Genomic DNA, 54,732 nt, shown 5'->3' on the forward strand with positions numbered 1-54,732 from the left:
GTGGTCCTGCCCGGCGATCTGGGCGCCCATCCGATCACCATCGACGCCTTCGCCCGCGACTGTCTTCTGCAGGGCCTGGACGAGATCGAGATGACCTTCACCTACCTAAACCGGATCGCGGCATTCGAGGCCGACAGGATGGCCCGCAACCCATGGCTGGGGCGCTGATCGCGCCCGGCCCACGCCTTTAACAAGTCATACGAATAACAAGCAGGGAGACGACAATGACATACACACTCAATCGCCGCGGCTTGCTGAAGGCCTCGGGCGCGGCCGCCCTTGTCAGCGGGCTGTCCATGCCCTCGATCCTGCGGGCGCAAGGCCAGACCGTGAAGATCGGCGTGCTGGAACCGCTGACCGGCAACCTGGCCTATAACGGGACGCAATGCGCGGCGGGCGCGAAATTCGCGGCCGACGCGATCAACGCCGCCGGCGGCATCAAGAGCATGGGCGGCGCGCAGATCGAACTGGTCGTGGTCGATGCCCAGAGCCGCCCCGAGATCGCCGCGTCGGCGGTGGACACCCTGGCCGAGGCTGGCGTGGTGGCCTTCACCGGCGCAAGCGCATCAGCCCTGGGGCTGGCATCGTCGCAGGCGGCGGCGAAATACGACCTGGCGCAGGTGTTTTCCATCGGCACCGCCGAGACGATCGTGGAACGCGGCCTGCCCAACGTCTTCCGCTTCACCCCGGGCGTGAACAAATGCACCAGCGTCGCGCTTGAAAACCTCAAGCAGCTGAACGCGGCTGCCGGCAGCCCGGTCAAGACCGCCGCCATCGTCCACGAGGACGGCCCCTTCGGATCGAACATGGCCAAGATCATGGCCGAGCAACTGCCCCAGCAGGGCATCGAGGTGGTCGAGACGATTTCCCACCCCACGCCGCATCGCGACTTCAACAACATCGCGCTGCGGGTGAAGGCGTCGGGGGCGAACATCCTGATCCCGTCGAACTATCTCAACGAATACACGCTGATGGCACGCGCCTTGCGCCAGCAGCGGGCCGAACTGATGGCGATCTATTCGATCCTGGGCGGCGCCGCGTCCAACATCAAGTTCGTGCGCGAAAACAACGACGTGGCGCAATACGTGATGGACTGCAACCACTGGTACGACCCCAACAAGCCCGAATCCCAGGCGCTTGCCGCCAGCGTGGCCGAGGCGGGGCTGGACCTGACCTATGACGTGATGGTGTCCTATGCCACGATCCAGGTCATCGCCGACGCCTTGGAACGCGGCGCCTCGACCGACCGCAAGGCGATGATCGACACCTTGGCGGCATCCACCTTTGACGGCTCGATCATGCCTTACGGCCCGACCAAGTTCGTCAACGGCGACAACGTCAACTCGCAGCCGGTGAACACCCAGATCCGGGGCGAGGAGATCGAGCTGGTCTTCCCCGAGGAATACGCAACCGCCGAGCCTGTCTTCCCTGTTCCGCAGGAAGGCTGATCCGACCACGCCCCCGCCACCCGGCGGGGGCCACCGGCCGACCCCTGACAAGCGAGTGTCCATGTCCAGCCTCATCCTGCCCGCCGTGCTCAGCGGCCTGACGATGGGGGCCGTCTATGCGCTTGTCGCGCTTGGGCTGACCCTGATCTACGGTGTCCTGCACATCATCAACTTCGCCCATGGCAGCCTGCTGATGCTGGCGCTTTATGCGGCCTATTTCCTGTTCGTCCACATGGGCGTGGATCCCTATCTGGCGATCCCGATCCTGCTGCCGGTGTTCTTCTGCCTGGGCTATGCCCTGCAACGCTGGCTGATCGCCCCCATGAGCGGCGGGTCGGAACAGAACGTCCTGCTGGTCACGCTGGCGCTTGCCCTGATCATCGACAACCTGGCGCTTTACTTCTGGACATCCAACACGCGCAGCGTTGACATCCCTTATGCCTACAACACCGTGGAATTCCTGGGTGCATACCTGCCGCTGGGCCGGGTGATCGCCTTCTTCGCGGCCATCGCAGCCGCGCCCCTGCTGTGGCTGTTCATGACCCGCACCCGGACCGGGTCCGCCATCCGCGCCGTCGCCATCGAGAAGCGCGGGGCCGAGATCGTGGGCATCGACGTGAACCACACCTATGCGATCTGCTTCGGCATCGGCACGGCCTGCGTGGCGCTTGCCGCCTGCCTGCTGCTGCCGACCTTCTATGTCACGCCGCAGGTGGGTTACTCCTTCGTCCTCGTGGCCTTTACCACGGTCGTCCTGGGCGGCATGGGCAGCCTGCCCGGCGCGCTGATCGCGGGGCTGCTGCTGGGGGTGATCGAGTCGCTCTGCGGGCTGTTCCTGGGCGAAAGCCTGGGCCAGATCGGCATCTTTATGGCCTTCATCCTGATCCTGCTGTTCAAGCCGTCGGGTCTTCTGGGCAGGAGGGCCGCGTGATGAAACCGCAATCCATGGGACAGGCGGTCCTAATCGCACTGGCGCTGATCTATCTGGCCAGCCTCTACTTCATGTCCTCGCCCGTCTGGATGGGCTTCACCATCAACGCGCTGATCGTCGCCGTCGTGGCGCTTGCCTGGAACATCACCGGCGGCTTCGGGGGCATGGCGTCCTTCGGCCATGCCGCGATGTATGGGACCGGAGCCTATGCCTCGGCCATCCTGCAGGTCCAGTATGGCGTGAACGCCTGGATCGCCTTCGCGGCCGGGATCCTGGCGGGTGCGGCCATGGGCGCCTTCATCGGTGCGCTTGCCTTCCGCTATGGCCTCAAGGGATCCTACTTCGCGCTTGTCACGCTGGCCTTTGCCGAGGTGCTGCGGATCTGCGCCTCGTCCTTTGCCATCACCGGCGGCGGCAGCGGCTTGCAACTGCGGCTTGATCCGGGGCTGTCCACGTTGCAGTTCAATGACCGGACCGTCGTCTATACGATCCTGCTGGTGATCATGGCCCTGGTCATGGCCCTGACCGCCTGGCTGAAATATTCGCGCTTCGGCGCCTATCTGATCGCCGTGCGCGAAAACGAGGACGCGGCCCGCGCGCTTGGTATCGACACCTATCGCATCAAGGTCAAGGCCATGGCGATTTCGGGCGCCTTCGCGGGTCTGGCCGGGGTGCTGTATCTTCAGGTCTGGCTATTCATCGACAGCGCCGTCGTCTATGGCAGCGCGGTGTCGATCGAGGCGCTGATCGGCCCGATCATCGGCGGCGCGGGTACCGTCTGGGGGCCGCTGATCGGCACCCTGGGCCTGCACCTGCTGGGCGAAGGCGCGAAACACCTGCTGCACAACGCGCCGGGCCTGAACTTCGTGCTGTACGCGGTGGTCCTGATCTGCGCGCTGCGTTTCCTGCCCCAGGGCCTGATGGGGCTTGCCGCCCGCATCGGCACCTTCCGCAAGAAGGAGGGCGACAATGCTTGAGGTCCGCAACCTGTCCAAAAGCTTCGGCGGCCTGAAGGCGGTCGACAACGCATCCTTGGACGTGCCCGAAGGCGGCATCGTCGGCCTGCTGGGTCCGAACGGCGCGGGCAAGACCACCTGCTTCACCATGATCGCGGGCTTTACCAAGCCGAACGACGGCACACTGCGCTTCATGGGCCAGGACATCACCGGCCTGCCCCCGCACCGCATCTGCGCCATGGGGATGATCCGCACCTTCCAGATCGTGCAGCCCTTCGCGGGTCTGACGGTGCAGGAAAACATCGCGGTCGGCGCCTATCTGCACCACCACAACCGGGCCGAGGCGATGGGAGTGGCCCGCCAGGTCGGCAAGCGGCTGGGCATGGGCGCGCTGCTGGACCGTCCGGCATCATCCCTGACCATCGCGGGGCGCAAGCGGCTGGAACTGGCCCGCGCCCTTGCCACCGGCGCGAAGCTTCTGCTGCTGGACGAGGTGATGGCCGGGCTGATCCCGTCCGAGGTGTCGGAAATCGTCGGCATCATCCGCCAGATCCGCGACGAGGGGCACACCTTCCTGATGATCGAACATGTCATGCAGGCGGTGATGAGCCTAGCCGAAACCGCCTATGTGCTGAACCACGGCAAGATGATCGCGCATGGCACGCCGCAGGACCTGGTCCGGGATCCCGGCGTGGTCGAAGCCTATCTGGGCCACGGTGCCGCCGCGCGCCTGCAGGAGGGACAGCATGCTTGAGATTTCCGGCATCCGCGCGGGCTATGGCTCCATGGCCGTGCTGCACGGCATCGACCTGCGCGTCGACGCGGGCGAGATCGTGGCCCTGCTGGGCTCGAACGGGGTGGGCAAGACCACGCTGAACAACGTCATCTCGGGCTTCATCCGGCCCACGGCAGGCGAGGTGCGGTTCGAGGGAACGCGCATCACCGGCATGAAGCCGCGCGACATCGTGGCCCTTGGCATCGCGCAGGTCCCCGAAGGCCGCAAGATCTTCCCCAACCTGTCGGTCGCGGAAAACCTGGAACTGGGCGCGTTCCGACGCGCCACCGCCAACCGCAAGCAGAACTTCGACCGCATCTGCACGATCTTCCCGCGCCTGCGCGAACGGCTGGACCAGCTTGCGGGCACGCTGTCGGGGGGCGAACAGCAGATGCTGGCGATCGGGCGCGGCATGATGTCCGAACCCAAGCTGCTGATCCTGGACGAACCCTCGCTGGGCCTGTCCCCCCTGATGGTCGAGGAGATGTTCGGCCTGATCGGGCGCATCAACGCCGATGGCTGCGCGGTGCTGCTGGTGGAACAGAACGTGATGCAGTCGCTGAACGTCGCAAGCCGGGCCTATGTGATCGAACAAGGCCATCTGGTGATGCAGGGGGACGCGGCCGGGATGCTGGCCGATCCGCAGCTGCGCCAGGCCTATCTGGGTCTTTGACGGCCCGCCCGCCGGGCGCGCGTCGTCCGGCGGCACAACAGACGCAAACGGAGAAACGAAAATGTCGCTGACACGCACGCGCCGCCTGCGCCAGGCCCTGGCAGGCGAACGGGCCGTCATGGCCCCCGGGGTCGTTGACGCCATGTATGCCCGCCTTGTCGCCGAGGCCGGGTTCGAGGCCATGTACATGACCGGCGCCGGAACATCGGCCACGCGGCTGGGCTATCCCGACGTGGGGCTGCTGACCATGACCGAGATGGTGGACAACGCCACCCGCATCGCCGACGCATCCGACCTGCCGCTGATCGCGGACGCCGACAACGGCTTCGGCGGGCCGCTGAACGTGCGCCGGGCGATCCAGCTTTACGAACGCGGCGGGGTCGCGGCCGTCCACCTTGAGGATCAGGTGCTGCCCAAGCGCTGCGGCCATTTGTCCGGCAAGCAGCTGATCAGCGCGGAAGACATGGTCGCCAAGGTCAAGGCCGCCGTGGATGCGCGCGTGGATCCCGACTTCGTGGTCATCGCCCGCACCGACGCCCTGGCGCTGCACGGCCGCAACGCCGCCTTCGACCGGGCCGAGATGTATCGCGAGGCAGGCGCCGACGTGATCTTCATCGAAAGCCCCCTGCCCGACGACCTGCCCCATGTCGCACCACGTTTCCCCGGCATCCCGCTGCTCTACAACATGGCGACCTCGGGCAAGACGCCATTCCTGACGCGCACGGAAATCGAGGCGCTCGGCTTCAAGCTGATCATCTATCCCAACTGGCTGCTGCTCTCGGCCTGCGAGGCGGCGCGCAAGACGCTCGAGGTGCTGAAGCGCGAGGAAACCATCGCCTCGGTCGCGCCCAATGTGATGAGCTTCAAGCAGTTCTTCGACACCGCCCGCATGGCCGAGGTGCAGGAACTGGAAGCCCGCTATGGCACGCCGGAAAACAGCCGCACCGAATACTGACCTGCCCAGGACAAGGGGACCGACATGGCTGTTCTTTCCGCCGATGGCGTGGATTTTGACTTCGAGATGCCGGTCGTGGTGATCGGCGCGGGCGCCTGCGGCCTTGTCGCGGCGCTTGCCGCCCATGACGCGGGGCAAGAGGTGATGATCCTCGAACGCGACGACAACCCGCAAGGCTCGACCTCGCTGTCGGCGGGCCTGATCCCGGCGGCGGGCACGCGGTTGCAGCACGAGGCCGGGATCGACGACGACCCCGACCTGTTCGCCGCCGACATCGTGGCCAAGACTCACGGCCATACGCCGCAGCACATGGCGTTGCTGGCCGCCCGAACCTCGGGTCCGATGATCGACTGGCTGATGGACAGCCACGCCGTCAGCTTCCGGCTGGTGACGGGCTTCCTTTATCCCGGCCATTCTCGGATGCGGATGCACGGGCCGGACAGCCGCACCGGGGCCGATCTGGAACAGGCGCTGCTGTCGGCGGTCTCGCGGGCGGGCATCGACCTGCTGACCGGTGCCTCGGTCGAGGATCTGTTCGTCGATGCCGAGGGCCGCGTCACCGGCGTGCGCTTCCGCCGTCCTGATGGCGCCGTGGAGACCTTGGGCTGCAAGGCGCTGATCCTGGCCTGCTGCGGCTTCGCGGGCGACGCGGACATGGTGCGCCGTCACATCCCGGAAATCGCCGACGCCGAATGCTGCGGGCATCTGTCAAACACCGGCGACGCGGTGAAATGGGGCGCGGAACTGGGCGCGCAACTGGCTGACATGGGCGCGTATCAGGGCCACGGATCGGTCGCGCATCCCCATGGGCTGCCGCTGACCTGGGCGGTCGTCACGCAGGGCGGCATCCTGGTCGACACCGAAGGCCGACGGTTTTCCAACGAGATGCGCGGCTATTCCGAACACGGGGCCGAGGTCGCGGCACAGCCCGGCCATGTCGCCTGGGACATCTTCGATGCCCGCTGCGAGGAAGCTGCGCTGGATTTCCATGACTATCGCGAGATCCGCAAGCTGGGCGCGGTGAAGTCCGCCGATACGGTCGAGGAACTGGCCGCCGCGACAGGCCTGCCCCTGGACGCGCTGCAAGCTGAACTGGATGCCATCGCCGCCGCCGCAGCCAGCGGCATACCCGACCGCCTGGGCCGCAGCTTCGCGCCCGACCAGGTGCTGGCCCCGCCCTTCCGCGCGGTCAAAGTGAATGGCGCGCTGTTCCACACCCAGGGCGGGCTGGTCATCGACCATGACGCACGGGTGCTGCGGACCGATGGCACGCCGCTGCCGAACCTGATGGCGGGGGGCGGGGCCGCGCGCGGCCTGTCCGGCGATTCCAACTATGGCTATCTGTCCGGCAACGGCCTGCTGTCGGCCACCGCCTTCGGGCGCCTGGCCGGCATCACCGCCGCGCGCATCGCAGCCGAGGCATGACGAGGATGGAGGAAAAGATGAAGAAGGTCCTGGTGATCGTCCCCTTCCCGATGAACGACGAGGATCTTGCCCTGCGGCAGGCGCAGATGGACGCGGTGGACCTGGGTCCGGGGATCAGGTTCGACTATCGCCCCGTGCGCGTCGGACCCAGGAACTACTCCAGCCAGCACGATATGGCGCTTGCCGATTTCTCAATACTCGACGCGGGGCTGGATGCCCAGATCGAAGGCTATGACGCAGTCTGCATCGACACCATGTCCGACAGTGGCATGGCGATGCTGCGGTCGGTGCTGGACATCCCGGTCATCGCGCCGGGGCGGCAGTCCATGCTGGTCGCGCAGATGCTGGGCGAAAAATTATCGATCCTGATGATGTGGGATCGCTGGAAGATGCTTTACACCAAGACGCTGGGCGAGTTGGGGATGGAGCATAAATGCGCCTCCATGCGGTCGATCGGCGTCACGCCCGACAACAAGGCGCTGCTGTCGGGCAAGGAAGATCAGGTCTCTCCCCTGCTGCTGGATGCCGCCCGGCGCTGCATCGACGATGACGGCGCGCAGGTGCTGATCCTGGGATCGACCACCATGCATCAGGCGCATGACTGGTTGGCAAGCCGCCTGGACGTGCCGGTCATCAATCCCGGCCCGCTGACCTACAAGCTGGCCTCGGTCGCGCTTGATCTTGGGCTGACCCATTCCAAGGCCACCTGGCCCGCGCCGCTTTCCCCCAAGCACGACATGATCCGCGCCATCGGCGCCGCCGGGGCCGCCTTCCTGGAGGACCGCCCGTGACCCGCATCCTTGTCATCGTCCCCTTCGCGTTGGATGCCGAGGGCATCCGCAACCGAGAGGCGCAGTCGGCCTATGTTACCTTTCCCGCCGACTGGCAGCTGACCTATCGCCCGGTCACCTGCGGGCCGATGTCCTTCATGTCGCCCCATGACTGGGGCTTGATGGATATGGCGATCTTCGAGGCGGGCTGCACGGCCCAGGACGAAGGCTTCGACGCGGTCTGCATCGACACCATGTCGGACAGCGGCATGGTCATGCTGCGGTCGGTCCTCGACATTCCGGTGATCGGCGCGGGCAAGGCGTCCATGCTCTATGCGCTGACGCTGGGCGGGCGGTTTTCCATTCTCGCGCAATGGGAACCGGCCCTGCCCCGCTATCGCAAGGCGATCCGCGAATATGGCTTCGACCGGCAATGCGCATCCGTCCGCAGCTTCGACCAGCCGCCCGATTTCGCGAACCTGCTGGGCGGGAAAGAGGATCAGGTCTTTCCCCGGATGCGCGATGTCGCCCTGCGCTGCATCAACGAGGACGGGGCCGAGGTGATCTGCCTGGGGTCCACCACCATGCATCAGGCGGGCGAATACCTGGCCGCGAACCTGCCCGTGCCGGTCGTGAACCCCGGTCCCCTGACCTACAAGCTGGTCGAGACCTTCCTGGCGCTTGGCCTGACCCATGGCCGTGCCGCCTATCCCGCGCCGGTCGAGCCGCGTCTGGACATGCTGCGGACGATGATGAAGGCGGGGGCGGAGGCAGAAGCGCAGGCGAAGGGTTGAGGCGGTGGAGGCGGCGCGGATTCTGTCGCTCGCAGCCGCCAGCAGCGACTTCGGCGCCCTGACTGCAGGGGATCAGGCCCTCTGGCGCGACTTCGTCCTCGATACTCCGGCGGTCATGGCCGCAGGGACGGCGCATCCCTCGGTCAGCGCCGCACGGGGTGCGATGGCGGTTTCAGGATGCGCCGGCGCGGCCTCGGTCATTGGTCATGCACAGGGTGCTGCTGCGGGAACGGCTGCCCTTGCCAACGGCATGGCGATGACGGTGCTGCAGCTTCAGGACGGTCACCGCCGCGCCCGGGGCCACCCGATGAGCCATGTCCTGCCCGCGGCCCTGGCCCTTGCCGGGGAAACGGGCGCGGCGACCGCTTGGCCGCGTGCTGCGCCAAGGCTTCGCGCCTCAGCCCGGCTGAGAGCCATCCAGCAGGAAATCCCGGCCCTGTTCGCGTTTCAGCGAGACGCGGTATTCATAACGATCGGCGCAATACAGGATCTCGGCCGCATAGAAAGGCACCGTAAGCTCGTTGAAGAAGAAGCGGTTGACGCGCATCAGCGGCGCGCCGATCGGTACCTGCAAAAGCTCGGCCGCGTATTCGTCGGCCAGTGTCGCGGTCAGCACCTGTTCCACCTGCTCGACCACCGCGCCCTCGCGCTGCACCAGGTCGATCATGTTGGTCGTGGCCAGATCCTGCCGTGTCAGCCCGGCCCCCACATCGGGCAGAAGGAAGGCCATCGACAGCGAATAGGGCCGCTTGTCCAGGTCGCGCACCCGGACCGACCGGACCAGTTCCGTGGTGGGGGCGATCCCCATCTGCGCGCAGATCCGGGGCGGCGCCTCGCCCCGGTCCAGGCTGACGACCCTTAGCCGCGTGCTTTGGCCCACGGTGTTGAGATAGCTGAACAGCCCGTTGATGTTCGACACCACCGCCCGGTTCAGGGCCGATTTCTGCGCCCGGTCGGTGACAAAGGTGCCGCGCCCGCGCATCCGGGTGATCAGCCCTTCGGCCGACAGCATCTCCATCGCCTTGCGGACGGTGATGCGGCTGACGCCGAAGCTGCCGGACAATTCCGCCTCGCTGGGAATAGGGACGTTGTCCGGGTAATAGCCGTTCACGATCCGCTCTCGCATGACGGCATAGACCCGATGATAAAGGGGCGTCGGAGAATTGGCTTTGGTCATGTCGGCCCCGCCTTTCCCGGCTCCAACGACCGCAAGGCCCGCTGGACCGCGATCAGCCCCGTGTCGCGTTCTGCCTCCAGCGTGGCGATGTCGCGGCCCGCGGCTTCGGACGCGATGCCCTCAACCAGCTTGGCGCAGGTGGCGGCGTCTAGCCGGGGCTGCCCCAGATCCTGCCAACGCCGTTCCTGGCTGGGACCAAGATGGGACAAGTATTGCGCCATCCCCCCTGCCCCGCCCCCCAGGTGATAGGCCATGTGCGCCCCCACCACCGACCACCGCAGGCCGGGGCCATGGACAAGCGCCGCGTCGATCTGGTCCACGTCGGCGATGCCTTCGGCGACCATGTTCACCGCCTCTCGCCACAGGGCCGAGGACAGGCGGTTGGCGATATGGCCCACGGCCCCTCGCCGCAGGAAGACCGGGCGGCGGCCCAGGCTGCGATAGAAGGCGGCGGCCGCCTGGATGCGGTCGGGATCGGGGCCAAACAGTTCGACCAGGGGCATCAGGTGGGGCGGATTGAAGGGATGGGCGGTGATCAGCCGCGATGGGTCGGCCATGTCGGCGGAAAGCTCGGACCAGACCAGCGACGACGTGCTGGAGGCGATGGTGATGCCCGCCGGGGCCGCGGCCTCGATCGCGGCATAGATCGCCCGCTTTAGGGGAACCTTCTCGGGCACGTTCTCCTGAATCCAAGCCGCGCCCTGGACCGCTTCCTCAAGGCTGGCAGCAAGATGCAATCGCCCCGGCGCCGGAAGGTTGGGCATCAGTTCCGCGACTTGGGCGATCGGCCGCGCAACTGCCCTAGGGATTGCATGGCGTGACGTTTCCTCATGCTCGAACAGGGCGACGTCGTGTCCCCAGGCGAGAAACAGCGCCGTCCAACTGATCCCGATCAGCCCGCCGCCGATCACCGCGATTGGGTCACCCTTCCGCACCAATCCTGCCGTTTCCATCAAACACCCCCTGTTTGGCATAGCTTCATGCCAATCCGAGGCAAATTTCAATGATTCAAAATCATACTTTTATGATAATCAAACACTGTCATAAAGCCAGTGACCAACTGGATTCGGGCAGCGGGGGAGCATCAAGGCGGCCGGCCGATTTGCCATCGCCATGCACCTCGGCTGCTGGCCCACCGAACGGGAACACCTGATGATCGTCCTCGTTGACTGCGGTGACGCTGTCCAAATCTTTGGCGACGCGGTGCCAAACGTCTTTTGCGCTATCTGGGATAAGGCCAGGACGCGGTGTCAGGCCAGGACGATCACCTTAGCCAGGGATCACCTGATCTCCCACGGCTTTTCGGAAAGCGTTTGACGCGGCGCCGCAACAGGATCCTGATTATAGTCGTTAACGGTGATTGTGGTCCGTCGGCCAGATGCCCACCAGCAACCTTAGATGCGGCCGATGGCAAAAATTGGTTTAAGGAACCTTCAGTAGCTGTTCTCCGGCGTGTTGCCTCACATAACTTTGCTACCGCTTGCCTCGTTGCAAGTTAGAAGGGGGATATCGCGCAAGATCGTCACAATCCTGATCTGCGCCGGAAGGCTTACACTGCCATCGCAGCCAAGATGGCGCGCACCGTTCACGCCGTGATCAAATCCGGCGAACCCTTCGAAGCGACGAACTCAGACGGAAAGACCTTTCTCTCAAAGGGCCGAGGAGGCGCATGAGGCGACCTCGTAGGATGTTCGGGTCTTCCGCTTGGGATTTAGGATCTTGTCTTCAGGACGGTGAGGGCGGCAACCTGGTCGGCCCTTTACTCGGTTCATGGAAGAGTCCGCTTCTTGACGGCGAAGCCCGCTTTGCCAATCATCCTCGGGGTATCCGTTCGCCCAGATGCCCTGCGATCTGACGCTTCTAACGGCAGATCCTTCCCGACATAGGACGCTGTCCAGGGCCGGCATTGCAAGCCGGTGGGGACGCGCTCAAGCGCTTCAACAACCAGGGTGCCTTCCAGGACAATGATGGGTGTGGCCTCTGTCCATCCGCTGGCAATATCGGTCAGAGCAGACTATGAACGCAGCTGCCGCAGTTGACCTCCCCGCAATGCGCCACAAGGTCCATTTCCATGCCGCCAGGAGGCGCATGACATGGGTCATCTTCGTCTTCATGACGCCCTCCCTCATGGCGAGGGCATCATGCCGGGAACGCCGCTTCGCGGGGAACATCTTAGATGAGACAGCAAAGCCGCTCAATAACAATCTGCGTGAGGCAATGCGACACGAGCTACTGGCGCCGAGGTCTTCTCTTCACTAAGAAGGCTCAGATCCTCATCGAGCGACGGCGCCGTCACTGCGACACTATCAGGCCGCACAGATCTTGCGATATCTCCCGCCCGCACCTGAATTTGTCACCCCGGTAAGCCAGCGACCGACAATCCATTAACAATCAACCTGGACCACTCGATGGAGGCAGTCCATTTCGTGATCCCCGGCTGCGCCGTCATCTGCCTCAACCAGATCAGAAGGTTTTTATCAGGTGTTCTTTACTATGTCGAAAAGATTGATGACAGGCCGTCCGCAAACTACCGCGCTGTCCTTGCACATCAGGCGCTTTGCAGTTTTTCAATTTTCTAGCTCCAGCGATAATAGACTTTGCAAATTTTCTCGATTCTGCTTCCCCGTCCTGCCCTGCCTGACTAGGCTGCGGCGGAAAGATCGGGGGGAGCTGCGATGAAGGACATTCTTCAGGAACTGGAAGACCGCCGGACGCAGGCCCGGCTGGGCGGTGGCCAGCGCCGGATCGACGCGCAGCACGCCCGCGGCAAGCTGACCGCGCGCGAACGCACCGAACTGCTGCTGGACGAAGGCAGCTTCGAGGAATTCGACATGTTCGTCACCCACCGGTCCACCGATTTCGGAATGGAGGCCGACCGCCCCTATGGCGACGGCGTGGTGACCGGCTGGGGCACGATCAACGGCCGGATGGTCTATGTCTTCAGCCAGGACTTCACCGTCTTCGGCGGGTCGCTGTCCGAAACCCATGCCCAGAAGATTTGCAAGATCATGGACATGGCGATGCAGAACGGCGCCCCCGTGATCGGGCTGAACGATTCGGGCGGCGCCCGCATCCAGGAGGGCGTGGCCAGCCTGGCAGGCTATGCCGACGTGTTCCAGCGCAACATCATGGCCTCGGGCGTGGTGCCGCAGATCAGTGTGATCATGGGGCCATGCGCAGGGGGCGCGGTTTACAGCCCGGCCATGACGGACTTCATCTTCATGGTGAAGGACACGTCCTATATGTTCGTGACCGGTCCCGATGTGGTGAAAACCGTCACGAACGAGGTGGTGACGGCGGAACAGCTGGGCGGCGCTTCCACCCATACGAAAAAATCTTCGGTCGCTGACGGCGCCTTCGAGGACGATGTCGAGGCGCTGTCGGAAATTCGCCGCCTGTTCGACTTCCTGCCCCTGAACAACCGCGACAAGGCCCCCGTGCGCCCCTTCTTCGATGATCCCGCCCGGATCGAGGAAAGCCTGGACACACTGATCCCCGACAACCCGAACCAGCCCTACGACATGAAGGAACTGATCGTGAAGGTCGCCGACGAGGGTGATTTTTACGAGATCCAGAAGGACTTCGCGGGCAACATCATCACCGGATTTGTCCGCATCGAAGGACGCACGGTTGGCGTGGTCGCCAACCAGCCGATGGTCCTGGCAGGGTGCCTGGACATCGACAGCAGCCGCAAGGCCGCACGCTTCGTGCGCTTCTGCGACGCCTTCGAGATCCCGATCCTGACGTTCGTGGACGTGCCGGGGTTTCTGCCCGGAACGGGCCAGGAATACGGCGGCGTCATCAAGCACGGCGCGAAACTGCTGTTCGCCTATGGCGAGGCGACGGTGCCGAAGGTGACGGTCATCACCCGCAAGGCTTACGGCGGGGCTTATGACGTGATGGCGTCCAAGCACCTGCGGGGCGACTTCAACTATGCCTGGCCCACGGCAGAGATCGCGGTGATGGGCGCCAAGGGCGCGGTCGAGATCCTGTATCGCAGCGAACTGGGCGACACGGACAAGATCGCGGCGCGGACCAGGGATTACGAGGGGCGCTTTGCCAATCCCTTCGTCGCCGCGGAAAAGGGCTTCATCGACGAGGTGATCCAGCCCCATTCGACCCGCAAGCGCATTGCCCGGGCCTTTGCCAGCCTGCGGACCAAGCAGCTGTCGAATCCGTGGAAGAAGCACGACAACATTCCTTTGTAAGATGCTAACGGTGTTGCACAAACGCGTGAATGATGCAGGCCAGCCACAGGGCGCGGGGCATTTGCCCCCTGTCGCCCGCCCCGCCTGTCTGCGCATGGCTGCCGCCGCTATCATCCCCGCCGGGGCGGTGCATCAAGACATCCCCCTGAACCCGAGCAGACGGGCGCAGGCGCGCCCGCTTTACAGGAGCGTGACACTATGTCGAAGAAAATCATCCTCAGCTTGGTGCTGGTCTCGGCCTTTGCTGCCTGCCAGCGTCCGGCAGCCGAACCCGATGTCTATGTGCCCGCCCCGAACCCGGTCACGACCGAACCGGTTTACCAGGGCAAGTACGGCGCCAACTGATCCCGACCGACTGATCTTGCGCGGGCGGTCCGGCTGCCCGCGCCTTTCCGGCCCGGTCCAGCACGATCCCCGCCCCCAATGCGCATTGTGGGAACCATCATGCTGAAGCACCGAGGCTTTCCGGGACGCCTTCCCGGAACCGACTTCCAGTTCGTCATCCGCCGCGAAAATCGCAAAAAGGGCGCGACGCCCATCACCCGGCGCGAACGGTTTCGTGACCGCAAGCCCGCCGACCGCCGCGCCGACGCGGGCTTTCTGTCCGCATTGATCAACCATTTCGGCGAGGAACCATTCGTTCGCGGCAACCTAGACGCAGGCCGCCTTGGCTGGCTGATCGGACGAGAGGTCGTGCCGGTCGGCATTTTCGATCCTGCCGACTATGACCAGCTTTTCCAGATCGACATGGCAGCGGCCGAGGCGTCCTTTCCCGAACTGTTCGCCGCGGACAGCGCGCCCGATTTCGGATGGGACGAAGACGACGACCCGGACGACGAATGATGCGCAATTTGCTGCCTAGGGCGTTGATCTCACAGCCATGTCAGTTTGACCTGCCCCCGGGCTATGCGATAGTCCTTCGGCACCTATCACCGGCCGTTCGAGCGGCCCACCATACAGGCAAATTTTCATGCAGACTTCGCTGTTCACCCGCGTCGCAGCCGGCGCATTCGTTCTTCTGGGCCTGGCTGCCTGCGACCAAGGCTATGGCACAACGACCGGGCTGTCGCCCGATGCGCAGCGTGCGGCCGGCGGCGCGGTCGCTGGCGCCGTCATCGCCAAGGCATTGGACGAGGATCTGGCCACGGGCGCTGCAATCGGTGCCGTCGGCGGCGCGCTGTGCGATGACGCCGGCGTCTGCCAGCGTCGCTACTGATCACGCAGGCTTTTCAGAACCGAACTGGCTGGATCGACGTTCCGATCCAGCCTTTCAAACGACAGGAAGACCAGAATGTCCAAATTCCTTGCCATTGCCGCGCTTGTCGGCACCACGGCCATCGCGGGCTGCACCCAAGGCATCAACCCGACCGACACCGACCGTGCCCTTATCGGTGCGGGCGTCGGCGCGACCATCGCCAGCGTCAGCGGTGAAAACGTCGTCAAAGGCGCGGCCATCGGCGGCGCTGCCGGCGCGCTGTGCAACGACGTGCGGCTGTGCCAGTAACCACCTGATCGCAGCGCGCCCGTCGCGCCGCATCACCTTTATCGCCGCCCGAGGCCATGCGCCCTTGGGCGGCTTTTTCATGCCTGGCCGGGGGGGCCCATGTTCAAGAAAATCCTGATCGCCAACCGGGGCGAGATTGCTTGCCGCGTCATCAAGACCGCCCGCAAGATGGGCATCGCGACGGTCGCCGTGTATTCCGACGCCGACCGCAACGCGCTGCACGTCAAGATGGCAGACGAGGCTGTTCATATCGGCCCGCCCCCCGCCAACCAGTCCTATATCGTGATCGACAAGATCATGGAGGCGATCCGCCAAACCGGCGCCGAGGCCGTTCATCCCGGATACGGCTTCTTGTCCGAGAACATGAAGTTCGCCGAGGCATTGGAATGCGAGGGCGTGGTCTTCATAGGCCCCCCGTCCCCTGCCATCGAGGCGATGGGCGACAAGATCACCTCGAAGAAGCTGGCGCAGGAAGCGGGTGTTTCCACCGTCCCAGGCTATATGGGCCTGATCGCGGATGCCGAGGAAGCGGTGCGGATCAGTGACCAGGTGGGCTATCCGGTGATGATCAAGGCTTCTGCTGGCGGCGGGGGCAAGGGGATGCGCATCGCCTGGAACCAGCAAGAGGCGCGCGAAGGGTTCGAAAGTTCGCGCAACGAAGCCGCCAGCAGTTTCGGCGACGACCGCATCTTCATCGAGAAATTCGTGACGCAGCCGCGTCACATCGAGATCCAGGTGCTGGCCGACAAGCATGGCAACGCGGTCTATCTGCACGAACGCGAATGCTCGATCCAGCGGCGCAACCAGAAGGTCATCGAGGAAGCGCCCTCGCCCTTCCTTGACGAGGCCACCCGCAAGGCCATGGGTGAACAGGCGGTCGCGCTTGCCAAGGCCGTGGGCTACACCAGTGCAGGCACGGTGGAATTCATCGTGGACGGGCAGAAGAACTTCTATTTCCTGGAAATGAACACCCGGCTGCAGGTGGAACATCCCGTCACCGAACTGATCACCGGCATCGACCTGGTGGAACAGATGATCCGGGTGGCGGCGGGCGAGCCGCTGCCCTTTGCGCAATCCGACCTGACCATCAACGGCTGGGCCATGGAAAGTCGCCTTTATGCCGAGGATCCGTATCGCAACTTCCTGCCCTCGATCGGGCGGCTGACCCGTTACCGCCCGCCGGCCGAGGTCGCGGACGAAACCCATGTGGTCAGGAACGACACCGGCGTCTTCGAAGGCGGCGAGATCAGCATGTTCTATGACCCGATGATCGCGAAGCTTTGCACCTGGGCGCCCTCGCGCACGAAGGCCATCGAGGCGATGCGCGTGGCCCTTGACGAGTTCGAAGTCGAGGGGATCGGCCACAACCTACCCTTCCTGTCCGCCGTGATGGACCATCCGAAATTCGTTGCAGGCGACATCACCACGGCCTTCATCGCCGAGGAATATCCCGAGGGCTTCGGGGGGGCATCCCTGCCCGACGACGAACTGGCCCGTGTGGCCGCTGCGGCATCGGCCATGCACCGGGTGGCCGAAATCCGGCGCGCGCGGATCAGCGGGCGGTTGGACAACCACGAACGGCGCGTGGGCGAGAACTGGGTGGTCTTTATCAATGGCCAGGAAATCCCCGTCCGCATTCGCGCCGACCGCGACGGCGCCACCGTTGCAGTGAACGGCCGCGACCTGCGCGTGGAAAGCGACTGGAAGCCCGGCCAGACCCTGGCCCGGCTTGTGGTGGATGGCCGTCCCCTGGTCATGAAGGCGGACAAGATCCCGGCCGGTTTCCGCCTTCGCACGCGCGGCGCCGACCTGAAGGTCCAGGTCCGCCGTCCCCGCACTGCCGAACTGGCGCGCCTGATGCCCGTAAAGCTGCCGCCCGACACGTCGAAATTCCTGCTCTGCCCGATGCCGGGGCTGGTGGTCAAGATCGCCGTGGCGCCGGGGGACGAGGTTCAGGAAGGCCAGGCCCTTGCCACGGTCGAGGCCATGAAGATGGAGAACATCCTGCGCGCCGAACGCCGGGGCATGGTCAGGTCGGTCAATGCCGAGCCGGGCCAAAGCCTGCGCGTCGATGATGTGATCATGGAGTTTGAATGATCCTGCCCGCCCGGCCTGTGCCGGGCCGGCAAGGACTTCCGCAAGGACACGCCTGAATGCCGCCGCTTGACACCTACCTCAGCCCCCAGGCGCAACAGGCGGTCATCGCCGGGGTGTTCCTGGCTGCGGGCTGGTGGGTGGTCGCCCTGCAAAACCGAAGACGCGACGCCAATCTGCGGGCGGAACGCGTGCGCGACGTGCAGCGGGCGATATTCGCCGAAATCCGCGCCTATCTGGCGGTGCTGCGGCGCGATAACGTCGGCGAATATGGCGCCGCGATCAGGACGCGCATCCTGACCGAAGCGGATTTCTTTCCGGTCATTCCGACCGAACACAACGATGCCCTGTTCAGGGCGATCATTGGAGACATCCACGTCCTGCCGCGCGACACGGTCGATCCTGTGGTGCTGTATTACAGCCAGCTCAACGCCATTTCGGCGATGATCAGCGACCTGCGGGAACTGGATGTCGCGAAAATCGGCGCCGAGCGGGCGGCCGGGATGTATCACGACTATATTTCGATGAAAATCGAGGCTCTCGAACTGGGCGAAAAGGCCCTAGAGGCGATCCGCGCAAACCTGGACGGTCGGGGCGCTGCGTATCGAAGAAAGATCAGTAACCAGGCTTCGGGCCGGTACGGCCAGTAATTGGGGGGGGGTTGTAGGATGTCGTGCTCATGTCGAACCTCCTTGTCCTGTCAGCGGAATATAGGTGACGGAATTCGGAATTTCAATCCTTACGGCAACAACCCCGCCCGGCCGATTTCCTGGCGGCGCAAGGGCAGCTTGTCGATGGCGCGGCTGATTTCGCGCACGTCCCAGGGCAGCGGGCGGCGCTGTTTCACCTGCCCGTCCTTGTCGATGATGACCAGCGAAAAGCCGCGCGGATGCAGTTGCTGGCGCCACGCACTGTTTGCCCCCGGATCGCTGTCGGTGATGATCACCACGTCGCGTTCGACCAGGGCCGTGTCGCCTGCCTCCAGCACGCGCATCTGTTCGCGGAATGCCGGATCGTTCGGGGTGTCGGCAAAGACCACGACGGGGCGGGCCTGCCACAGGAAATCCGCAGGTTCCGCATCGGACGCGGCCAGGATGCGCAGTTCGGGACGCGCAGGTTCCGGCTGGGGGGTGGCGACCTCCTCGGGACTGGTGGGTTGCGCCTCGAGACGGGGCGGAGGCGCTTCCCGCGCCGGACCCATGGCTGCAACCAGCATTGCGAAGATCAACAATTTCAACTTCATCGGCACCCCTTCCCTTTCTGAATATAGGGCAGCCCGCGCCGTGCGAAAGGATCGACCATGACGAAACCCACACTGGACGACTGGCAAAGGCTGGCGGCAAAGGAAATGCGCGGCAGCGACCCCGACAGCCTGACTTGGAACACGCTGGAAGGAATCCCGGTCAAGCCGCTGTATACCGAGGCCGATCTGGACGGCCTGGACCACTTGGGCAGCCTGCCGGGCATCGCGCCCTTTACCCGCGGCCCGCGCGCCACGATGTATGCAGGTCGCCCCTGGACCATCCGCCAATATGCGGGCTTTTCCACGGCCGAGGAATCGAACAACTTTTATCGCAAGGCGCTTGCCGCCGGTCAGCAGGGCGTGTCGGTGGCCTTCGACCTGGCGACCCACCGGGGCTATGACAGCGACCATCCGCGCGTGGTGGGCGATGTGGGCAAGGCGGGCGTCGCCATCGATTCGGTCGAGGACATGAAGATCCTGTTCGACGGCATTCCGCTGGACCGCGTTTCGGTGTCGATGACCATGAACGGCGCCGTGATCCCGATCCTGGCGAACTTCATCGTCACCGGAGAGGAACAGGGCCATTCCCGCGCCGTGCTGTCGGGCACCATCCAGAACGACATCCTCAAGGAGTTCATGGTCCGCAACACCTATATCTATCCGCCCGAGCCTTCGATGCGGATCATCGCGGACATCATCGAATACACGTCGAATGAAATGCCCAAGTTCAACTCGATCTCGATTTCCGGCTATCATATGCAGGAAGCGGGCGCGAACCTGGTGCAGGAACTGGCCTATACGCTGGCCGACGGGCGCGAATATGTCCGCGCGGCGCTGAAGGCCGGCATGGACGTGGACCAGTTCGCGGGGCGGCTGTCCTTCTTCTTTGCGATCGGCATGAACTTCTTCATGGAAATCGCCAAGCTGCGGGCCGCACGGCTGCTGTGGCATCGGATCATGACGGAATTCGCACCCAAGAAGGAAGGCAGCCTGATGCTGCGGACGCATTGCCAGACCTCGGGCGTGTCCCTGCAGGAACAGGATCCCTATAACAACGTGATCCGCACCGCCTATGAGGCGATGAGCGCGGCGCTTGGCGGCACCCAGTCGCTGCACACCAACGCCCTGGACGAAGCCATCGCCCTGCCGACCGAATTTTCGGCGCGGATTGCGCGGAACACCCAGCTGATCCTGCAAGAGGAAACAGGTATCACCCATGTCGTCGATCCGCTGGCGGGGTCGTACTACATCGAAAGCCTGACCGCCGAACTGGCCGAGAAAGCCTGGGCCTTGATCGAGGAGGTCGAGGAGCTGGGCGGCATGACCAAGGCCGTCGCCACCGGAATGCCCAAGCTGCGGATCGAGGAAACCGCCGCCCGCCGCCAGGCCCAGATCGACCGGGGCGAGGACGTGATCGTCGGCGTCAACAAGTACCGCAAGGACAAGGAAGACCCGATCGACATTCTGGACATCGACAACATGGCGGTGCGCGACAATCAGATCGCACGCCTGAACCGGATCCGCCAGACGCGCGACGAGGCTGCCTGCCAGGCGGCCCTTGACGAAATCACCCGCCGCACCCGCGAGGGCGGCAACCTGCTGGAGGCCGCCGTCGGCGCCGCCCGCGCCCGTGCAACCGTTGGGGAAATCAGCATGGCGATGGAAAAGGAATGGGGCCGCCACCGGGCCGAGGTGAAGACCCTGGCCGGGGTCTATGGCGCGGCCTACGAGGGCGACGAGGGGTTCGCGCAAATCCAGCGCGACGTGGAAACCTTTGCCGAGGAAGAAGGCCGCCGCCCCCGGATGCTGGTGGTCAAGATGGGCCAGGACGGCCATGACCGGGGCGCCAAGGTCATTGCCACGGCCTTCGCCGATATCGGCTTTGACGTGGATGTGGGACCGCTGTTCCAGACGCCCGAGGAAGCCGCCCAGGATGCGGTTGACAACGACGTGCACGTGGTCGGCATCAGTTCCCAGGCAGCTGGCCACAAGACCCTGGCGCCGAAGCTGATCGAGGCGCTGAAAGCCCAGGGGGCGGGGGACATCCTGGTGATCTGCGGCGGCGTGATCCCGCAGCAGGATTACGATTACCTGCGGCAGGCGGGCGTCAAGGCGATCTTCGGGCCAGGAACCAACATCCCTTCGGCCGCCGCCGACATCCTGAGGCTGATCCGCGAGAACCGCGCGGCCTGAATTGCGTCCCGCGATGGCAGGGGGGCTGTCTGCCCCCCTGCACCCCCCCGAGGATATTTGGACCAAGGCAAAGGACATTGCCTTGGCCTTCCGGCTGTGAAACCTTGCCGGGAAACAGCGAGGCAGGCCATGGACGCGCCAGAAATCAAGCAGATCATCTGCATCAAGTGGGGCACGAAGTTCGGGCCGGAATACGTGAACCGACTGTACGGGATGATCGCGCGCAACATCACCCCGCCGTTCCGGCTGTTCTGCTTTACCGATGATGGCACAGGCTTGCATTCCGAGATCGCGATCAGGCCGCTGCCGGTCTTCGAATACGAGGCGCCCGTCAACACACGCGGCAAATGGCCGAAATCGCGCCTTTGGGGCGATCTGGGCGATGTGACGGGGGTGGTGCTGTTCCTGGATCTGGACGTGATCATCACCGGCAATCTGGATCCGTTCTTTACCTTCGGCGATCCCGACGACACGATCCTGGGGCGCAATCCCAATACGCCGCTGGAACGGCTGGGCCAGACTTCGGTCTATCGGATGCGGGTCGGAAATCTGGCGCCGCTGCAGGATATCTTTCGTGCCGACCCCCAGTCTGCGGCGGACAAGTACCGGTACGAACAGCGTTTCGTCACCCGCAACGCACCAGGCGGCGTCAAGTTCTGGCCGCGTGGATGGCTGGCGCATTTCAGGATGCATTCGGTTCCGGTCTTTCCGCTGAATTACCTGCGCGAACCCAAGATCCCAAAGAACAGCCGCATCGTGATCTTTGCGGGGCACCTGAACCCGCCGGACGCCATCGCCGGCCGCTGGGCGGAGGGTGATATCCACCGCAGCCCGGGGGAACATCTGCGCCGGACATTTTCGGGCAATCGCAAGGAAAGCCTGTCCAAGCACCTGCGTCATTACCTGCTGCCCGCAACCTGGGTCAGGGACTTGTGGCGGGAATAGCATGGCCCTGCCCCGCGCGCCCGACCGGCTTTCGGACGACATGGCGGCGGCCATCGGCCACGCGGTATCGGCCTTCGGCTTTCTGGAAGAGGCGCTGAAACGCGCGATCTTTTCCCTGACGCGCCAGCAACTGGGCCAAGACGTGACCGAAGCCGCCCTGCAAGCCTGGCTGCACCGGATCGAGGAGATCGCCGACGACACCCTTGGCACCCTGATCGACAGCTTTGTGGCGGCGATGAAGCAGGCGCGCATCGAAGGCCGCGAAACCCTTTCCGACGATCTGCGGCAGCTTCGGTTGATGCGCAACCTGCTGTGCCACGCGTCCTGGCGGCCGGGAAAAGAACCGGGCCAGTGGCTTCCGACATTCATCAACACCCGGGGCGAACGTTTCCCCGACGAGATGGACCCGGCCGCAGTCCATGCCATTCACGCCGACACATTGCGGGCCGCACGGCGGGTGGTGTCCATCATGCGCGGAACGGGCATCGACGGGGAATGGGCGGGCCATGACCCTGGCGCCTGACTCGCGCGTTGCATGACAGCGCGGCCCGCGCTAACAGCAGGCAATCGCAGACAAGAGGCCTTCATGTCGTCCCCCCTTCGCCTCGGCATCGCCGGGCTTGGCACCGTCGGGATCGGTGTCGTCAAGATCGTCCAGAAACACGCCGATCTGCTGGCGCGCCGAACCGGCCGCCCCGTGGCGATCACCGCCATCTGCGCGCGCGACAAGATGAAGAACCGCGACGCCGACCTGTCGTCCTATCGCTGGGAAGACAATGCCATGGCGGTGGCCACGGCGGACGACGTGGATGTCTTCGTGGAACTGGTGGGCGGCGACAGCGGCATTGCCAAGGACAGCATCGAGGCTGCCTTGAGGTCGGGCAAGGACGTTGTCACCGCGAACAAGGCCCTGCTGGCCGTCCACGGGCAGGCGCTTGCCGAACTGGCCGAAAGCCTGGGCCGCACCCTTCGCTTCGAGGCGGCGGTGGCAGGCGGCATCCCCGTCATCAAGACCATGACGGAATCGCTTGCGGGCAACGAGATCCGCCGCGTGATGGGCGTGATGAACGGGACGTGCAATTACATCCTGACGCGCATGGACAGCGCGGGCCTGCCCTATGAGGCCGTGTTCGAGGAAGCGCGCCAGTTGGGATATCTCGAGGCCGATCCGACGCTGGACGTGGGCGGCATCGACGCCGGGCACAAGCTGGCGATCCTGTCGTCGATCGCCTTCGGCACTCGGGTCAATTTCGACGCGGTCGAGATCGAGGGGATCGAGCGGGTCAGCATCGACGACATCCGCCGCGCCGCCGACATGGGCTACAAGATCAAGTTGCTGGGAGTGGCCCAGATGACGCCCCGGGGCCTGGAACAGCGGATGTCGCCCTGTCTTGTTCCCGCAGACAGCCCCTTGGGCCAATTGATGGGCGGCACGAACATGGTCGTGGTGGAAGGCGACAGCGTGGGCCAGCTTGTCCTGCGCGGCGCGGGCGCGGGCGAAGGCCCGACCGCCAGTGCGGTCCTGTCCGACATCGTCGAGGTCGCTCGTGGCGTGCGTTTGCCGGTGTTCGGTCAGCCTGCGACGACGCTGAAGGCGGCGCAGCCTGCGCGGACGGCGGTTCCGGCAGCCTATTACCTGCGGCTGGAGTTGCAAGACAAGCCGGGCGCGCTTGCCAAGGTCGCGACGGTTCTGGGCGATGCGGGCATTTCCATCGACCGGATGCGCCAGTACGGGCAGCACAGCCCCGAAAGCGTCCCTGTGCTGGTCGTGACCCACAAGACCACGCCCGAGGCCATCGACTTTGCCATCGAGGCGCTGCCCCGCACCGGCGTGCTGGCGGGTGATCCGGTCGAATTGCGGATCGAGGAAGTGTGACAAAGATCGGGGGCGCTCGCGCCCCCTCTTGCCTCGGTCCCCGAGGCAATTCACCCCCGAGGATATTTGAGTGAAGAAGAAGCGGCCTCAGCTTCCCGCGATGATCCGCACATAGTTGCGCGTTTCGCGGTAAGGGGGGATGCCGTTGTATTTCTGCACCGCGCCCGGTCCGGCGTTATAGGCTGCAAGCGCCAGGCGCCAGTTGCCGAACTGGTTGTACATCATCCGCAGATAGCGCGCACCGCCATTCAGGTTCTGCACCGGATCGTTCGGGTTCACGCCCAGCTTGGCCGCCGTTCCCGGCATCAGCTGGGCAAGGCCCGTTGCGCCCTTGTGCGACCGCGCACGCGGGTTCCAACCCGATTCCTGCTGGACCAGGCGCAGGAACAGATCCTCGGGGATGCCGTGCTGGCGGGCGGCCGCGCGGGCATGGGGAATGAAATCGCTGCGCTTGCCGCGATAGGCGGGGATGTTGGCGGATAGCTGGATATCGACCGAACTGCCGCCGCTGCTGCTGCTGCGGCCGTTGGGCTGCAACCGCGCCGATTGCTGATACTGGGTGGCCAGCCGCGAATCCATCAGGCGGGTCTGGCGGGCGAACTGTTCGGCGCGCGATTTCGACGAACTGCCTGACAGGCGCAGCCCCTCGGCCCCTGCTGGCAAGGCCAGTCCTGCGATCAGGATCGCGCACAGACCCGCCTTGATGGTTGGGAAGAATGTCATGTCCCCGCCCTCGTTGTTGTTATGGGTTTTGGAGGGACTATACAGAAATCGAGCCGCATCGCCAGCACCGCTTTTCGGCCAGGCGGCACGTGGCGGCAAAGCGCGCATTTGCATCGTGGCGGGGCCTGCGCTAGAGCATTCCACAAGGACATATTTGCAGGAAAACGTCATGGCAGGCAGCGTCAACAAGGTCATCCTGATCGGCAATCTGGGCGCCGACCCCGAAATCCGCACGTTTCAAAATGGCGGCAAGATCGCGAACCTGCGCATCGCCACGTCCGAAACGTGGAAGGACCGCAGCACGGGCGAGCGCAAGGAAAGGACCGAATGGCATACGGTCGTCATTCATTCCGAACCCCTGGTCCGCGTGGCCGAGCAGTATCTGAAGAAGGGCAGCAAGATCTATGTCGAGGGGCAACTGGAAACCCGCAAATGGCAGGACCAGTCGGGGGCCGACCGTTATTCGACCGAGGTCGCGCTGCGCCCCTATCGCAGCGAACTGACGATGCTGGAAGGCCGGGGCGGTGCAGGTGGCGGCGGTAGCCGTGACGGGGGCGGCTATGACGATTACGACCGCGGCGGCTCGTCCTCGGGCAGCCAGGGCGGCGGCAGCCAGGGCGGTGGCGGCAGCAGCCGCAGCGATTACGACGACGAAATCCCGTTCTGATCCCACGGCGGGGCGCGAGCCTAGCGCGCGTCCCGCAGCACCGCCGCCAGCGTATCGGGCTGCACGTCGTCGCTGACGAAGGCCTCGCCGATGCCGCGCGCCAGAACAAAGCGCAAGCGGCCGTCCACGACCTTCTTGTCCTGCCCCATCAGCGCAATCAGCGCCGCATCGTCGGGCAGATCGCCCGGGATGTCGCGGATCGCGGCGGGCATTCCCATTTGGCGCAGATGTTCCAGCACGCGCGAAGGCGCTTCCTGGCTGCACAAACCCATGCGCGCGGACAGGTCGAATGCCAGGGCGCAGCCGATCGCCACGCCTTCGCCGTGCAGCAGACGGGCGGAATAGCCGGTGGCCGATTCAAGGGCATGGCCAAAGGTATGGCCCAGGTTCAGAAGCGCACGTTCGCCTTGCTCGGTTTCATCGCGCGTGACGATGCCCGCCTTCATCGCGACCGAATGGGCCACCGCGTGCTGGCGCAGGGCCATGTCGTCGCGCAAGCTGGGGGCGTTCGCTTCCAGCCATTCGAAGAAATCACCGTCCCCCAGAAGCCCGTATTTCGCGACCTCGCCATAGCCCGCCAGGAAGTCGCGCGGGGCCAGCGTGTCCAGCACGGCGATATCGGCCAGCACCAGGGATGGCTGGTGAAAGGCGCCGATCAGGTTCTTGCCGTGCGGGCTGTTGATGCCGGTCTTGCCGCCGACGCTGCTGTCCACCTGGGCCAGCAGCGTCGTGGGGATCTGCACGAAGCGCACGCCCCGGCGCAGGATCGCGGCGGCAAATCCCACCAGGTCGCCGATCACCCCGCCGCCAAACGCCACCACAATGTCGCGCCGCTCGATCCGCTGATCTAGCAGCCATTCGACGCAGGTGGTCAGATGCGGCCAGCTTTTCGTCCCCTCGCCCGGCGGCAGGGTCAGGGCCTCGGATGCAATCCCCTCGGCCGCCAGGGCGGCTTGCAGGCGTGGCAGATGCAGGGCGGCGACCGTTTCATCCGTGACGATGGCCACGCGCGGGCGGCGCAGCAAGGGCGCGATTTCGGCCCCCGCGCGGCCGATCAGGCCTGCGCCGATGCGCACGTCATAGGCGCGGTCGCCCAGGGGAACATGAACGGTGACGGGATCAGGGGTCATGGCGTCTCGGTCAGAAGGTCTGCATCGGCGGTGCGGATCGCGTCCAGTAGCCGCGTGGTGGCGGCATCGACGGTGTCGCCGGGGCGGGCGGGAAAGGTCAGTTCGGCCAACGCATAGGTCGGACTGCGTTCGGCCAGCAGGCGGGCCAGCGTGCCCTTGGGATCGGCGGTTTGCAGCAATGGGCGCGTGCTGCGCTGACGGACCCGGTGCCACAGCGTGTCCAGGTCGCAATCCAGCCAGACCGACAAGCCTGCCGCCTTGATGGCCGCACGGTTGCGGTCCTGCATCCAGGCCCCACCGCCGGTCGAGATCACGCGCGGCGATTCCCGCAGGATCCGGGCGATCACCTGCGCCTCGCGGTCGCGAAAGAACGCCTCGCCGTCGCGGGCGAAGATTTCGGAAATGGACATGGCGGCCGCCGTTTCGATCTCGATATCCGAATCGGTAAAAGGGACGTGCAGCCGCCGGGCCAGTTCCGACCCGAGCGCGGTCTTGCCCGCCCCCATCATCCCGATCAGCACGATATGGCGCCCAAGGCGCTGCCTCATGTCCGTCCCCCGTTTCCTGGGCGACTGAATGGCGTGATCTTTCGGAAAATGCCATATATATTCCGGGCAGGCTGGCGAAAGACCGGCCGAAAGATCAAACAACGATGAAACGAGGCGAATTCGATGCGGCTGCTCAAGGTTCTGATGGTGCTGATTCTGGCGGCGGTGATCGGCCTTGCCGGTTATGCCTATTTCGGCGACATGGAACCGGTCCGGTCCGAGGTGCGCAGCCCTGTCGCGGGTGCCCCGGCAGCACCTTCCGCACCCGCCTCAACCGAGGCCGACACCGAGTGAAGCCTCTTTTGCTGCCCCTTGCCTTGACGCTGGGTCTTGCCTGGCCCGTCCATGCCCAGCAGCCGCTGTCCGCAAGCGACTGGCTGTCGGGAAGCGTGCGCGGGCCGGATCGCGAAAGTTCGGCCTGGCGGCCGGGCGACGCGCCGCCCCCCGGTGTTCCCGGCGCCCAAGGCCCGAAACCCGTCGCCACGACAGGCGAGGTCGGAACCGTCCAGGTCACCCGCCTGGGCGTCGGCAACCCCGATACCGTGGGCCTGAGAACGCCGCGCAAGGCGGGGATTCCGGCTGATCTGTGGCAAGGCAGCAGCACGGCTCGTCTGGCCGACCTGATCCTGCGCACCCCCGCCCGGCTGCCCGCCATGAACACGCTGCTGGACCGGGTGCTGACCACGCAACTGGTCCCGCCCGCCCAGGCGGATGCGCCACAGGGCACGCTGTTTCTGGCCCGCGCCGACCGGCTGCTGGACGCGGGCGCGGTGAACCGGGCGCAGGCCTTGCTGATTGCCGCCGGGCCAGGCAACCCGGAGATCTTTCGCCGCCTGTTCGACATCGCGTTGCTGGAAGGGGACGAAGGACGGGCTTGCGACATCATGAACACAACCCCCGGCATCGCCCCCAGCTTTGCCGCGCGCATCTTTTGCCTGGCGCAGACCGGCGACTGGGCGGCGGCCGCGATCAGCCTGCATGGGGCGGAAAGCCTGGGCCTGCTGGATGAGCGCCAGGCGGTTCTGCTGACGCACTTCCTGGACGATGCCTATGTGGACAGCGACCAGATGCTGCCCCCCGCCGACCGCATGACGCCCCTGGATTTCCGCATTCACGAGGCGATCGGCCAGCCGCTGCCCACGTCATCGCTGCCCATCGCATTCGCCCATTCCGACCTGCGCCCGAACAATGGCTGGAAGGCCCGGCTGGACGCCGCCGAGCGGCTGGCCCGGGCGGGGGCCCTGTCCCCTGCCGACCTGCGCGCCTTGTACAGCGAACAAAAGCCAGCGGCCTCGGGCGGGGTCTGGGAACGGGCCGGCGCCATGCGCACGCTGGAGGCTGCCCTGGCGGGCGGTGATCCCCTGCCCGCCCTGACCGCTGCCTTTGACGAATTTCGCAAGGCCGACATGGCCGATGTGCTGGCCGCGATGATCGCCGCCGACCTGCCCGAGGGCGGCGAAGGGCGTTCGGCCGAAATCGCGACAGGGCTGCGCCAATGGCAGGGACTGCCGGTGCCGGTGCCTTTGGTCCTGGATCCGGCCTTGAAGGCCGATCCGGTCCAGGCACCAGAAACCCAGCAGGGAGAGACGTTGTTGACCGCAATGGCCGATGTCGATGCGGGCCTGGATGGCGACCTGCCTCGCGCGGGACGGGGCCTGGCCATGTTGCGCGCCCTTGGCCTGGGGGCTGACGCCGACCTGGCCGCTGCGCAATTGTCGCTGTTGCCGATGATGCGGGCCGATCCATGATCGCCGATCACCGCGCCATTTCTGCCTTCCTGGACGCCAAGGCCGCAGAATCTGGATCGGCCTTGAACACGGTGCTGGCCTATGGCCGCGACCTGCGCGACCTGTCGGACTGGCTGTCCACGCACAAGCTGGCCTTGGCCCAACTAACCCGCGAACGGGTCGAGGATTACCTGGCCCATTGCGACGCCCAGGGTTTGTCGCGGGCCACGCGGGCACGGCGGCTGTCGTCGATCCGCCAGTTCACGCGCTTTGCGTTGGAGGAAGGCTGGCGCGACGACGACCCTGCCATCCGCATCAGCGGGCCGGGCCGGGCCAAGCGACTGCCCAAGACCCTGGACCGGGCCGAGATCGACGCCCTGCTGGCGGCCGCCCCCCAGATCGGGCGGACCGGCCCGGAACGCGCGCGCAACCTGTGCCTGATCGAGATGCTTTATGCCACGGGAATGCGGGTCAGCGAACTGGTGGCCCTGCCCGCCGCCGCCTGCCGGGGCGATCCGCAGGTGTTGCTGATCCGCGGCAAGGGCGGCAAGGAACGCATGGTGCCGTTGACGCCTCCGGCAAGGGCCGCGTTGTCGGCATGGCTGGCGATCCGGGACGACGCGCCCAAGGAAAGCCCGCTTGGCCGCCTCGTGGCAGGAAAGGGCGCCCGCTGGCTGTTCCCCGCGCCCGGTGCTGCGGGCCATATGCCGCGCCAGACCTTTGGGCGGCTGCTGAACGACGTGGCGGTGGCTGCTGGCGTTTCCCCGTCCCGGGTCACGCCTCATGTCATCCGCCACGCATTCGCCACGCATCTGCTGCAAGGCGGGGCCGACCTGCGCAGCATCCAGACCCTTCTGGGCCACGCCGACCTGGGCACGACCGAGATCTATACCCACGTCCTGGACGAACGGATGCGCGACCTGGTCCTGACCCATCATCCCTTGGCGCGGACCCCTGCCGCTGTCGAGAAGGCAGGGGATTAGGATGCAGGTTCTGGCATGGGCCTCGGCCCTGATGGGACGGACACGCGGTGCAATGCGCCGCCCCCCGAACGCCCAGACCGCGGGCATCGCGCTGATCCTGGCCGCGATCCTGGGATTCACGATGATGGATGCGACGGCCAAGCACCTGACGCAAACCTATCATCCCGCGCAGGTGGTCTGGGCGCGCTTTGTCGGCAACCTGGTGATCTTCGCGCTGATCTTCAGGGGCGCGATGTTCCCGCTGATGCGCACCCGACGCCCCGGCCTGCAATTTTCCCGCGCCCTGATGCAGCTTGGATCGGTGGGGCTGTTCTTCAGTTCCCTGCAATTCATCGGCCTTGCCGAGGCGACGGCGATCATGGACCTGAACCCGGTCCTGATCACCCTTGGCGCCGCGCTGTTCCTGGGCGAGGCGATCGGCCCCCGGCGGCTGGGGGGCATCGCCGTCGCGCTGATCGGCGCCCTGATCATCATCCGCCCCGGCATGGGGGTGTTCCAGCCTGCCGCCCTGCTGCCGCTGGTCGGGGCCTTTACCTATGCCACGGGGGCGCTGCTGACGCGGATGGCGCGGGCGGATTCAGTTGCGACATCGGTCATGTGGTCGGCGGTGGTGGGCAGCGTCCTGACCTCGCTTGTGGTTCCCTTCGTCTGGCAGCCCATCACCATGGCCGATCTATGGGCCTTTGCGTTGCTGGGCGTCTTTGGCACGCTGAGCCAATACCTGCTGGTCCGCGCCTTTGCCACGGCCGAGGCCGGGGTTCTGGCCCCCTTTGGCTATACCGGGCTGATCTGGGCGGGCCTTTGGGGTTGGCTGCTGTTCGGGCAGTTGCCCGACGCGTGGACGGTCGCGGGCGCCGCGATTATCGTGGCAGCAGGCCTTTATGTCTGGTCCCGAGAAGCCCGCGCGGCACGAAAGCCCTCATGAGCCAGTCCGAGAAGCCCCCCCTCTCCGACCGCATTGCCAACACCGCCTTTCTGTCGGTGATCGGGCTTGCCCGGCTGCTGCCCTATGACAAGCGCATCCCCGCCGTGGGCTGGCTATTTGCCCATGTCCTTGGCCCGCTGGCCGGATGGCGGCGGCGGATCCGCGAAAACCTGTCGCTGGCCCGCCCCGACCTGTCGCCCGACGAGGTCAAGGCCCTGGTCCGCGCCGTTCCCGGCAACGCGGGCCGGTCCGTGGCCGAGATCTATTCGGGCGAGGAATTCACGTCCCGCATCCGCGACGCCGACCCGCTGGAAGGTCCGGGCCTGCCCGCCCTGGAAGCCGCTTTCGACGCCCATCGCCCGGTCATCATCGCCTGCGCCCATTTCGGCAATTACGATGCCATGCGCGCGGCGCTTGCCGGGCGCGGCTGGCCGGTCGGCGCGCTGTATCGCCCCATGAACAACGAGGCGTTCAACCGCCATTACATCCCCGCCATCACGGCCATTGCCGAACCGCTGTTCCCGCGCGGTCGATCCGGCCTCGCCTCGATGCTGCGGTTTCTGAAGGGCGGCGGTTGGCTGGCGCTCGGCTTTGACCAATATGACCGCCATGCCCCGGAACTGCGCTTTTTCGACCTGCCCAGCCGCACGGTGCTGACGCCCGCCGAACTGGCGCTGCGATACGGGGCGGCCCTGATCCCGGTCCATGGCATCCGCTGCCCGGATGGCCTGCGCTTTCGCGTCCATGTGGGCGAACCCGTCGAACATGGCGAACCGGCGGCCATGATGCAGGCGCTGAACGACGATCTGGAAATGCTGGTGCGCCAGCACATGGACCAATGGTTCTGGGTCCATCGCCGCTGGAAATAGGCACGGGCGCACAACCCCTGCGCGCCCGTGAACCTTGCCGGACCACCGCCCCGGACCCACATCCCCCCTTGACGCGCATGACGCGCACCAAAGGGATATCATGAAGAAGATCGGCTTTCTGTCCTTCGGCCACTGGTCGCCCGAAAAGGGATCGCAGGTCCGCACGGCCCAGGACGTGCTGCTGCAATCCATCGACCTGGCGGTGGCCGCCGAGGAACTGGGCGCGGACGGCGCCTATTTCCGCGTGCATCACTTCGCCCGCCAGCTTGCCTCGCCCTTTCCGCTACTGGCCGCAGTCGGCGCCCGCACCAAGACGATCGAGATCGGCACCGGTGTGATCGACATGCGCTATGAAAATCCGCTGTACATGGTCGAGGATGCGGGCGCGGCGGATCTGATTTCCGGGGGGCGCCTGCAACTGGGCATCAGCCGGGGCAGCCCTGAACAGGTCGTCGATGGCTGGCGGTATTTCGGATATCAGCCCGCCGAGGGCGAGAGCGACCAGGACATGGCCCGCCGCCATACCGAGGTGTTCCTCCAACAGCTGGAAGGCCAGGGCTTTGCCCGCCCCAACCCGCGCCCGATGTTCCCGAACCCGCCGGGCCTGCTGCGGCTGGAACCTCATTCAGCCGGCCTGCGCAATCGCATCTGGTGGGGCTCGGCCTCGGATGCGACGGCCGAATGGGCGGCGCAGATGGGCATGAACCTGCAAAGCTCGACCCTCAAGGTCGATGAATCGGGCGAACCGTTCCATGTCCAGCAGGCCCGCCAGATCCGCGCCTATCGCAAGGCCTGGGCGGCTGCGGGCCATGCGCACGCCCCGCGCGTGTCGGTCAGCCGGTCGATCTTCGCCCTGGTGAACGACATGGACCGGCGGTACTTCGGGCGCGGCGGCAAGGACAGCGACCAGATCGGCAATATCGACAACTATCGCGCGGTGTTCGGACGCAGCTATGCCGACGAACCCGACCGGCTGGTCGAGCAGCTGCGCGAGGACGAGGCTGTGGCCGAGGCCGATACTCTGCTGCTGACGGTCCCGAATATGCTGGGCGTGGATTACAACGTCCATGTCATCGACAGCATCCTGCGCCATGTCGCCCCGGCGCTTGGCTGGCGCTAACCCTTGCCCGTTTCGCGCAGGTAAAGCCTGACCGCATCCGCCACATGGCGGAAGCGGTCGCCGCCCAGCGGCTTGCCGCCATACCACCGGGTCACGATCACCACATGGTCCTGCAGCCCCGCGCGGTCCAGCATCTGCAGGATCAGCGCCCCCGCGCCGGCCTCTCCATCGTCGTCCTTGACGGCCTCGCCGCTCAGGATCGCGGCCCAGCTGTTATGGGTTGCCTTGGCAAACCGCTTGCTTCGCTTCAGTTCGGCCAGCAGCGCCGCTGCCTCGGCCCGGCTGGCGGCAGGCCCGCCCGACACGGCATAGCGCGATCCCCGGTCGGCGATGATCTTGTCGAAGACCTGCATCAAAGGGTCAGCCACCCCGCCGCCGCACATAAAGCTCCAGCCGGTGATGGACGATCTCGTATCCCATCTCGGCCGCGATCTCTGCCTGCAAACGCTCGATCCGGTCGTTGATGAACTCGACCACCTCGCCCGTGTCCACGTCGATCATGTGATCGTGGTGCCGCTGGTCGGCAGCCTCCCACCGGGCGGGCTCGCCCTGGAATTCCAGCTTCTCGATCACGCCTTGCGTCTGCAGCGTGGTCAGAGTGCGGTACACGGTCGCCAGCGACACCCCCGCCCCGGCAGCCTCGGCCCGTCGGTGCAGTTCGGCGGCGTCGGGATGATCCTCGCTGCCCGCAATCACGCGCAACAACGCGGCGCGCTGACGGGTGACCCGCACGCCCGCCCTGCGCAGGGCCTGTTCCAGCTGGGATGCACGATTTTCCATGAAACCGTCATGCCGCATCCGGCGTTCAGTTGCAACTAATTCTCAACTATTGACAGTTGCGAATCGCTCGCACATAACCGTCCCATGGACAGAAGCCGTTGGAATATCCACCGATGAAACTGCCCCTTGCCTTGGCCTTGGCGCTGATCGCCCTGCCCGCCCATGCCGACAGGCTGAAGGTAGCGACCACGTTTACCATCATCGCCGACATGGCCCGCAACGTCGCGGGCGATGCGGCGGACGTGGAATCCATCACCAAGCCGGGGGCCGAAATCCACAATTACCAGCCCACCTCCGGCGACCTGATCCGCTCCACGGATGCGGACCTGATCCTGGTGAACGGGCTGAACCTTGAATCCTGGTTCCAGCAATTCATCGACCAGCTTGGCGACATTCCCGTGGCCGTTGTCAGCGACGGGGTCCAGCCCATGTCGATCAACGGCGGCGATTACGACGGCAAGCCGAACCCCCATGCCTGGATGTCGCTGGAATCCGCGCTGATCTATGTGGACAACATCGCGGCGGCCATGGCTGGCGCCGATCCCGACAACGCGACGGCCTATCAAGCCAATGCGAACGCCTACAAGGCGCAGATCACCGCGACCATCGCCCCCTTGCGCGACGCCGCCCGCGCCCTGCCAGACGACCGCCGCTGGCTGGTCACCTCCGAAGGCGCGTTTTCCTATCTGGCCCGCGATTTTGGGCTGCGCGAACTGTATCTTTGGCCGATCAATGCCGATGCGCAGGGCACGCCGCAGCAGGTGCGCCATGTGATCGACGTGATGCGCGACAACGATGTGGGCGTGGTGTTTTCGGAATCCACCGTATCCGACCGCCCGGCCCGCCGCGTGGCCTCGGAAACCGGCGCGACCTATGGCGGCGTTCTCTATGTGGACAGCCTGTCCGAGACTGACGGCCCTGTTCCCACCTACCTCGACCTGCTGCGTGTCACATCGGAAACCATCGTGAACGGCCTGCGGAATGACTGACGGGATCGAGGTCCGGAACCTGACCGTTGCCTATCGCAACGGCGTCACCGCCTTGCGCGATGCCAGCTTCTCCGTTCCCTTGGGGTCCGTCACCGCGCTTGTGGGCGTCAACGGGGCGGGCAAATCGACGCTGTTCAAGGCGCTGATGGGCCTTTTACCCCATGCCTCGGGCCAGGTCCGCATCGGGGGCGGCACGGTCGAGGACGCACTTTCCAGAAACCTCGTCGCCTATGTTCCCCAGGCCGAGGAAGTGGACTGGACCTTTCCTGTCCTGGTGGAAGACGTGGTGATGATGGGCCGATACGGCCATATGGGCTTTTTCCGCCGCCCCCGCCCTATTGACCGGCACGCGGTGGATGCAGCCCTGGCCCGCGTGAACATCGCCGACTTCCGCCGCCGCCAGATCGGCGAGTTGTCGGGGGGCCAGAAGAAACGCGTCTTCCTGGCCCGCGCCATCGCGCAGGAAGCAAAGGTGATCCTGCTGGACGAGCCCTTCACCGGCGTCGATGTGCAAACGGAACAGGCGATCATCGCCCTGCTCATGGCGATGCGGGACGAAGGCCGGGTGATGCTGGTGTCCACTCACAACCTTGGCTCGGTTCCCGAATATTGCGACCGGGTGGTGATGGTCAAAGGCACTGTCCTGGCAAGCGGCCCGACCGAGACGACCTTCACCCCCGAAAACCTGCGCCTCGCCTTTGGCGGCGTCCTGCGCCATTTCGTCCTGGGCGGCACGGCGCTGCACGACGACGCGGACCAGCGCAGCGTGGACGTGTTCACCGACGACGAGCGTCCCCTGGTCTTTTACGACCAGCGCCCCCGCAGGAAGGACCAATGACAGCCGCTTTGCCTTGGCCGAAATATCCCACGGGGGTGTGGGGGTGTGAAACCCCCGCTTGCTGCGCCTGATGCTGGAAACCCTGCTGATCCCCTTCACCTATGGCTACATGACGAACGCCATCTGGGTATCCGCCCTGGTTGGTGGGGTTTGCGCCTTCCTGTCCGCCTATCTGATGCTGAAAGGATGGAGCCTGATCGGCGATGCCCTGTCCCATTCCATCGTCCCAGGCGTGGCTGGCGCCTATATGCTGGGCCTGCCTTTCGCGCTTGGCGCATTTCTGTCAGGCGGGCTGGCGGCGTTGACTATGCTGTTCCTGAACAGCCGCACGGGATTGAAGGAAGACGCGATCATTGGTCTGATCTTCACCGGATTTTTCGGAATCGGGCTGTTCATGATCTCGCTCAATCCGGTTTCGGTCGACCTGCAGGCGATCACCATGGGCAATATCCTGGCGATCTCGCCGGGCGACACGGTTCAACTGGCGATCATCGGGGGCGTGTCGCTGGTGGTCCTGCTGGCAAAATGGCGCGACCTGATGGTGGTGTTCTTTGACGAAAGCCACGCGCGCACCATCGGCCTGCATCCGGGACGGCTGAAAGTCCTGTTCTTCACCCTACTGGCCGGGTCCACCGTCGCGGCCATGCAGACCGTGGGCGCCTTTCTGGTCATTGCCATGGTGGTGACGCCCGGCGCCACGGCCTATCTGCTGACAGACCGCTTTCCCCGGTTGATCGCGCTGTCGGTGGCCATCGGCACGCTGACCTCGGCCATCGGCGCCTATCTCAGCTTTTTCCTGGACGGCGCGACGGGCGGCATCATCGTGGTCCTGCAGACGCTGATCTTCCTGGCGGCCTTTGTCCTTGCGCCCACACATGGCATCCTTGCCAGCCGCCGCCGCATCCGCCAGGCGCGCCCATGACCTGGCTGACCGCCCCCCTCGCCTTTCCCTTCATGGTCGAGGCCGCGCTGATCGCCGTCATTGTCGCCATTCCCGCGGCCCTGCTCAGCTGCTTTCTGGTGCTGAGAGGCTGGGCCCTGATGGGCGACGGGATCAGCCATGCGGTACTGCCCGGGATCGTCCTGGCCTATCTGGCCGGGATCCCGCTGCTGATCGGGGCTTTCATCGCCGGGATGATCTGCGCCCTGTCGGCGGGATGGCTGGATGCCAACAGCCGGGTCAAGCCCGACACTGCGCTTGGCGTCGTCATGTCGGGCCTGTTCGGCCTGGGGATCGTGATCCATACGCAGTTCCCGACCGACGTGCATCTGGACCATATCCTGTTCGGGAACATCCTGGGCATCGGGCGGGACGACTTTCTTTCGGCGGGATCGATCTCGGCGGTGGTGGGACTGGTGCTGATCCTGAAATGGCGGGATTTCGCGCTGCTGGTCTTTGACCCCGTGCAGGCACGGGCGGCGGGCCTGCCCGTGGCCTGGCTGCATTACGGGATGCTGGCAATGATTTCCGCCGTGGTGGTGGCGATGCTGTCGGCGGTGGGAATCATCCTGTCGGTCGCGCTGCTGATCGCGCCGGGGGCCATCGCGTTCCTGCTGACCCGACGGTTGCAGGCGATGCTGGCGCTGTCCGTGATCATCGGAGCAGGATCAAGCCTTGCCGGCATCTGGATCAGCTTTTGGCTGGACAGCGCGCCCGCGCCGACCATTGTCGTCGTGATGACAGGGTTGTTCACGCTGGTCTTTCTTTGGCGGCAGATGACCCACCACCGGAATGCCGCTTAAGGGGGAAAAACCATGCTGCCCGACCGTTCGGCCTTTCCTGCGGATTTCGTCTTCGGCGTCGCCACCTCGGCCTATCAGATCGAGGGGTCGGCCCATGGCGGCGCGGGGCCGTCGCATTGGGACAGCTTTGCCGCCACCCCTGGCAATGTCGCGGACGGCAGCAACGGCACCCTGGCCTGCGATCATTACCATCGCTGGCCCGAGGATCTGGATCTGATCCGGGATGCGGGCTTCTCAGCCTATCGCTTTTCGACCTCCTGGGCGCGGGTCATGCCCGACGGGGTGACGATCAATCCGCAGGCTATGGATTTCTATGACCGGCTGGTCGATGGGATGATGGAACGCGGGCTGGCCCCGCACCTGACCTGCTATCACTGGGATCTGCCCGCCGCGCTGTCGGATATGGGCGGCTGGCAGAACCGGGACATCGCCGGACGCTTTGCCGATTACTGCGCCGCGGTTCACGCGCGGCTGGGCGACCGCCTGGCCAGCACCGCCACGCTGAACGAACCCTGGTGCATCGCCTGGCTGTCGCATTTCCTGGGCCAGCACGCCCCCGGTCTGCGCGACATCCGCGCCGCCGCCCGCGCCATGCACCATGTCCTGCTGGCCCATGGAACAGCCATGCATGCCTTGCGCGCAGGCGGCGCGGAAAACCTGGGTATCGTGCTGAATTTCGAAACCGCCCATCCCGCCGACGACAGTCCCGGCGCGATCCGCGCAGCAACGGTCCAGGATGCCATCTATAACCAATGGTTCATCCGGGCGGTCATGGGCCAAGGCTATCCGCAAGCCGCGCTTGATGGATTGGAACCGCACCTGCCCCAGGGCTGGCACGATGACATGGACAGGATCGCTCAGCCGATCGACTGGCTTGGCGTGAATTATTACACCCGCAGGCGTTATGCGGCGGGCGACGGGCTGTGGCCGCAGGGCAAAGGGGTGGACGGGCCGCTGCCCAAGACGCAGATGGGATGGGAGATCCGGCCCGATGGCCTGACCGAGTTCCTGGTCCGCCTGTCCCGCGACCATTTGGGCAACCTGCCCGTCATGGTCACGGAAAACGGCCTGGCCGAGGCGGCAGACGCGGACATCACCAGCGATCCCCGCCGCGTGGCCTTTATCGGCGATCACCTGCGCGCCGCGCGTGCCGCCATGGACCAGGGCGTGAACCTGCGCGGCTTCTTTTATTGGTCACTTTTGGACAACTTCGAATGGGGCTGGGGTTACGGCCCCCGCTTCGGGTTGGTCCATGTCGATTACAAGACAATGGCCCGCACCCCCAAGGCAAGCTGGCAGGCGTTCCGCACCATGCTGAAAGGGTGATCCGAAAGGGGGATCAGCCCCCGCCGATCCCCGTCGTCACCTTGCCCGTGCCGCCGCATTCGGGGCATTCCTTGCCCTCGGCCCGGCCGCTGCCTTCGCATTTGCGGCAGATGTTCTCGCCCGCGCCGGGGGTGCCGGGCGGAACGGCGTCGGGGTTTTCCTTGTCGGTCATGGCGTCCTCCTGCGTTTCCGTCATCCGTTCAACCCCGCAGGGGGGCGCCTGTTCCATGGCCTTGGTTGCACCCCCCCGGCCCAGCGGCTATCTGAGGAAGAAAGCCGCACCGGAAAGAACCGTCATGATCGTCATCGCCGCCGCCATCATCGGTGCAACCCTGGGCTGGCGCCGTGCCGGGCAACTGGGCGGCACCCGGCGCGACCGCGCGCAATATGCGGCGGGCTTTGCCATGGCGCTGGCAGTGCTGGGCCTGTTTGCCACTGTCATCCTGGATCGGATGATGTGATGTTCATCCCGTTTCTGGACAGCCTGCGTCGGCAAGGGGTGCCGGTCTCGCTGCGGGAATGGCTGGACCTGATGGCCGGGATGCAGGCGGGCGTCGCGGACTGGTCCGTGGACGGCTTCTATCACCTTGCCCGGCTGGCGCTGGTCAAGGACGAACGCCACATCGACCGCTTCGACCGCGCCTTTGCCGAAGCCTTTTCGGGCCTGGAGGCGATCCCGGTCGAGACGCTTGTGACCGAACAGGCGATCCCCCGCGATTGGCTGGAAAAGCTGGCCGAAAAGCTGCTGACCGATGCCGAAAAGGCGGAAATCCAAGGCGGCGGCAGCTTCGAGGATCTGATGCGCAAGCTGCGCGAAAGGCTGGCCGAACAGCAGGGGCGCCACCAGGGCGGGTCCAAGTGGATCGGCACCGCGGGAACCTCGCCCTTCGGTGCCTATGGCTACAACCCCGAAGGCGTGCGGATCGGCCAGGACGAATCCCGCCACCGCCGCGCCGTCAAGGTCTGGGACAAGCGCGAATTCCGCGATTTCGACGACAATGTCGAACTGGGCACCCGCAACATCAAGGTCGCGCTGAAACGCCTGCGGCAATGGGCACGCCACGGCGCGGCGGACGAACTGGACCTGCCCGCCACCATCCGCGCCACTGCCGATCACGGCTATATCGACGTGCAGACCCGGCCCGAACGGCGCAATGCGGTCAAGGTGCTGCTGTTTCTGGACGTGGGCGGGTCGATGGACGACCATATCCGCGTCGTGGACGAGCTGTTCTCGGCCGCGCGGGCCGAGTTCAAGCACATGGAGCATTTCTATTTCCACAACTGCCTTTACGAAGGCCTGTGGACCGACAACCGCCGCCGCTGGACCGAGCAGACGCCCACCTGGGACGTGCTGCACCGCTTCGGGCGCGACTACAAATGCATCTTCGTGGGCGATGCGTCCATGTCGCCATACGAGATCGCCGTTCCCGGCGGGGCCAACGAACACTGGAACCCCGAGCCGGGCGAGGTCTGGCTGCGCCGCGCGGCCGAGACCTGGCCCGATCACGTCTGGCTGAACCCGGTCCCGCAGGCGCATTGGGGATATACCCAATCCATTGCCATGGTCGGAAATATCTTCGAAAACCGGATGATGCCCATGACGCTGGACGGGTTGACGCAGGCGATGCGGATCCTCGGCTGACCTCTGGCGCGAGCGGCCGGGCGGGGCCATATTGGTGCCATGAAATACCTGCCGATCATCCTGCTGGTTCTGTATCTGGCCGCCATGTGGTTCTTTTCCCTGTGGAGGCTGCGGCAGGAACTGAACCAGAAATCGACGCCGCTGAACCACCCCCGCCTGACGCCCATGCTGGAACGGCTTGGCCGGGCGATGGACTTGCCGCCCGTGCGCGCCCATGTCTATGAGGTGGACCCTGTCAACGGCCTTGCCGCCCCCGACGGGCGCATCTTCCTGACACGCGGCTTCATCCGCAAGCTGGATGTGGGCGAGGTCACGCCCGAGGAACTGGCCAGCGTCATCGCCCACGAACTGGGCCATGTCGCCCACGGCCATGCCCGGCGGAGGATGATCGACTTTGCGGGCCAGAACGCGATCCGCATGGCGCTTGCCGGGGTGCTGGGGCGCATCATTCCCGGCCTGGGCGCATGGATCGCCGGACTGATCGCCACCGCCGTCGCTGCCCGCCTGTCGCGCGACGACGAATTCGAGGCCGACCGTTTCGCAAGCGCCCTGATGATCCGCGCGGGCCTGGGGACCGAGCCGCAGATTTCCCTGTTCCGCAAGCTGGAACGCTTGACAGGCAGTCGCGGCGGCGCGGCCCCCGCTTGGCTGTTGTCCCACCCCCCCACCGCCCGCCGCATCGCCGCGATCGAGGCGCTGCAAGGCCGCTGGCAGGGGGGCTGACCCCCTTGCGGGATCGGACGGGGCGCCTATGCTGGGGTTGCCCCAACGGAATAAACGATGACCCGCCCCTTCCGCCGCCTGGTTCTGTATGTTCCAGGCTTTGATCCCATGCCCCCGCGTCGCTACCGAGAGTTGTATCGGCGCGAGTCGAACAAGCAGGCGCTGATCGGCGGCTATGACGTGGCGATGGAACGTCTGGACGGCGCGGCCGGCTTTGGCTGGACCACCCGCGCCCGCTTTCCCACGGGCGAGGCCCAGGCACGGATCGAGGTTCTGGTCTGGGCCGATCTGGTCCAGGCCTCGATGCGCGGCGGGATCATGGCCACCTATTGGCAGATGCTGAGGGTGGCCTGGCTCTATCTTTGGTCGGGGGCCTTGCTGCGGATGATGTGCCTGCGGCGGGGACCGGTGCTGGCGGCGCTTTATCCGCTGGCGATGCTGATGGGGCAACTGGCTTGCGCGGTGCTGGCAGGAGGGCTGACGGGTTGGGGCATTGCTGCCCTTTCGGGGATCGGCTGGCTTGCGGTTTTGCCCGGCCTGCTGGCGGGCTGGGGCGTCCTGGCCTTTGCGCGGTCCCAGGATCACCGCCTGTTCGCATATTACCTGATGCAGGATTACGCCTTCACGGCCAGCCTGCACGGTGCCTATCCGCCCGCATTGGAAGACCGGCTGGCCTTGTTCACCGACCGCCTGTCCGATGCCATGAGCCAGGATTGGGACGAGGTCCTGGTGGTCGGCCATTCATCCGGCGCCTATCTGGGGGTGTCGATCCTGGCCGACCTGATCCGCCGCCGGGATGTTGCGCCCGGGGGGCCAGCGCTGTCGCTGATGACCCTGGGCCATGTCATTCCCATGGCGTCCTTTCTGCCGCGCGCGCAGCGATTGCGGGCCGACCTCGCCTTCCTTTCGGAACGGCCGGAGGTGTTCTGGCTGGACGTGACCGCGCCGGGCGATCCATGCAGCTTTGCCCTGTGCGATCCGGTGGCGGTCACCGGCGTCGCCGGACGGTGCCAGCGGTGGCCCCTGGTCTTGTCGGCGGCGTTCAGCCGGAGGCTGTCGCCTGCCCAGCAACGGGAACTGCGGGGGCGGTGGTTTCGGCTGCATCTGCAATACCTGTGCGCTTTCGACCGTCCTGGCGATTACGATTACTTTGCCATCACCGCCGGGCCGCAGCCGCTGGCTGACCGCTTCAAGGACCGCAAGCATTCGCCCGGACGGATCGCCACGCCCGTGGGGCCGGGCCTGCCATGATCCCGCCGCGCCCCCACACAACCGAAGGCCGGGGCAGCCTGTGGCGCTTTGTCCGCGCGTTCCGCCACGACCTGCTGTCGGCGCTGCCCGAACGCCTGTATCGCGCCTGGATGGCCGAATTCCGCAGCCCGCTGATCCACAGCTTTGTCTGCAACGACCCTGCCCTGATCCGCCTGATCCTGAAGGACCGGCCCGGCGATTTCCCGAAATCGAACCGCCTGCGCGCGGGCCTTGCGCCGCTGTTGGGGGCTTCCGTGTTCGTCACCAACGGTCCCGAATGGGCGGCACAGCGCCGCATCATCGACCCCGCGTTCGAGGGCGGCAGGCTGCACCAGACCCTGCCCGCGATCTTCGGTGCCGCCGACGCCCTGGTCGCGCGCCTGCGCCCCGGCCTTCAGGATATCGAACCCGAGACCAGCTTTGCCGCCGCCGATGTCATCTTTCGGGCGCTGTTCTCCATGCCTATCGAACATGAAACGGCGGCGCAGGTCTTTGCGGCCTTTCGCACCCACCAGGAGGCCCAGCCCGTCGTCAACTGGGCTGCCCTGCTGCCTTGGCCCGCCTGGCTGCCGCATCCCCATTCCCGCCGCACCCGCCGAACGGCCGCCCAGATCCGCGGCCTGATCGCCGGTCTGGTCGCCGACCGCATGGCTGCGATCCGCCTGGGCAATGCCCCCGACGATCTGGCGACGCGGATCATGACCACGCCGGATCCCCAGACGGGCCACTGCTTTTCCGAACCCCAGATGGTGGATCAGGTGGCGATCTTCTTTCTGGCGGGCCACGAGACAAGCGCATCGACCTTGGCCTGGGCACTGTGGCTGCTGGCCGCCCATCCCGAATGGCAGGACCGCGTCGCCGCCGAGGCCGCGTCCCTGACCCCCGACATGGCGGGCGTCAATGCCCTGCGCACCACCCGCGCCGTGTTCCGGGAAGCGCTGCGCCTTTACCCCCCGGTCCCGATGATGGTGCGCGAAGCCGCCCGGCCAGAAACCCTGCGCGGCCGGCCCGTCCCGCGCGGGGCGCAGTTGATCCTGTCGCCCTGGCACCTGCACCGCCATCAACGCCTGTGGGACAACCCCGATGCCTTTGATCCGGGCCGCTGGTCCCGTCCTGAAACGCGCAGCAGCGCCCGCGACGCCTTTATCCCCTTTTCAGCGGGCGAACGCGTCTGCCCCGGCGCCGGCCTTGCGATGATAGAGGGCGCGGCGATGCTGGCCCGCGTGGCCCAGGCCTTTACCCTGCGCCCCGGGCCGCTGGCCCCCGTCCCCGTCGCCCGCCTGACCGTCCGTGGCCAAGACGGCATCCACATCCACCTGACCCCGCGCGCGGAGCGCGATTCATCAGCTTGACATTCCGTGCCGACACGGGAAAAAGAACGCCAGTGGGGTCGTAGCTCAGTTGGTAGAGCGCGTCGTTCGCAATGACGAGGTCAGGGGTTCGATTCCCCTCGGCTCCACCAGTTTCACAAAATCATTGGAAAACAAGCGGTTAGAAGAAATTCTCTGCCATGCTGCCTGCCCCTTTCTGCCTAGATTTTTTTTGGGGGACAGTTTCGTGCCATCCCCCGCCGACTCAGCCCCGGCTGACCTTGATGAGACCCGCCTTCATGGCTGCCCGATAGCTGACCTCTCCATGCCCCGGAAGGTTCATCACGATGCTGCCTCCATCGCCGCGACGATGCTTGATGCCTGCCGCGTCCAGGGCCTCCCTCACGGCCTCGGGGTCGATCACGTCCAAGGCTTCCCGGTAGGTGGCTGCCAGCCGCTCAAAGCCCGATGTATCATTGTTCATCATCAGGTCACGAACCGCCTTCTGCATGTCACGATAAAGGCGCTGGTCACCGCCAACGAACTCATCGAACAGTTCAAGGTCATGGACCCCAGCGCCCTCTAGGCGGCTGCTGATGGCGCCATGGAAGCCGTCATAGACTTGCTGCACCTGTTGGGCGATCTGCGCCGGTTCCTGCCCTGACTGCTGCGCCAAGCGTTCTATGACACGGTGGTCAATCCCGCCTGTTTCCGCGACAGCGTTGATTGCCGCAACCTGGGCGCCGGGCATGGTGCTGCTGATGAGCGCGGTGATGGCCGTCTCCGCTTCATCGGATGCCCTGAAGATTTCCCCTTGGAGTTCTCCTTCAGGGTTCCCGTTCGGCTGTCCCTGCTGGGGCTGCTGAGGGGCGGCCTGCGGTGTCCGGTCGCTCCCGGCATCGCCGCTAAAAGAAAAGCCTCCGTTGCCATCCCGGCTGATGAGACCCAAGCTAGTGTTCACCGCCTGACAAATGATACCTAGTTTCTCGCTGTTTTATCGCCGGCAGCGCGAGCTAAGGGTCCAAATCAGCTACGCGAGATCCAAACAGTCACTGGGCGCATCGCACAGGGCTGTTCGATCCACCCCGATGCTCGCCTTAAGGCAGGTATCAGGTGGAGAACACCTAGTGGTCCAGCCCAGAAGAACCAACTTGGTATTAGCAAGAGGCGAACCCAGGGTCGGCTTCGCGTTGTCATCTTTAGGATAGTTATCACCTGATGACAGCCCTTACCAAAGACGCCATAAAGAGCACGTTACCATGGCATCAGGTAGGGCAGATCCTTGATAGTAATCAATCTTACAGAAAACAGGTCGGAAAAGACGGTAACTCGGAAACTGACCTTTGGCCAGGAGGAGATATTTTATGAGTTTGTTGGCGAAGTTCTTCCCGCACCAATCACAGACCTTGACGCCGCTCTAGTCGCGTCGATTTTTATGGCTATGAGTAGGGGCGAGCCTATCCATGTGGCAGGACCTGTCTCCGCAACGCTACTTGAGAACATCGAAGAATTCCAAAGAGCATGGGCTTTGTTGCGTCCTAGTCTATTCAAGGTTGTGCCAATCACGGCTGACGAAGAGATATTAAAACATCAAAGACCTAACTCCGCCGTTATAGCATATTCCGGAGGGGTAGACGCAAATTCCTCTCTTGCTTTCCATATGGAAGGCTATGCGGGTCGCCGAAAAAGAGTGATTGAAGCCGCAGTTTTGATCCACGGGATGGATGTTCCGATAGACAAAGATTTTTCTGTTTTCGAGAATATAGCCAGTGCAACATTAAGCCATTATAACCTCCCGCTAACAGTTGTTCGAACTAACTGGCGGAAATACAATCCTCATTGGGAGATGGTTTTCATTGCCGGCATCACAGGCTGCTTGCATCAATTTGATGTTGGTTACGGCATCCTTAGCAGTGATGAGGACTATGGAAGCATAGTTATGCCTTGGTCCAGCAATCCTGCAACGAACCATCTTCTCAGTGGCATCAGAACCATACAAACTGAAGGAACAGGATTTACTAGAACTCAAAAATTTAGAATGCTTCCCTTGGCACTGACAGAGAACTTAAGAGTTTGCTGGCAGGATGTTGAACTTGGCGCAAATCTCAATTGCGGAAAATGCGAGAAATGCATTCGAACTAAAATGAACTTTGAGGCTAACGGCATGGAGCCGCCAGCGTGCCTAGGTCCAAAGGTATCCCGTTGGGATGCTTTGCGTCCGTTAGCAAAGAATCAAGTGCAAAGAAATTATCTTGTCGATGCGTTGAAGTTCGCCCGGCAAAATGGAGTTGAAGAGGAGTGGGTGAAAACACTTCCGATAGGATTATTCTTCTCCAAACTGAAGGGCCGTACTGCTCCTTTGTCACGGAAAGTGATGCGACGGATGCGTTTAGTTAAAGGGTAGCTTCGGTCGCAGTCTATACCACCTAGTGTTTACCACCTGACAAATGATACTCAGTCTCTCGCTGCTTTACCCTCGGCGGCGAAAGCTGAGGCTCTAAGTCAGTTTTGCGAGATCCAAACCGTCACTGGGCGTATCGCACACGGCTGTTTGGTCCACCCCGATGCTCGCCTTAAGGCAGGTATCTTATGTCAGGTGATGAACACTAGCGGCGATGTTCAAGGTCATACGCCCGCCTTGGATTTCCACGGTATCGTTCCCGTTATACGGGCGGTTCATCACGGGGCTGCCTGTCTTCCCGCTGCGGATGGTGCGTTCAACTTCACCTCCTCGGGCCAGTTCGCTGCCATCGATCCAGCGCCCTTTATGCGCGGGCGTGCGGGTCATGGTCTGTTCGCCGGTCTGGTCATCGGTGCAGATGGTGACTTCGTTGCCGCCCCGGAAGTGCTGTTGCCGGGGGGCTGGCGCATTGGGGTTGCCAAGGCCGGAAGTGTCAGGGGTGCCGCTCTCGAATTGGCCGGTCGCGGGGTCGAAGTAAACTGCCATAGTGATGGTCTTTCTGTTCGGTGTGATGATGTAGCTGGAAGCCCCTCAGGCGCGCGCTGGGCGGCTCTTGAAGGGTTCCCGGTGGGGGTGTGCTGGGAGTTGGCCTAGAGGGCCTGTGCGGCTGGCCTAGTGGGCGATGCGAAGGGATGCCCTGCCGCGCTGAGGTGAGGACTTCCTCATGCTGCGGAGGAACGCTTTGTGATTGTCGTTCTCGCGTTCCGCCAGGTGGTCGAAGGCATCGAGGAACTTCTGTTTCCAGCGCAATGCTTCGGCGCCGGTAAAGCCCATGATGAGGAGGGCCGCGCCGCGCTGGTTGATGGCGTAGACCCGTGACTTGCGGAAGCCGCCTCGGGGCATCGGGGTCAGTTCCAATGTCGGCTCAAAATTGAGCGCACATGAGGGGTCGGTTGCTATCAGCCGGTCAATGTCTCGCATGACGTTCTTGTGCTGCTTGCCGAACAGGTCAGCGACTTGCTTGCTGTTGGTCATGGGCTTGCCATCGCGGCGGAAGACAGCGCCGGTGGGCAGGGTGGTGATGTTCATGGGGTTGCGTCCTTTCGGTGGACATAAAAATACCCCGCCAGGTGGTCCTGCGGGGTGGCGTTAGGGCTGGTCGTGTGGGGGCTAGACCCTGATGGCCTCAGCCTTCCCAGCGTCCAGTGATGGTGGGCACGCTCTGGTCTCTGAGCCAGTCGCCTGTGGCTGCCTCTCCGAGCTGGTCAAATTCAGCCCGAAGGAACTCAACTTCGGTGATAGGCAAACCAACAATGTTGGCAATGTCGGCATCAGTCAGTGCGGTAGCGAGGAGGGCCGCAGCATCTTCCGCAAAGATTGCTTCCGCTTTCTCGACAGTGACCAGGCGGACCAGGTTAACGACTTCGGGACTAATCAACGCAAGCCTGTCATCGTCGGGGGCGCTAGATAGTCTCGGGTCATTGTTGGCAATGCTGACCTTGGGCATCGTGGCCTGAAGGTGCAGAAGTTTCCACGCCTGCCGTTGGCCGCGTGCGTTCTGAAAGTTCATGTTCGGGGTTCTCCTTAGATGTCGGTGAATTGAGAAAGCCCCGTCAGGCTGAACCTACGGGGCGCGTAAGATGGATGATCTTGGTGGGCGGTGGTGGTAGCGGTCAGGGGCGCCGGTAGATGGGGCACCCAGCAGGGAAGCATTGGCGGTCCTGTTCCCATTGGCCGGAAGGCGTTACCCCCATCTCCCGCATATCGTGCCAGTGCTGGCGCATCTCTTGCATGTCAGGGAAGGCCAGGCCCGTTGCAGCCGCTATGGCGTCATTGGTCATGTGGGATTGGCGAACGGCCCTCCAAGCGCTGTTGATGCGCGGGTGAGTGTAGACGGTCAATCGGTTGTCGGGACGATTGGTCATGGGCATCTTTGGGGTTTGATGTTGAAGGTGTCCTGAACGGTGCCCTGCCGTTGGCAGGAGGTGGTTCAGGTTCTTGTTCAAGGGCACATGCGCATGCGCTTCGCGCGGTAGACCCATGATCTTGGTCTATCCGAGGCGTAGCCGATCTGAGTTGCGCGATGAGGTAAAGCCGAAGGTGAACTGCCATGGGCAGGCTATACTTCGGGGCGTGTCATGGTTGCCTGTTCAGGCTGGGTCTTCTCGATAATGACCATGATGAAGTTCTGCCCATTCAGGGCACCTCCGGGTTCTCCTTTATATATGCGGGGGGCGGATTAGCATCGGGTCACAGACAGCGTTCCCGCCGAAGGCGCTGCCAGTAGGTTTCCTTCACGGGGCCGATCAACTCACCTTCGGGTTCCTCCATGACATCTGCGTGGGGCGGGTGGTCTTTCGTGCCAATGGCCTCCTTGATGCCGATGCTCCATCGTTCCCGACAATAGGCGTTCGCTTCCTTGGCGATATTCAGCACATCGCAGTTATGGCTGTCGGGATAGAGTTTGCCGATGGGCGCAGTCCGGCTAGCTGCCAGCAACTTGGGGTCGGTCAAAATATTGCGCAGCTTCGCGTTGCCGACCTTCGCGGCGATGATGAGTTTCGATAGATGGGCGGGACGTTTCCACGGGGCCATGCGGTTTAGATCATAGCAAAGCCATGCCGCGCGGTCGTAATGGTCGCGGTTGCGCTGGGCGTTCTCCGTGGTTCGGGCGCCCCTCGCAGCGTGCCTACTGGTCGCCTTTTGGCATTCCCTGCCGCAGAAACTTTGATTGCTTCGCTTGGGCTGAAACTGAACGCCACACCTAGGGCAGAGCGTGCCGCCTTCCTCTTGCGGTGTCGCGTCAAAGGCCATCAGTCGGTGCCCTTCGCGGGAAACATTCGGGCAGCCAGGACCGGCAGCGAGAGATTTAGCGCGGCGGCCATAATCTCTGACTTGGTGATCTGCCTGCCAGTGCCTTCAACATGGCGCTGGGCCAACGCGTCGATGACATTGGCAACTTCGGGCCGCAGCCGGGCCATACTCCATTGGTCGCTCTCTCGGGTTGCCCCAACGGTTTCCGGTAGGTGTCGCGTGGTGAGCTGGCGTAGGTCGGAGATGAACATGAGGTCGGCGCCGTTGTTGCGGCGGTTGGCTCTGCTTGCCATGGTTTTGAGGTCCTTCTTTGATACAGGATGCGAAAAAGGGTCGCTGGCAGTTCGGCCAACGGGTGCTGCTTGAGAGGGTGCTGAGGGAGGGGTAGAACAGGGACGAGATACGAAACGCTATTGGCGCCCACACACTGAGGCGGGGCGGCACCGTATCTGGTCAGGCATGTGGAAACCCGGCAGGACCTTCCTGACCGGGCCGGTTTCTTTTATCTATAAGGTGGGGATTATCGCTCAGGCTGCCTCCTCTCCATCAAGGACGCGGTAGACGCTGGACCGTGCCACGCCCATGCGCTTGGCAATCTCGGCTGGCCCCATACCATTCGCCCGAAGTTGCTTGATAGCTGCCACGTCAAGGGAAGGCTTGCGGCCCTTGTAGACCCCTGCGGCCTTGGCCTTGGCGATGCCTTCAAGCTGGCGCTCTTTCCGAAGGTTCGTCTCGAACTCAGCGAAGACCCCTAGCATTTGAAAGAAGGCTTTGCCTGCCGGGCTGGTCGTGTCGATAGGCTGTTCCGTCGCCCGCAACTCCACGCCCTTCGCTTCAAGCTGGCGAACGATGGTGGTCAGGTCATCCATGGAACGGGCAAGGCGATCAAGCCGGGTGATGACCAGCACGTCCCCGGATTGCAGGAACTCTAGCAGGGTTGCCAGTTCCTTCCGGCCTTCCAGCTTTGTCCCTGTCACCTTCTCCGAACGGATGATGGTGCAGCCTGCATTGCGCAAGGCGTCCTGTTGAATGGTCAGGTCTTGGTCGGTGGTCGATACGCGGGCGTAACCGTAGGTGGTCATGGCGATGATGTGTCCGAATAGGGTCTAGATGATGAAGGCTTACCGTCCGATAAATCTTAAGTCAACCCTATTCGGACGCCATAACTGTCCGATTGAGATGCCCTCCTGGGGTATACCCAAACAGGACGCCTAGTGCTTCATCGCCCAGGCAGCCATGAAGGGCACCCGAAGGCAGACCTCCCATGCGCCGCTTGGCAGCATGTTGCGATAGAAGGCCACGGGCTTGCCGTGCCCGCTCTCCATAGCTTCATCAGCCCAGGCGCGGCTGGTGACCAGCAGTTCCCAGCAGCCCACGCGCAGGCCAGCGGAGCCGGTGCCCCGGTTCATCGTGATGTTCATGTCATCTGTCCCTTGGATTGTTCGCGCAGTTGGTGCGCTGGTGATCGTATAGGGGCAGCGTTGATCTTCAGTCAAGTCATTGTTTTTATTCTCACATTCGAGAACAGGCACCCACGGGGGAAACGCGCGTTCCTCTTATATGATCTCTGGGCCTCGCATTTTTGCGGTGGAATATTGCTGACCCGGTGCCCGTCGAAGTGCAGACCTTCAGCAGCCCCTTCGGGAAAGCCCGCGTGGTGATGTTCTCGGATGGAACCCCGTGGTTCGTGGCAAAGGATGTCTGTGAGGGGCTGGGCTTCAGTATCGACAAGGGTGTAACCAATCACCTGCTGCGTCTGGACAAGGCACAAAAGCAGACCCTTAGTTTGTCCCGCATTTCAAATGCGGGTCTGATTAGAGACCTTGGTGGACACAAGGTTCGCTTCCTTGTCCTCATCACACGAGGAGGCTTCAACGATATGGTCCTCGAAAGCCGCAAGCCGGTGGCCCGTGAGTATCGCCAATGGGTGACCGACAAGGTTCTGCCTGCCCTTCAGGACACCGGCACGTTCACTTTGTAAATTGCCTTTCCAAAGTCTGAAGCATCTCCCAACCAATCTGGCGCGCCATGAATAATGCTTGATCACGAAGCACCACCTCATTAGTGGAGGCATCGCGCCAACCTTCATCAAACTTCATGAGCTTATATCCTTCGCTATCTAATATCGGGTCTAAATGACGCCCTCCTTCCTGGTCGGTGAGAGAGGTTATTAGTTCCCTGCGGCTAACGAATATCCGATTAATACTGCCTTCTGCCTCGGCAGCCCAGAATATTGGCTCGTCTTCCCACCAATCTTTGAAGCTCAACCAACTATGCACGCTTGGAACTGCTCCAAGGCGCGGCTCCCAAGTTATTCCCCTTTCATTGAATCCAAACATCAAAAGGCGTGGGCTAGCGTAGGAACCAGCTTTCTGGGCTAGGATTTCATCTTTATCCAACTTATCACCAGATGAAAGGAACAGCATGTTTTCCTTTGCGCCAATCTGGGACAAAATAGACTTTGTTCTCTTATAGTCCCAGATCAACGTGTAAATGCTGTTTGCAATACGCTTTCCCTCAGCCAACACCCCTTTGTCGAATGCCTCACAAGAAGATTGCAGAAAGCCAATATGTTCATCCAGTGCAGCTTTTAGTTCTTCTTCAGTTCGCATTATTCCCTCCACAGTCTTTTACTCGTCACTTCATCAAAGATCGAAATCACCGAGCTTTTGTCACAAGGAGTTAGGCAACTTTACGTCCCCTACGCAAGCCTTCAACTGCCCTTCACTGGCTCCCTTCGCATAGACGCTAAAGGTCACGTCGCTCTTGTCTGGCTTGTGCCCGACGATTTCCGCGATGGTCTCCTTGGGGTGCCCCGCATGTCTGGCCTTTGTGGTGAACCAGCGCCGGGCTGAGTGGAAGTTGACCAAGGACCGCCTCACGCCAGCGCGGCGATCATCCACGCCCACGGCCTCGCGGAACCTCTTGAAGCGTTTTCCAAAGGTGTCCCCGGCATCGCGTTCGGCTCTCAGTTCATGGAACAGCCAATCGGTGCTGGCCTTGCCCTCAGTGCGGCGCTTGACGATGGCCTTAAGGTCTTCGTGAATGGGCACCCTACGGGCAGCCGCTTCGGTCTTGCCTTCCTTGATGTCGAACCAATCTCCGTCCACGTCATCGACCCACAAGGTTAGCACCTCGGCAAGCCGCATCCCGGTCAACAGACTGATGGTCGTGGCGTCCCGTATCTGGCTTTCCCAATCGGGCTTCCTCATGGGCCAAGGCGCATACAGCAGCTTGCGCACTTCATCATCGGTGAAGGCTCTTTCCTCCTCCACCTTGCTGCCGCGCTCCACACGCTTGCCGCGCTTCTCTGTCTTCTGACCATCCCAGGGCCAGCCGCTATTGCGGTCCTCCCCTGCTGGGAGGTCGATGTGCCCGCGTCTGGCAAGGTAAAGCCAATACTGCCGCAGGGCGGTCAGGTGCTTTGTCTGGGTGACAGGGTGAAGCGGGTCTATCTCCTCGGTGACATACTTGCCCGCCTGCCTGCGGTCGATGCGATCAAGGGTCAGACCCTTTGAGGCTGCCCATCGGGCCATCTTTCCGACTAGCCCACGGCGCTCTCCGGTGGTCTTGGGGGCAAGCCCTACGGTGGACAGATAGGCTTCAAGATGATGGTCAACCTCCTCGCGCCCCTTGAAGGCATCATTGAAGGCATGGCGCTTGGCATCGTCCTTCCCGTATCGTTCAGCTTCGTCGGCTGCCAAGTCCCGAACTTGTTCAATGGCCTCGGCATCGCCGGAAGCGTGAGCATCGGCAAGGGCTTCGCGCCATAGGCAACCCCATTCGGCTGGCCCTCTGGGCGCCCTTGTCGGTGCCTGTGTAGGTTTCCATCCAGGCAACTCTAAGGTGGTCCTGCGGCCCATCTGGATGTGGCGGAACTGTATGCGAGTCTGGCTTTCCAGTTCGTCGCGGCGGCGCTTGGCCTCTATCACGTCTGCCGTTCGCAGGTTGACCCGAACGAACTGCGGCCCGCCGATGATGGCATGAACGGCCTTTGGTATCTGCTGCCGATACCAAAACACATTCCCTTGCAGCCATAGGTGCCGTTCACCGCCTCGCTTACTCTTGCCTGCCATCCGTCTTCGCCATTCTGCCTAGGTTATTCTGCCTAGGTTTGGGCATTTTCGTCCAGCAATACAAGGAAAAAAGGGCTTTCAGGCGGTCCGGTTTAGCCTCCCCTCGGCTCCACCAGTCTCACCATCCGCAAATCATCCGATGCAGCCCCTGCTTGGCTGCCGTTTCACGACCTGTCCATCTTGCCTGTCGCCAAACTGACCAATCGGCAGGCAGCGCGCACAAACCGTTTGCGCTTGTTGCGTGAACGGTGCCGGAACGCCTTGCGGCGATCGATGCGCCCTTGGCCGTGCCGCGCGATTCAGCCAATCTGCGCTTATGGCCCGGCGCAATGGCGCGCCAATGGTCCGCTCGCAACGATGCGGCAATCCTGAAAGCGTGACGGTTCCGTCCCGGTCCTGCGGGTCCGCGCCGCTGCGCTTTCCGACAGCCACTTGCCACCCCAAGCCGCCATCGGAGCATCCATGTCCGCATTCCCACATCCCGATTCAGGCCGCGCCCTGACCCTGTCCACCGCAGCCTTTACCGTCTGCTTCGCCGTCTGGACGATCTTTTCCATCATCGGCATCCAGATCCGCGACCAGCTTTTCCTGTCCGATACGCAATTCGGCCTGCTGGTCGGGATGCCCATCCTGACCGGGTCGCTGGTCCGCATCGGGCTGGGTGTCGCCACCGACCGGATGGGCGGGCGGCTGGTCTATACGCTGACCATGCTGGCCGCCGCCGCCGCCACGTTCCTGCTGTCCTGGGCCACCACCTATCCGCAGATGCTGCTGGCGGCATTGGGCGTGGGCATCGCGGGCGGCAGCTTCGCCGTGGGCGTGGCCTATGTGTCGCGCTTCTTCGACGGGGCGCGGCAGGGCACCGCGCTTGGCATCTTCGGCGTCGGCAATGTCGGCGCGGCGGTCACGAAATTCGCGGCGCCCTTTGTGATGATCGCCGTGGGCTGGCAGGCCACGGCGCAGATCTGGGCGGGGGTGCTGGCGCTGACCGCCCTGGCCTTCTGGGCGCTGTCCGAGGACGATCCCGTCACCGCCGCCCGGCGCGGCGCCCGCGCGCCCCTGCGCAGCCTGCGGGTGGAATTCGCGCCGCTGCAGAACCTGCGGGTCTGGCGTTTCTCGGCCTATTACTTCTTCAGCTTCGGAGCGTTTGTCGCCCTGGCACTGTGGCTGCCTCATTACCTGATCGGCGTTTACGGCTTTGACGTGAAAACCGCCGGGATGATCGGCGCGGCCTATTCGATCCCCGCCTCGATCTTTCGCTCCTATGGCGGGGTGCTGTCCGACCGGATCGGCGCGCGTAGCGTGATGTATGCGACCTTCCTGGTGTCACTGGCGGCGACAGGCATCCTGGCGCTGATCCCCGACCTGCCGGTGGGGGGGTTCCTGGCGGTGATCTTCACGCTGGGCTTTTTCATGAGCCTGGGCAAGGCCGCCGTCTACAAGCACATCCCGACCTATTACCCGCAAAACGTGGGCGCCGTCGGTGGCTTGGTCGGGATGATCGGCGGCTTGGGCGGGTTCGTCCTGCCGCTGCTGTTCGGCTGGCTGAAGGATCAGACCGGATCCTGGTCAAGCTGCTTTGCCGTCCTGTTCGTGCTGGTGGCGGGCTGCACCCTGTGGATGCACCTGTCGATCCGCCAGTCCCGCACCGCCCCGCAACCCGCCTGAAGGGAAAACCCATGAAAAAGAAACTTGTCGTCATCGGGGCGGGCATGGCCTCGGGCCGGATGCTGGAACACCTGTTCGACGCCGCACCCGGCGCCTGGGACGTAACCCTGTTCAACGCCGAGCCGCGCGGCAACTATAACCGGCTGATGCTGTCGCCGGTGCTGTCGGGTGAAAAAACCTATGACCAGATCGTCACCCATGACGACGCGTGGTATTCCGCCCACGGCGTCGATTGCCGGTTCGGAGAACCGGTTGTCCGCATCGACCGCAAGAACCGGGTGGTTTATTCGAACAGCGGCGGCGCGCCCTACGACGCCCTGGTGATCGCCACGGGTTCTGCGCCCTTTATCATTCCGGTGCCGGGCAAGGATCTGCCAGGGGTCGTCGCCTATCGCGACCTGGAGGACACCCAGGCGATGATGGACACAGCAGGCAAGGACGCCGTGGTCATCGGCGGCGGCCTGCTGGGGCTGGAGGCCGCGGCGGGTATGGCCGCACGTGGCGCCCGCGTG

61 protein-coding genes, 1 tRNA gene and 2 pseudogenes (2 of these 64 running past the window's edge) are annotated in these 54,732 nt (G+C 64.1%); 45 read left to right on the forward strand and 19 right to left on the reverse strand.

The window, feature by feature from the left end; all coding sequences use genetic code 11:
- The 11 genes and pseudogenes from leuD to LZ585_RS14955 all read left to right on the forward strand — a co-directional run.
- Positions 1-168, forward strand: the 3' portion of a protein-coding gene (gene leuD, locus LZ585_RS09470; RefSeq protein WP_234853333.1) for a 3-isopropylmalate dehydratase small subunit. 447 nt of this gene lie to the left of the window's left edge; only the last 168 of its 615 coding nucleotides appear in the window; its start codon lies beyond the left edge, outside the window; its stop codon occupies positions 166-168.
- Between the two features lie 56 nt (positions 169-224).
- Positions 225-1,448, forward strand: coding sequence for an ABC transporter substrate-binding protein (locus tag LZ585_RS09475; protein ID WP_234853334.1), 1,224 nt, complete (start codon positions 225-227; stop codon positions 1,446-1,448).
- A gap of 61 nt (positions 1,449-1,509) precedes the next feature.
- On the forward strand, positions 1,510-2,379 hold the full coding sequence (locus LZ585_RS09480; RefSeq protein WP_234853335.1) for a branched-chain amino acid ABC transporter permease: 870 nt from the start codon (positions 1,510-1,512) through the stop codon (positions 2,377-2,379).
- Positions 2,379-3,356, forward strand: a complete 978-nt coding sequence (locus tag LZ585_RS09485) for a branched-chain amino acid ABC transporter permease (RefSeq protein WP_234853336.1) — start codon at positions 2,379-2,381, stop codon at positions 3,354-3,356. Before LZ585_RS09480 ends, LZ585_RS09485 begins: the two co-directional genes overlap by 1 nt.
- Complete coding sequence (locus LZ585_RS09490) at positions 3,349-4,089, forward strand: ABC transporter ATP-binding protein (RefSeq protein ID WP_234853337.1); 741 nt, start codon at positions 3,349-3,351, stop codon at positions 4,087-4,089. Before LZ585_RS09485 ends, LZ585_RS09490 begins: the two co-directional genes overlap by 8 nt.
- On the forward strand, positions 4,082-4,783 hold the full coding sequence (locus LZ585_RS09495; RefSeq protein WP_234853338.1) for an ABC transporter ATP-binding protein: 702 nt from the start codon (positions 4,082-4,084) through the stop codon (positions 4,781-4,783). Before LZ585_RS09490 ends, LZ585_RS09495 begins: the two co-directional genes overlap by 8 nt.
- Before the next feature lie 61 nt (positions 4,784-4,844).
- On the forward strand, positions 4,845-5,738 hold the full coding sequence (locus LZ585_RS09500) for an isocitrate lyase/PEP mutase family protein (RefSeq protein WP_234853339.1): 894 nt from the start codon (positions 4,845-4,847) through the stop codon (positions 5,736-5,738).
- A gap of 24 nt (positions 5,739-5,762) precedes the next feature.
- The gene (locus tag LZ585_RS09505) at positions 5,763-7,163 is read left to right on the forward strand and encodes an FAD-dependent oxidoreductase (protein ID WP_234853340.1); all 1,401 of its coding nucleotides are present in this window, start codon (positions 5,763-5,765) and stop codon (positions 7,161-7,163) included.
- A 17-nt stretch (positions 7,164-7,180) separates the two neighbouring features.
- Positions 7,181-7,954, forward strand: coding sequence for an aspartate/glutamate racemase family protein (locus LZ585_RS09510; protein WP_234853341.1), 774 nt, complete (start codon positions 7,181-7,183; stop codon positions 7,952-7,954).
- Complete coding sequence (locus LZ585_RS09515; RefSeq protein WP_234853342.1) at positions 7,951-8,727, forward strand: aspartate/glutamate racemase family protein; 777 nt, start codon at positions 7,951-7,953, stop codon at positions 8,725-8,727. Before LZ585_RS09510 ends, LZ585_RS09515 begins: the two co-directional genes overlap by 4 nt.
- A 4-nt stretch (positions 8,728-8,731) precedes the next feature.
- Positions 8,732-9,076 (forward strand): annotated as a pseudogene (locus LZ585_RS14955) (MmgE/PrpD family protein); the annotation flags it as partial.
- Positions 9,077-9,124: 48 nt separating this feature from the next.
- Here LZ585_RS14955 and LZ585_RS09520 read toward each other — a convergent pair.
- Together LZ585_RS09520 and LZ585_RS09525 are read right to left on the reverse strand one after the other, a co-directional pair.
- Complete coding sequence (locus LZ585_RS09520; RefSeq protein ID WP_234853343.1) at positions 9,125-9,904, reverse strand: GntR family transcriptional regulator; 780 nt, start codon at positions 9,902-9,904, stop codon at positions 9,125-9,127.
- A complete protein-coding gene (locus LZ585_RS09525; protein ID WP_234853344.1) occupies positions 9,901-10,839 on the reverse strand; it encodes a 3-hydroxyacyl-CoA dehydrogenase NAD-binding domain-containing protein in 939 nt (312 codons plus the stop codon). Before LZ585_RS09525 ends, LZ585_RS09520 begins: the two co-directional genes overlap by 4 nt.
- A 573-nt stretch (positions 10,840-11,412) precedes the next feature.
- Here LZ585_RS09525 and LZ585_RS09530 point away from each other — a divergent pair.
- The 8 genes and pseudogenes from LZ585_RS09530 to LZ585_RS09565 form a co-directional block, all read left to right on the forward strand.
- Positions 11,413-11,577 (forward strand): annotated as a pseudogene (locus LZ585_RS09530) (IS110 family transposase); the annotation flags it as partial.
- A 1,002-nt stretch (positions 11,578-12,579) separates the two neighbouring features.
- Positions 12,580-14,112, forward strand: a complete 1,533-nt coding sequence (locus LZ585_RS09535) for an acyl-CoA carboxylase subunit beta (protein ID WP_234853345.1) — start codon at positions 12,580-12,582, stop codon at positions 14,110-14,112.
- 198 nt (positions 14,113-14,310) lie between these two features.
- Positions 14,311-14,457 carry a hypothetical protein gene (locus tag LZ585_RS09540; protein ID WP_234853346.1) on the forward strand — a complete coding sequence of 49 codons (147 nt, stop codon included), beginning with the start codon at positions 14,311-14,313 and terminating at the stop codon, positions 14,455-14,457.
- A 99-nt stretch (positions 14,458-14,556) separates the two neighbouring features.
- Positions 14,557-14,955: a hypothetical protein gene (locus tag LZ585_RS09545; RefSeq protein ID WP_234853347.1), complete on the forward strand. Its 399-nt coding sequence runs from the start codon at positions 14,557-14,559 to the stop codon at positions 14,953-14,955.
- A 127-nt stretch (positions 14,956-15,082) separates the two neighbouring features.
- Complete coding sequence (locus LZ585_RS09550) at positions 15,083-15,328, forward strand: hypothetical protein (protein ID WP_234853348.1); 246 nt, start codon at positions 15,083-15,085, stop codon at positions 15,326-15,328.
- Positions 15,329-15,403: 75 nt separating this feature from the next.
- Positions 15,404-15,616: a YMGG-like glycine zipper-containing protein gene (locus tag LZ585_RS09555; protein WP_234853349.1), complete on the forward strand. Its 213-nt coding sequence runs from the start codon at positions 15,404-15,406 to the stop codon at positions 15,614-15,616.
- A gap of 99 nt (positions 15,617-15,715) precedes the next feature.
- On the forward strand, positions 15,716-17,713 hold the full coding sequence (locus LZ585_RS09560) for an acetyl-CoA carboxylase biotin carboxylase subunit (protein WP_234853350.1): 1,998 nt from the start codon (positions 15,716-15,718) through the stop codon (positions 17,711-17,713).
- A gap of 56 nt (positions 17,714-17,769) precedes the next feature.
- Entirely contained in the window at positions 17,770-18,360 is a 591-nt protein-coding gene (locus LZ585_RS09565; RefSeq protein WP_234853351.1) for a hypothetical protein, read from the forward strand.
- Positions 18,361-18,449: 89 nt separating this feature from the next.
- Here the strand turns inward: LZ585_RS09565 and LZ585_RS09570 are convergent, their stop codons facing one another.
- Positions 18,450-18,953, reverse strand: coding sequence for a DUF4174 domain-containing protein (locus tag LZ585_RS09570; protein ID WP_234853352.1), 504 nt, complete (start codon positions 18,951-18,953; stop codon positions 18,450-18,452).
- Between the two features lie 57 nt (positions 18,954-19,010).
- On the opposite strand from LZ585_RS09570, the gene scpA reads away from it, so the two are divergent.
- From scpA to LZ585_RS09590, 4 genes are all read left to right on the forward strand, one after another.
- A complete protein-coding gene (scpA, locus tag LZ585_RS09575; protein ID WP_234853353.1) occupies positions 19,011-21,146 on the forward strand; it encodes a methylmalonyl-CoA mutase in 2,136 nt (711 codons plus the stop codon).
- Between the two features lie 129 nt (positions 21,147-21,275).
- A complete protein-coding gene (locus tag LZ585_RS09580; RefSeq protein ID WP_234853354.1) occupies positions 21,276-22,091 on the forward strand; it encodes a glycosyl transferase in 816 nt (271 codons plus the stop codon).
- 1 nt (position 22,092) lies between these two features.
- Positions 22,093-22,614: a hypothetical protein gene (locus tag LZ585_RS09585; protein WP_234853355.1), complete on the forward strand. Its 522-nt coding sequence runs from the start codon at positions 22,093-22,095 to the stop codon at positions 22,612-22,614.
- A 63-nt stretch (positions 22,615-22,677) separates the two neighbouring features.
- Positions 22,678-23,967 carry a homoserine dehydrogenase gene (locus LZ585_RS09590; protein WP_234853356.1) on the forward strand — a complete coding sequence of 430 codons (1,290 nt, stop codon included), beginning with the start codon at positions 22,678-22,680 and terminating at the stop codon, positions 23,965-23,967.
- 87 nt (positions 23,968-24,054) lie between these two features.
- Here the strand turns inward: LZ585_RS09590 and LZ585_RS09595 are convergent, their stop codons facing one another.
- Positions 24,055-24,690, reverse strand: coding sequence for a lytic transglycosylase domain-containing protein (locus tag LZ585_RS09595; RefSeq protein WP_234853357.1), 636 nt, complete (start codon positions 24,688-24,690; stop codon positions 24,055-24,057).
- Between the two features lie 169 nt (positions 24,691-24,859).
- On the opposite strand from LZ585_RS09595, the gene ssb reads away from it, so the two are divergent.
- A complete protein-coding gene (gene ssb, locus LZ585_RS09600; RefSeq protein ID WP_234853358.1) occupies positions 24,860-25,357 on the forward strand; it encodes a single-stranded DNA-binding protein in 498 nt (165 codons plus the stop codon).
- Between the two features lie 20 nt (positions 25,358-25,377).
- Here the strand turns inward: ssb and aroB are convergent, their stop codons facing one another.
- Positions 25,378-26,487, reverse strand: coding sequence for a 3-dehydroquinate synthase (aroB, locus tag LZ585_RS09605; RefSeq protein ID WP_234853359.1), 1,110 nt, complete (start codon positions 26,485-26,487; stop codon positions 25,378-25,380).
- Positions 26,484-27,035: a shikimate kinase gene (locus LZ585_RS09610; protein ID WP_234853360.1), complete on the reverse strand. Its 552-nt coding sequence runs from the start codon at positions 27,033-27,035 to the stop codon at positions 26,484-26,486. The genes aroB and LZ585_RS09610 overlap by 4 nt, the downstream gene beginning before the upstream one ends.
- Positions 27,036-27,158: 123 nt before the next feature.
- On the opposite strand from LZ585_RS09610, the gene LZ585_RS09615 reads away from it, so the two are divergent.
- From LZ585_RS09615 to LZ585_RS09640, 6 genes are all read left to right on the forward strand, one after another.
- A complete protein-coding gene (locus LZ585_RS09615; RefSeq protein WP_234853361.1) occupies positions 27,159-27,329 on the forward strand; it encodes a hypothetical protein in 171 nt (56 codons plus the stop codon).
- The gene (locus LZ585_RS09620; RefSeq protein ID WP_234853362.1) at positions 27,326-28,783 is read left to right on the forward strand and encodes a hypothetical protein; all 1,458 of its coding nucleotides are present in this window, start codon (positions 27,326-27,328) and stop codon (positions 28,781-28,783) included. Before LZ585_RS09615 ends, LZ585_RS09620 begins: the two co-directional genes overlap by 4 nt.
- Positions 28,780-29,745 carry a site-specific tyrosine recombinase XerD gene (locus tag LZ585_RS09625; protein WP_234853363.1) on the forward strand — a complete coding sequence of 322 codons (966 nt, stop codon included), beginning with the start codon at positions 28,780-28,782 and terminating at the stop codon, positions 29,743-29,745. Before LZ585_RS09620 ends, LZ585_RS09625 begins: the two co-directional genes overlap by 4 nt.
- A 1-nt stretch (position 29,746) precedes the next feature.
- Positions 29,747-30,670 carry a DMT family transporter gene (locus tag LZ585_RS09630; RefSeq protein WP_234853364.1) on the forward strand — a complete coding sequence of 308 codons (924 nt, stop codon included), beginning with the start codon at positions 29,747-29,749 and terminating at the stop codon, positions 30,668-30,670.
- Complete coding sequence (locus tag LZ585_RS09635; protein WP_234853365.1) at positions 30,667-31,539, forward strand: lysophospholipid acyltransferase family protein; 873 nt, start codon at positions 30,667-30,669, stop codon at positions 31,537-31,539. The genes LZ585_RS09630 and LZ585_RS09635 overlap by 4 nt, the downstream gene beginning before the upstream one ends.
- A 100-nt stretch (positions 31,540-31,639) precedes the next feature.
- The gene (locus LZ585_RS09640) at positions 31,640-32,659 is read left to right on the forward strand and encodes an LLM class flavin-dependent oxidoreductase (RefSeq protein WP_234853366.1); all 1,020 of its coding nucleotides are present in this window, start codon (positions 31,640-31,642) and stop codon (positions 32,657-32,659) included.
- On the opposite strand, the gene LZ585_RS09645 is transcribed toward LZ585_RS09640, so the two are convergent.
- The gene (locus LZ585_RS09645; protein WP_234855803.1) at positions 32,656-33,012 is read right to left on the reverse strand and encodes a YigZ family protein; all 357 of its coding nucleotides are present in this window, start codon (positions 33,010-33,012) and stop codon (positions 32,656-32,658) included. The two genes, LZ585_RS09640 and LZ585_RS09645, sit on opposite strands and share 4 nt — an antisense overlap.
- A gap of 7 nt (positions 33,013-33,019) precedes the next feature.
- Positions 33,020-33,439 carry a Fur family transcriptional regulator gene (locus tag LZ585_RS09650; protein WP_234853367.1) on the reverse strand — a complete coding sequence of 140 codons (420 nt, stop codon included), beginning with the start codon at positions 33,437-33,439 and terminating at the stop codon, positions 33,020-33,022.
- Positions 33,440-33,552: 113 nt separating this feature from the next.
- On the opposite strand from LZ585_RS09650, the gene LZ585_RS09655 reads away from it, so the two are divergent.
- From LZ585_RS09655 to LZ585_RS09675, 5 genes are all read left to right on the forward strand, one after another.
- Positions 33,553-34,428, forward strand: coding sequence for a metal ABC transporter substrate-binding protein (locus LZ585_RS09655; RefSeq protein ID WP_234853368.1), 876 nt, complete (start codon positions 33,553-33,555; stop codon positions 34,426-34,428).
- Positions 34,421-35,266 carry a manganese/iron ABC transporter ATP-binding protein gene (locus LZ585_RS09660; RefSeq protein ID WP_234853369.1) on the forward strand — a complete coding sequence of 282 codons (846 nt, stop codon included), beginning with the start codon at positions 34,421-34,423 and terminating at the stop codon, positions 35,264-35,266. Before LZ585_RS09655 ends, LZ585_RS09660 begins: the two co-directional genes overlap by 8 nt.
- A gap of 70 nt (positions 35,267-35,336) precedes the next feature.
- On the forward strand, positions 35,337-36,188 hold the full coding sequence (locus LZ585_RS09665) for a metal ABC transporter permease (RefSeq protein WP_234853370.1): 852 nt from the start codon (positions 35,337-35,339) through the stop codon (positions 36,186-36,188).
- Positions 36,185-37,009, forward strand: coding sequence for a metal ABC transporter permease (locus tag LZ585_RS09670; RefSeq protein WP_234853371.1), 825 nt, complete (start codon positions 36,185-36,187; stop codon positions 37,007-37,009). The genes LZ585_RS09665 and LZ585_RS09670 overlap by 4 nt, the downstream gene beginning before the upstream one ends.
- A 12-nt stretch (positions 37,010-37,021) precedes the next feature.
- On the forward strand, positions 37,022-38,335 hold the full coding sequence (locus LZ585_RS09675) for a GH1 family beta-glucosidase (RefSeq protein ID WP_234853372.1): 1,314 nt from the start codon (positions 37,022-37,024) through the stop codon (positions 38,333-38,335).
- Positions 38,336-38,348: 13 nt separating this feature from the next.
- On the opposite strand, the gene LZ585_RS09680 is transcribed toward LZ585_RS09675, so the two are convergent.
- Positions 38,349-38,507 (reverse strand): hypothetical protein, encoded by a 159-nt coding sequence (locus LZ585_RS09680; protein ID WP_234853373.1) that lies wholly within the window; start codon positions 38,505-38,507, stop codon positions 38,349-38,351.
- A gap of 55 nt (positions 38,508-38,562) precedes the next feature.
- On the opposite strand from LZ585_RS09680, the gene LZ585_RS09685 reads away from it, so the two are divergent.
- The 6 genes from LZ585_RS09685 to LZ585_RS09710 all read left to right on the forward strand — a co-directional run bounded on the left by LZ585_RS09685 (position 38,563) and on the right by LZ585_RS09710 (position 43,413).
- A complete protein-coding gene (locus LZ585_RS09685; protein WP_234855872.1) occupies positions 38,563-38,796 on the forward strand; it encodes an apolipoprotein acyltransferase in 234 nt (77 codons plus the stop codon).
- Positions 38,796-39,977 (forward strand): vWA domain-containing protein, encoded by a 1,182-nt coding sequence (locus tag LZ585_RS09690; RefSeq protein ID WP_234853374.1) that lies wholly within the window; start codon positions 38,796-38,798, stop codon positions 39,975-39,977. The genes LZ585_RS09685 and LZ585_RS09690 overlap by 1 nt, the downstream gene beginning before the upstream one ends.
- Before the next feature lie 39 nt (positions 39,978-40,016).
- Entirely contained in the window at positions 40,017-40,700 is a 684-nt protein-coding gene (locus tag LZ585_RS09695; RefSeq protein WP_234853375.1) for a M48 family metallopeptidase, read from the forward strand.
- Between the two features lie 57 nt (positions 40,701-40,757).
- Positions 40,758-41,951 carry a hypothetical protein gene (locus LZ585_RS09700; RefSeq protein WP_234853376.1) on the forward strand — a complete coding sequence of 398 codons (1,194 nt, stop codon included), beginning with the start codon at positions 40,758-40,760 and terminating at the stop codon, positions 41,949-41,951.
- On the forward strand, positions 41,948-43,303 hold the full coding sequence (locus tag LZ585_RS09705; RefSeq protein WP_234853377.1) for a cytochrome P450: 1,356 nt from the start codon (positions 41,948-41,950) through the stop codon (positions 43,301-43,303). The genes LZ585_RS09700 and LZ585_RS09705 overlap by 4 nt, the downstream gene beginning before the upstream one ends.
- A gap of 34 nt (positions 43,304-43,337) precedes the next feature.
- Positions 43,338-43,413 (forward strand) — tRNA-Ala (locus tag LZ585_RS09710).
- A 113-nt stretch (positions 43,414-43,526) separates the two neighbouring features.
- Here LZ585_RS09710 and LZ585_RS09715 read toward each other — a convergent pair.
- Positions 43,527-44,210 carry a hypothetical protein gene (locus LZ585_RS09715; RefSeq protein ID WP_234853378.1) on the reverse strand — a complete coding sequence of 228 codons (684 nt, stop codon included), beginning with the start codon at positions 44,208-44,210 and terminating at the stop codon, positions 43,527-43,529.
- 333 nt (positions 44,211-44,543) lie between these two features.
- On the opposite strand from LZ585_RS09715, the gene LZ585_RS09720 reads away from it, so the two are divergent.
- The gene (locus LZ585_RS09720) at positions 44,544-45,665 is read left to right on the forward strand and encodes a hypothetical protein (RefSeq protein ID WP_234853379.1); all 1,122 of its coding nucleotides are present in this window, start codon (positions 44,544-44,546) and stop codon (positions 45,663-45,665) included.
- 183 nt (positions 45,666-45,848) lie between these two features.
- Here LZ585_RS09720 and LZ585_RS09725 read toward each other — a convergent pair whose 3' ends face one another.
- The 7 genes from LZ585_RS09725 to LZ585_RS09755 all read right to left on the reverse strand — a co-directional run bounded on the left by LZ585_RS09725 (position 45,849) and on the right by LZ585_RS09755 (position 49,897).
- On the reverse strand, positions 45,849-46,208 hold the full coding sequence (locus LZ585_RS09725) for a hypothetical protein (protein ID WP_234853380.1): 360 nt from the start codon (positions 46,206-46,208) through the stop codon (positions 45,849-45,851).
- 126 nt (positions 46,209-46,334) lie between these two features.
- Entirely contained in the window at positions 46,335-46,751 is a 417-nt protein-coding gene (locus tag LZ585_RS09730; RefSeq protein WP_234853381.1) for a Rha family transcriptional regulator, read from the reverse strand.
- Positions 46,752-46,848: 97 nt separating this feature from the next.
- Positions 46,849-47,232, reverse strand: a complete 384-nt coding sequence (locus LZ585_RS09735) for a hypothetical protein (protein ID WP_234853382.1) — start codon at positions 47,230-47,232, stop codon at positions 46,849-46,851.
- A 680-nt stretch (positions 47,233-47,912) separates the two neighbouring features.
- Positions 47,913-48,476 (reverse strand): hypothetical protein, encoded by a 564-nt coding sequence (locus LZ585_RS09740; protein WP_234853383.1) that lies wholly within the window; start codon positions 48,474-48,476, stop codon positions 47,913-47,915.
- Positions 48,476-48,769 carry a hypothetical protein gene (locus tag LZ585_RS09745; RefSeq protein ID WP_234853384.1) on the reverse strand — a complete coding sequence of 98 codons (294 nt, stop codon included), beginning with the start codon at positions 48,767-48,769 and terminating at the stop codon, positions 48,476-48,478. The genes LZ585_RS09740 and LZ585_RS09745 overlap by 1 nt, the downstream gene beginning before the upstream one ends.
- Before the next feature lie 234 nt (positions 48,770-49,003).
- The gene (locus LZ585_RS09750; protein WP_234853385.1) at positions 49,004-49,558 is read right to left on the reverse strand and encodes a recombinase family protein; all 555 of its coding nucleotides are present in this window, start codon (positions 49,556-49,558) and stop codon (positions 49,004-49,006) included.
- 129 nt (positions 49,559-49,687) lie between these two features.
- Entirely contained in the window at positions 49,688-49,897 is a 210-nt protein-coding gene (locus tag LZ585_RS09755; RefSeq protein ID WP_234853386.1) for a hypothetical protein, read from the reverse strand.
- Positions 49,898-50,082: 185 nt separating this feature from the next.
- Here LZ585_RS09755 and LZ585_RS09760 point away from each other — a divergent pair, with 185 nt between their 5' ends.
- Complete coding sequence (locus LZ585_RS09760) at positions 50,083-50,457, forward strand: BRO-N domain-containing protein (protein WP_234853387.1); 375 nt, start codon at positions 50,083-50,085, stop codon at positions 50,455-50,457.
- On the opposite strand, the gene LZ585_RS09765 is transcribed toward LZ585_RS09760, so the two are convergent.
- Positions 50,447-51,088 (reverse strand): hypothetical protein, encoded by a 642-nt coding sequence (locus tag LZ585_RS09765; protein ID WP_234853388.1) that lies wholly within the window; start codon positions 51,086-51,088, stop codon positions 50,447-50,449. The genes LZ585_RS09760 and LZ585_RS09765 overlap by 11 nt on opposite strands.
- Positions 51,089-51,148: 60 nt before the next feature.
- Positions 51,149-52,552, reverse strand: coding sequence for a tyrosine-type recombinase/integrase (locus LZ585_RS09770; RefSeq protein ID WP_234853389.1), 1,404 nt, complete (start codon positions 52,550-52,552; stop codon positions 51,149-51,151).
- A gap of 462 nt (positions 52,553-53,014) precedes the next feature.
- On the opposite strand from LZ585_RS09770, the gene LZ585_RS09775 reads away from it, so the two are divergent.
- Both LZ585_RS09775 and nirB read left to right on the forward strand, forming a co-directional pair.
- Positions 53,015-54,220: an MFS transporter gene (locus tag LZ585_RS09775; RefSeq protein ID WP_234853390.1), complete on the forward strand. Its 1,206-nt coding sequence runs from the start codon at positions 53,015-53,017 to the stop codon at positions 54,218-54,220.
- A gap of 11 nt (positions 54,221-54,231) precedes the next feature.
- Positions 54,232-54,732, forward strand: partial view of a nitrite reductase large subunit NirB gene (gene nirB / locus LZ585_RS09780; protein WP_234853391.1) — the beginning only. The gene runs 1,929 nt beyond the window's last position; only the first 501 of its 2,430 coding nucleotides appear in the window; its start codon is at positions 54,232-54,234; its stop codon lies beyond the right edge, outside the window.

The sequence above is a fragment of the Paracoccus everestensis genome, from assembly GCF_021491915.1.
Classification (GTDB): Bacteria; Pseudomonadota; Alphaproteobacteria; order Rhodobacterales; family Rhodobacteraceae; genus Paracoccus; species Paracoccus everestensis.

Bases quoted from the DNA above. Each gene is read 5' to 3' on its own strand.
- LZ585_RS09475 (WP_234853334.1), top strand. From the start codon at position 225: ATGACATACACACTCAATCGCCGCGGCTTGCTGAAGGCCTCGGGCGCG.
- LZ585_RS09480 (WP_234853335.1), top strand. From the start codon at position 1,510: ATGTCCAGCCTCATCCTGCCCGCCGTGCTCAGCGGCCTGACGATGGGG.
- LZ585_RS09485 (WP_234853336.1), top strand. From the start codon at position 2,379: ATGAAACCGCAATCCATGGGACAGGCGGTCCTAATCGCACTGGCGCTG.
- LZ585_RS09490 (WP_234853337.1), top strand. From the start codon at position 3,349: ATGCTTGAGGTCCGCAACCTGTCCAAAAGCTTCGGCGGCCTGAAGGCG.
- LZ585_RS09495 (WP_234853338.1), top strand. From the start codon at position 4,082: ATGCTTGAGATTTCCGGCATCCGCGCGGGCTATGGCTCCATGGCCGTG.
- LZ585_RS09500 (WP_234853339.1), top strand. From the start codon at position 4,845: ATGTCGCTGACACGCACGCGCCGCCTGCGCCAGGCCCTGGCAGGCGAA.
- LZ585_RS09505 (WP_234853340.1), top strand. From the start codon at position 5,763: ATGGCTGTTCTTTCCGCCGATGGCGTGGATTTTGACTTCGAGATGCCG.
- LZ585_RS09510 (WP_234853341.1), top strand. From the start codon at position 7,181: ATGAAGAAGGTCCTGGTGATCGTCCCCTTCCCGATGAACGACGAGGAT.
- LZ585_RS09520 (WP_234853343.1), bottom strand. From the start codon at position 9,904: ATGACCAAAGCCAATTCTCCGACGCCCCTTTATCATCGGGTCTATGCC.
- LZ585_RS09535 (WP_234853345.1), top strand. From the start codon at position 12,580: ATGAAGGACATTCTTCAGGAACTGGAAGACCGCCGGACGCAGGCCCGG.
- LZ585_RS09540 (WP_234853346.1), top strand. From the start codon at position 14,311: ATGTCGAAGAAAATCATCCTCAGCTTGGTGCTGGTCTCGGCCTTTGCT.
- LZ585_RS09545 (WP_234853347.1), top strand. From the start codon at position 14,557: ATGCTGAAGCACCGAGGCTTTCCGGGACGCCTTCCCGGAACCGACTTC.
- LZ585_RS09550 (WP_234853348.1), top strand. From the start codon at position 15,083: ATGCAGACTTCGCTGTTCACCCGCGTCGCAGCCGGCGCATTCGTTCTT.
- LZ585_RS09555 (WP_234853349.1), top strand. From the start codon at position 15,404: ATGTCCAAATTCCTTGCCATTGCCGCGCTTGTCGGCACCACGGCCATC.
- LZ585_RS09560 (WP_234853350.1), top strand. From the start codon at position 15,716: ATGTTCAAGAAAATCCTGATCGCCAACCGGGGCGAGATTGCTTGCCGC.
- LZ585_RS09565 (WP_234853351.1), top strand. From the start codon at position 17,770: ATGCCGCCGCTTGACACCTACCTCAGCCCCCAGGCGCAACAGGCGGTC.
- LZ585_RS09570 (WP_234853352.1), bottom strand. From the start codon at position 18,953: ATGAAGTTGAAATTGTTGATCTTCGCAATGCTGGTTGCAGCCATGGGT.
- scpA (WP_234853353.1), top strand. From the start codon at position 19,011: ATGACGAAACCCACACTGGACGACTGGCAAAGGCTGGCGGCAAAGGAA.
- LZ585_RS09580 (WP_234853354.1), top strand. From the start codon at position 21,276: ATGGACGCGCCAGAAATCAAGCAGATCATCTGCATCAAGTGGGGCACG.
- LZ585_RS09585 (WP_234853355.1), top strand. From the start codon at position 22,093: ATGGCCCTGCCCCGCGCGCCCGACCGGCTTTCGGACGACATGGCGGCG.
- LZ585_RS09590 (WP_234853356.1), top strand. From the start codon at position 22,678: ATGTCGTCCCCCCTTCGCCTCGGCATCGCCGGGCTTGGCACCGTCGGG.
- LZ585_RS09595 (WP_234853357.1), bottom strand. From the start codon at position 24,690: ATGACATTCTTCCCAACCATCAAGGCGGGTCTGTGCGCGATCCTGATC.
- ssb (WP_234853358.1), top strand. From the start codon at position 24,860: ATGGCAGGCAGCGTCAACAAGGTCATCCTGATCGGCAATCTGGGCGCC.
- aroB (WP_234853359.1), bottom strand. From the start codon at position 26,487: ATGACCCCTGATCCCGTCACCGTTCATGTTCCCCTGGGCGACCGCGCC.
- LZ585_RS09610 (WP_234853360.1), bottom strand. From the start codon at position 27,035: ATGAGGCAGCGCCTTGGGCGCCATATCGTGCTGATCGGGATGATGGGG.
- LZ585_RS09615 (WP_234853361.1), top strand. From the start codon at position 27,159: ATGCGGCTGCTCAAGGTTCTGATGGTGCTGATTCTGGCGGCGGTGATC.
- LZ585_RS09625 (WP_234853363.1), top strand. From the start codon at position 28,780: ATGATCGCCGATCACCGCGCCATTTCTGCCTTCCTGGACGCCAAGGCC.
- LZ585_RS09630 (WP_234853364.1), top strand. From the start codon at position 29,747: ATGCAGGTTCTGGCATGGGCCTCGGCCCTGATGGGACGGACACGCGGT.
- LZ585_RS09635 (WP_234853365.1), top strand. From the start codon at position 30,667: ATGAGCCAGTCCGAGAAGCCCCCCCTCTCCGACCGCATTGCCAACACC.
- LZ585_RS09640 (WP_234853366.1), top strand. From the start codon at position 31,640: ATGAAGAAGATCGGCTTTCTGTCCTTCGGCCACTGGTCGCCCGAAAAG.
- LZ585_RS09645 (WP_234855803.1), bottom strand. From the start codon at position 33,012: ATGCAGGTCTTCGACAAGATCATCGCCGACCGGGGATCGCGCTATGCC.
- LZ585_RS09650 (WP_234853367.1), bottom strand. From the start codon at position 33,439: ATGGAAAATCGTGCATCCCAGCTGGAACAGGCCCTGCGCAGGGCGGGC.
- LZ585_RS09655 (WP_234853368.1), top strand. From the start codon at position 33,553: ATGAAACTGCCCCTTGCCTTGGCCTTGGCGCTGATCGCCCTGCCCGCC.
- LZ585_RS09660 (WP_234853369.1), top strand. From the start codon at position 34,421: ATGACTGACGGGATCGAGGTCCGGAACCTGACCGTTGCCTATCGCAAC.
- LZ585_RS09665 (WP_234853370.1), top strand. From the start codon at position 35,337: ATGCTGGAAACCCTGCTGATCCCCTTCACCTATGGCTACATGACGAAC.
- LZ585_RS09670 (WP_234853371.1), top strand. From the start codon at position 36,185: ATGACCTGGCTGACCGCCCCCCTCGCCTTTCCCTTCATGGTCGAGGCC.
- LZ585_RS09675 (WP_234853372.1), top strand. From the start codon at position 37,022: ATGCTGCCCGACCGTTCGGCCTTTCCTGCGGATTTCGTCTTCGGCGTC.
- LZ585_RS09680 (WP_234853373.1), bottom strand. From the start codon at position 38,507: ATGACCGACAAGGAAAACCCCGACGCCGTTCCGCCCGGCACCCCCGGC.
- LZ585_RS09685 (WP_234855872.1), top strand. From the start codon at position 38,563: ATGGCCTTGGTTGCACCCCCCCGGCCCAGCGGCTATCTGAGGAAGAAA.
- LZ585_RS09690 (WP_234853374.1), top strand. From the start codon at position 38,796: ATGTTCATCCCGTTTCTGGACAGCCTGCGTCGGCAAGGGGTGCCGGTC.
- LZ585_RS09695 (WP_234853375.1), top strand. From the start codon at position 40,017: ATGAAATACCTGCCGATCATCCTGCTGGTTCTGTATCTGGCCGCCATG.
- LZ585_RS09700 (WP_234853376.1), top strand. From the start codon at position 40,758: ATGACCCGCCCCTTCCGCCGCCTGGTTCTGTATGTTCCAGGCTTTGAT.
- LZ585_RS09705 (WP_234853377.1), top strand. From the start codon at position 41,948: ATGATCCCGCCGCGCCCCCACACAACCGAAGGCCGGGGCAGCCTGTGG.
- LZ585_RS09725 (WP_234853380.1), bottom strand. From the start codon at position 46,208: ATGGCAGTTTACTTCGACCCCGCGACCGGCCAATTCGAGAGCGGCACC.
- LZ585_RS09730 (WP_234853381.1), bottom strand. From the start codon at position 46,751: ATGAACATCACCACCCTGCCCACCGGCGCTGTCTTCCGCCGCGATGGC.
- LZ585_RS09735 (WP_234853382.1), bottom strand. From the start codon at position 47,232: ATGAACTTTCAGAACGCACGCGGCCAACGGCAGGCGTGGAAACTTCTG.
- LZ585_RS09740 (WP_234853383.1), bottom strand. From the start codon at position 48,476: ATGGCCTTTGACGCGACACCGCAAGAGGAAGGCGGCACGCTCTGCCCT.
- LZ585_RS09745 (WP_234853384.1), bottom strand. From the start codon at position 48,769: ATGGCAAGCAGAGCCAACCGCCGCAACAACGGCGCCGACCTCATGTTC.
- LZ585_RS09750 (WP_234853385.1), bottom strand. From the start codon at position 49,558: ATGACCACCTACGGTTACGCCCGCGTATCGACCACCGACCAAGACCTG.
- LZ585_RS09755 (WP_234853386.1), bottom strand. From the start codon at position 49,897: ATGAACATCACGATGAACCGGGGCACCGGCTCCGCTGGCCTGCGCGTG.
- LZ585_RS09765 (WP_234853388.1), bottom strand. From the start codon at position 51,088: ATGCGAACTGAAGAAGAACTAAAAGCTGCACTGGATGAACATATTGGC.
- LZ585_RS09770 (WP_234853389.1), bottom strand. From the start codon at position 52,552: ATGGCAGGCAAGAGTAAGCGAGGCGGTGAACGGCACCTATGGCTGCAA.
- LZ585_RS09775 (WP_234853390.1), top strand. From the start codon at position 53,015: ATGTCCGCATTCCCACATCCCGATTCAGGCCGCGCCCTGACCCTGTCC.